This is a genomic window from Ligilactobacillus pabuli (assembly GCF_022836475.1).
Taxonomy (GTDB): Bacteria; Bacillota; Bacilli; order Lactobacillales; family Lactobacillaceae; genus Ligilactobacillus; species Ligilactobacillus pabuli.
The window spans coordinates 1-57,671 of sequence record NZ_BQXH01000011.1 but is presented as its reverse complement, the minus strand read 5'-3'; the positions used below and the strand labels follow the sequence as shown (position 1 = coordinate 57,671).

Below are 57,671 nucleotides of genomic sequence, written 5' to 3'. Positions count from 1 at the left end.
AACCCTAACAGTAACAACAGTAGAAATGTGGTGCCAAAAGCAAAATCAAATTTCTGAAGCCCATAGTAACCGAGTGTTCCAATTAACCACCAGGCAAAGTTCAAGCCAAGACTCAGGCGGCGCCGCAAGATAAAGGCACTCACAAACAAAATTGCAAAAAGTGGTGTAAAGACTGCACCAATCAAATAAAGAAAGTTCTCATAGTTGCTTAGTGAAACTAAGGTTGCTAACGCCAAACCTATCAACATCACACCAACCGCTAACCAATTAATGTTCCCCTTTTTTGCTAAGGTTTGAATGTTTTGCGCGGCTGAATAAGCATCCATAAAAGTCGTAGTAACAGTCGAGAAAACAATAATAAATAGTGCAACCAGCCCCAAGTTAGTATTAACTAATGCGGCAGTAAAATCAGTTTGTCCAGTATGAATGACAGTGATTAGGCCAATCATAAACATGAAGCAACTGGCCAGAAAATAGCCGCTAACACTGGCCAAGCTAAACTTAAGCGGGCGACGATTTTCATTTTGAGTATAATCCCCAATCAACGGCAACCACGACAAACTCATGGTCACACTCAATTCAACGGCGGCCCCAAAGCTCATTTCACCCAAATCAGTTGCTGGAACTGCGGCACCTTTGCCTGTCGCTAACACCCAGACTAAAATCAGCATGCCAACCGCCAATAAGAGCACCACGGCGTTATTAATTTTAAACAACCAGTCATGTTTTAATAGCAGCCAGACAATAATTAAGACTGTAATCACAACTGACATCCCGATAACTGAGCGGAAATGAAAGAGTTTAGCTGATAAACCGTTCATTGCGACCTGTGCGTTAACGATCATCACTGCTGTCCAACCAACCAATTGAATGGCATTTAACAACGCAAACAGTTTGACACCCCATTTGCCGAAAATCAACCCAACCACGCCAATCGCTGACTTATGATGGTGTGCTGACAAATACGCCGCTGGCAGTAAAAAGACAAAGCAGCCAATCACATGGCCAAGGATAATTGCCAGTGATCCTTTAGCCCAACCCAAAGGCGCGATCAAGGTTCCGGTCACGATTTCAGCAATTGAAATTGCGACTCCGACCCACAACAAAAACACATTCACATATCTATTCTTTGACATCTTGTTCTCCCCTAAAAACGCTAGATTTAAAAAACACTAGCGAACATGTCTAAGCTTTCTGACTTTGGTTTGTGATTTTAACTCAGAACTCTCCGCCTATCTATGCCCAGCCTTCAACGTCGAAACCGCATTAAGACTAGGGAACAATAATGCTCATCTCTTAAACGCCGCACTTTGCTCTATGCATAAAAAAGGCCTTCCTCTCGCATTTACTGCAAAAAGAAGGCCCACTATTATTCTTCACAAATAGCCGCACACTTTCCTTCGCAAGTCTTAACTCAACAGGTTCAAAGGGATTAGACCATGTCTATCTCAGCCAAACGGCACCCCTAGTGTCTTTTATTATATTCATTCTAACCGTTATAGTTCCAAGATGCAAGCGCTACTAAAAAAATCAGCCACTAATTCTCGTCCGACTTTTTCGGAAAATCTGCCGCAGTCGCTAACGGAGTTAAAGCAGTGAACTTTTCAGCCAGGTCGGCATACTTTTTCTGAGCACGTGTCACTGCAGATTCACCCAACGGCAAATGTAAGGGCAGGTTGTCTGCGTGATTGACTACTTGATCATAAATCGTGGCTGCAGCCGCTTTGGGATTTCCTGCTTCTGTACCAGCTCCCTGGGCGTATTCACGTAACGCTTGGTCTGTTTTTTGGTAATCTTTAGGAAAATCCGTATCCTTTTTTTGAGAGGAACGACCGGCCCAATCCGTCCGAAATGAACTTGGTTCGACTAACATCACCTTAATTTGATCTTCAGCCACTTCTTGTGCTAATGATTCAAAGAGACCTTCTACTGCAAACTTAGTCCCACTATAAAAGCTCAAAGCCGCTTCACCAATCAAACCAGCGTCAGAAGAGATTCCAATGATCACTCCAGCTTGTTGCCGGCGCATCACTGGCAACACCGCCTGTGTCATGTGAACTAGTCCCCAGACATTGACTTCAAACATTTGCCGGACGGTTTCTTCGTCAGCTTCTTCGAAGGTTGAAAAATAACCGAAACCAGCATTATTATCTAAGACGTCGAGCGTGCCAAATTTAGCGACCGTTTGTTCAACGACTGCCGCGACTTGTTGCTGGTCAGTCACGTCTAACGCTAACTTTAAGATCTGGCCATGATCATATTGATCCAAATAGCTAAGTTTGTCAGTATTGCGGGCAGTCGCAACTAAATTAATGTCAGGTTGTTGCGCCAACAACTCCGCTAATTCACGACCAAAACCTGTCGAGGTCCCTGTTAGTAACCATGTTTTTTTCATTGTTTGTCCTTTCTTTGTTGCCATTAATAACCCTATTATACAATAAGCCTCCTAACTAACGAGGAGAAACGCTAAGTCTAACTTTAACAATATTAATTAAAAACAGGAACAACGTTGACAGCTAGACTGCTGTAGGTTGTTCCTGTTTTTTAATTTACGCTTCATCCATTGTCACTTTGCTGCTGAGTTTAGCTTGATTCAACAAGACTGAACTAGTGACCACTGACAGTGAACTAAAGGCCATCGCTAGCCCGGCGATTTCTGGGCTGAGCGTCAACCCTAACCCATAAAAGACACCCGCAGCGACTGGAATGCCTAAGACATTATAGATAAACGCCCAGAATAAGTTTAACTTAATTCTTCCAAATGTTTTCTTACTCAAAGCCAAAGCCCGGTCAACATCACGTAAATCATTTTTGACTAACACAATTCCACCGGAGTCAATGGCAATATCTGTTCCAGACCCCATCGCGATTCCCACATCTGCCGTGCTCAATGCTGGAGCATCATTGATTCCGTCGCCAACAAAGGCCACCTTACCCTGTGCTTGCAGCTGCTTGATTTGTTCAGCCTTATCCTGTGGCAAAACGTCTGCGATCACCTGGTCGATTCCTACCTCATTAGCGATTGCTTGCGCCACTCGCTGGTTATCCCCAGTCAACATGACTGTCTTTAACCCGCGTGATTTTAGTGCCGCCATTGCTTCTTTTGAAGTTGATTTTGGTGCATCTTGAATCGCAATCAACCCAATGACTTTTTGGTTTAAGCCAACTAAAACCACTGTCTTAGCTTCATCTTGCAAACGCGTCATTTCTGCTTGCAGCTTGGCCGACATCTCATAATTATGGCGCAGTTTTTCATTACCGACAAATGCTTGCTGGCCTGCAACCGTCGCAGCCACACCTTGACCCTCGATTGCTTGAAAATCTGTCGCATGCTCAAACGCTAACTTCTGCTCCTTAGCAACTGTCATAATGGCAGTCGCCAATGGATGTTCTGAAGATTCCTCTAATGCAGCGGCGACTTTTAACACCTGTTTGTCAGCGCCCACAATATCAGTCACTTTCGGCTCTCCCACGGTAATTGTCCCAGTTTTATCAAAAACTACCGTCTGAATGTCATTCACTGTTTCAAGCACTTCACCGTTCTTGATCAAGATCCCCATTTTGGCACCTCGACCAGTTCCAACCATTAATGCGGTCGGAGTTGCGAGCCCTAATGCACATGGACAGGCGATCACCACCACAGAAACTGCAAAAATCAACGCATTAGCAACATTCACACCAACTACTGCATACCAAATCAAAAATGTCGCAATTGCAATCATCAAAACAACTGGCACAAAGATATCAGAAACCTTGTCAGTTAACTTTTGAATTGGTGCGTGACTATTTTGTGCCTTCTTGACCAGCTCAACAATTTGCGCCAGCATGGTATCATCACCAATTTTTTTAACTTTAAAAGTGAAAGTCCCGTTACCATTGATCGTTGCACCAATGACCTGGTCGCCAACTTGTTTTTTAACCGGCATACTTTCACCAGTCACCATCGATTCATCAATGTTGGAGCTGCCGCTTAAAATTTCGCCATCGACTGCCACTTTTTGCCCTGGTTTCACCCGCACTTCATCGCCCAACACCAGCTGATCAACTGGGAGCTTGACAAACTGCCCGTTCCGTTTGACCTCAGCATCTTTCGCCTGCAAGTCTACTAACTTTTCAATCGCGTTCGAGGCATTATTACGCATCCGTTCCTCTAAAACTTGGCCTAACAAGACAAAGGTGATCACAAAGGCTGCACTTTCAAAGAAAACTTGCTTACCGGTCGCCATTGCATAGATACTATATAGGTAAGCTGTCGCAGTGCCGACGGCGACCAAAGTATCCATATTAGAATGATGCTTTTTAAAGGATGCCCAAGCACTCTGAAGAAATGGTCCCGCCGATAAGGCCATCACGATCGTCGTTAACACTAGCATCGTCCACTGACCGCCTGGTAACATCCAACCAGTCAATGGCATCAGCAGCATCTCAATCAGCATTGGCACTGAGAGCACTAATGAGATCCAAAAGCGCGTCGTAATTTTCATTATTCAACAACTACTTTCCCAAAGAACATGTCCATTCCACAACTATATTGAAATTCACCTGCTTGATCAGTTGGTACTGTCACTGTTTTTGGCTGATTCAACGGTAATTCTTCTTCAAAGCCCATTTCTTTTGAATGCACAACATCCAAACACCCTTTGTCGTTGGTGCGAGTAAAAGTTAACTGGGCCGGAACACCTTGCTTTAAAGTTACTACTGCTGGATCGTAGCCACCTGCAACTGTGACATTAACTGCTTGAACTTGTTTTTCACTCATGATAATTCCTCCTAAGAATAGTTACTAAAAATTTTGACTGACTGATTAATGAATTTAGTACACTTTACTTGATGATCAATTTGCCATGGAACATATCCATGCCACAGGCCCATTCGAATTCGCCAGATTTACTAGTATCAATTTTAACTGACTTAGTTTCATCCTTGGGGAGTTCCTGGTTGATTCCAAAATCAGGGAAAACGACCCGATCCAAACAACTTGACGGGTCCTTTCTCGTAAAGTTGATTTTAGCAGGCACACCCTGCTTTAAGACCACCGTTTCTGGTGAATAGCCACCCAAAACCTCAACATCAATGCTTTGCTGGTCAGCGCTCAGGTCCGCTGTTCCTTCTTCGACTTCGTGCTTGCCGAAAAACCACCAGGCAATAAAAGCGATGATTGCTAAACCAACCAAGACCACGATAATTTTAATCATTAGATTTCTCCTTCTTTCTATGATTTCCTAGCAACAAGCATGTTCCACTCCGGGCAAACAGTTACAAGCAACCGTCTGTGGTGCTGATGCTAACTTAGTCGCCAGTACCGCTTGCATTTGTCGAATATCTGCCTGGCTTAAAGTCGTTTCCTCTAACAATTTTGTTAATTCCTGTCCCTTTTTCATTTCACACAAACGGGCAAAAGTTTCCTCAGCCATTTGATCCATCGCATGACTTTCGGTAATTAGCGGCAAATAGATGAAGCGGCGTCCATCTCTCACTGTTTTTAAAGCCTGTTTATTGACCAAGCGCCGCAACAAGGTTTTAACCGTTGACTCTGTCCAGTTCTTTTTCGCACGGATCAATGCGCTGACTTCACTACTACTAGCCTGACCCTTAGTCCAAATAATACGCATCAGTTCCCATTCTGCCGTCGTCATTTCAGGAGCCATTTCAGTGACTGCCATACTCTCATCTCTTTTCGTTTACATTTGTCATCTTTTCACCAATATCATAACATTATATTTACATTTGTCAACGAAAAAGCTAAGCTAAAAATAAAGCTTTTCCCACAAATACTTTGATCTTTGTGAAAGTGCAAACGTTTTACAATCAGTTAATTTCCTTATATAATAATGGGAATGAACTATAAATTTAACAAAGTGAGGTTTTATAGTATGGACTTAACAAGCACTTACACTTTAAGTAACGACGTCAAAATTCCAGTCGTTGGTTTTGGTACCTGGCAGACTCCCGATGGTGATGTCGCTGAATCTTCTGTTAAAGCAGCAATCGATGCTGGCTATCGTCACATTGACACAGCTGAAATGTACGGCAACGAAAAAAGTGTCGGCCGCGGAATCAAAGCTAGTGGTGTTGCCCGTGATGAAATCTTTATCACAAGTAAATTAAACAACATTTACCATACTTATGATCAAGCAACTGCCGCTTTAGACCAATCCTTGGCTGACCTTGGTATTGATTATTTAGACCTCTTCTTGATTCACTGGCCTAACCCAGCACAATATCGCGAAGATGACTGGGAAAAACACCTCCAAGAAACTTGGCGTGCTTTCGAAGATGCTTACAAAGCTGGTAAGATTCGGGCAATTGGTGTCTCCAACTTCCGCCAGCATCACTTAGAAGTTCTGGAAAAAACTCAGACTGTGGCACCAATGGTTAACCAAATCCACCTTTGCCCTGGTGATCACGATGACGAATTAGTTGAATATTCACGGGCACACGGGATGTTGCTGGAAGCTTACAGTCCATTTGGAACGGGTAAGATTTTCACTGACCCAACTTTACAAAAGCTAGCCGAAGAAACTCAGCATACAATTGCGCAAGTTTGTCTCCGCTGGTCGTTGCAGCGTGAATACCTGCCATTGCCTAAGTCTGTCCATGCGGACCGCATTGCGGAAAACACTCAGATTTTTGACTTTGAATTAACTGCTGAACAAATGTCCGAAATTGATCAACTAGTTGGGATTGGCGGCTACGGTAGTGACCCTGATAAAACAAACTTTTAATTAACAGAGCGGAGTGAGGCGGTTAAGAGACGAGCATTATCGTAACCTAACCTTTAATGCGGTTTAGGCATTGAAGGTTGGGCTGAGATAAGCGGAATCTCTTGCCTCAAGGAGCTCGACTAAAAAAATAATCTAAAGAACGAGACTGTCTGTTTGCCAAATTTGGCAAGGATAGTCTCGTTTTAGTAGTTCAATAAATTTTTAGACCAAAGCCTTCCAAAGTTAGATACAGGGCTCACTGTATGTATTACTTCCCCTGACTTATGTCTACAGAACTCGCTGTACACATTACTTCCCCTGACTTATGTCTACAGAACTCGCTGTACACGTTACTTTCCCAAACTTATGTCTACAGAGCCCGCTGTACACATTACTTCCACAGACTTATGTCTACAGAGCACACTGTACACGTTACTTCTCCGGACTTACGTCTACAGAGCACACAGATTTGTAGACCCGAGCCTCCCAGAGTTCAGTCCACAAACAGTTTTATTGAGAGCATTTCACATTTAGCTCTTTGCAAATAAAAAAGCACCAGCTGATTTTCAAGTTACATAACTTAGGAATCAACTGGTGCTTTTATGCTTTAAGAAGCTTGTTTAGCTTGCTTCATTTTAGAGCTCTTAGTTTGATAAACTGTTCGCTGCAACTGATCATCACTCGCTGCAACACCGATGGCAGTGGTTGTATCACCGACTACATTGGCAACTGTCCGAAACATCCCAACAAACCAATCAATGCCTGCAAACAAGCCAATGCTAGCAGCCGGCATTCCTAGGGCCGGCACCATGATCGTTAACGCAACTAAACCTCCACCTGGTACGACGACCGTCCCTAAGCAGGCTAAAATTGCTAAAACAACCACTTTCCCTAACATTCCAAACGTCAAACTAGTTCCCATTAACTGCATCATCGTGACACAAACTAATGACAAGTACAGTGCTAACCCATTACTATTCAGAGCCATCCCTAATGGTAAAACCAGCTGGCTGACTGGCTGACTGACCCCTAATTTGTCACGCGCTACCTTCATTTCCACCGGCAAAGCGACCGCTGAAGAAGTAGTAGTGAAAGCAACAACAATAATCTCGCTAAAGCCTTTCACCAAACTGAGCAAAGGAACTTTGGCATACCAACTAGTAAAACAAAATAGTCCGCCAACAAACAGTACCGTCAATAAGGCGTAATCCCCTAAGAAACGCACTAACGGTAAGAGCACCTGACTGCCATTGGTGGCTAACGCAGTGGCAACCAGTGAAGCAATCCCTAGCGGCGCTAACTTCATAACTAACATGACCATTTTGACCACGAGTTGGTTGACTTGTTTAACCAGTTCTAGGACTCGCTGATAATTGCCCTGCACGTTGGCACGGCTCAAAACGACCCCGAACAAACTCGCAAATACCAAAACTTGAATCACATTCCCACTTGAAAGAGAGTTAAAGATGTTTGTGGGAAAGAAATTCAACACGGTATCATGGAAGTTAGTTGCGGCTGGTCCCTTAAACTTAGTCCCCGCAAATTGCGCTAAATCAGCTACTTTTCCTGGTTGTAAAATTAACCCGCCGCCAATGCCGAGTAATGCCGCTAATACTGTTGTTACAAAAAACCAGCAACCCGTTTTTAGTCCTAGCCGTCCTAAATCTTGGGGCTTGAGGCTCCCCAACGCCTCGATCACTGCCCCAAAAATCATTAGCACGACACCCATTTGAATCAAACGCAAAAAGATTTCCCCAATAATGCTTAAATCTTGGGCTAGTTTGGGCCAAACTGCTCCTAAGACGACCCCGACTAGCATTGCGCCAGTGATTTGAGTAGTTAGACTAAATTTACGCACTGATTTTCCTCCATTCCATTCTTTTAGCTCCTAAAAAGCCAAGTTCTGCAAGCTGGCAGTTAATAAAGCGACCCCCGCCTGCAAATCAGCCTCACTTGTGTTTTCCGCAGGTGCATGGCTGACTCCCCCAATACTTGGTACAAAGATCATCGTCGTTGGTGTCACTCGACTCATGATCTCACTATCATGTCCCGCTCCTGAAGCCAGTTCTAACTGACTTAAACCCAGTTTTTGCGCTAGTTTGCGGTTAGCGGCCAGCAACTGTGAATCCAAGTGAGTTGGCAAGTCATGAGCCCAACGCTCGATTTCAGTGTGGAAACCTGCGCGTTGACCCAACTGCTCAACTTGTTGGCGCAGTAGCTGTTCATAGTGATCTAAGGTTGCTTCGTCATCATGGTGACAGTCAACCGTAAAGTTAACTTGACCAGGGATCACGTTGACCGTATTTGGCAAGACATTCAGTTGCCCTACTGTAAATGTCAACTGATCCGAAACCTCACCAGCTAACGAATGCAGCTTGCCAATGAGTTCAGCTGCAGCTAACAAAGCGTCTTGCCGTTGGTCCATCGGAGTCGTTCCCGCATGATTGGCATTTCCATGAACTTGGATCGTAAACCGCCGTTGTCCGCAAATCGCTGTCACTAAGCCAATTTGCGCGTGAGCTAATTCTAGCCGAGGACCTTGTTCAATGTGTAATTCTGTAAAACAAGCAGGTACAGCTGGTATGCCACGGTTGACCCCTGTGATTGCTTGCAGTTTTGCGACTGCCTCCTGTTTGGCCGCTGCAAACGAAACTCCATTTTCGTCAGTCAAATCAAGGTCTTGGTCCGCTTTGATATAGTGCTTAGAACCGGTAAAAGTCGTGGGAAAACGGCTGCCTTCTTCTTCACTAAAGGAAATCAACCGTACCGTGTGTTGTAAACGTGCGGCATCTTTTTGCAGGTTTAAGACTGCTTGCAAACCACCAAGCACCCCGTACAAGCCATCGTAACGTCCGCCATCCGTAACTGTGTCAATGTGCGAACCCGTCGCGACCACCTGACTGCTTGTTTGCCCTGGCAGGTCTGCATAAACAGTCCCAAAATCATCCACCATTACTTGTAAACCGTGCGCTAAGGCAAATTTAATCACTAATCCCTGAGCTGCCACCCAGTTGGCGGAATAAACTGCCCGATTTTGCCCGGGTGTCTCGCGTGACAGGTCGATAATTTGTGCAAATAATTCTTGGACTGTCTCAACTGCTTTTTCTGTCATCTCTTAACCTTTCTGGCTAACACCTTTCACTGGTGAAGAAGCTACTGCACCATGTTCGATCACACGTCCTGGTTGAGCAAGATATGCTTTGCGCCCAGCTTCGACTGCCAAACGGAAAGCTTCTGCCATCAATGGAATGTTGCCGGCAGTTGCCATCGAAGTATTCGCCATGATCGCGTCCGCACCCATTTCCATTGCTTCGGCTGCTTGACTTGGACGACCGATCCCGGCATCAACGATGACTGGGACATCAATTTCGTCGATCAAAATTTGAATCAGATCCTTCGTAGCTAATCCTTTATTAGTGCCAATTGGTGCAGCTAATGGCATCACTGTGGCAGCTCCGGCATCAACCAAACTATGGGCAACATTTAGGTCTGGCAGCACATACGGCATCACGATAAAGCCTTCTTTAGCCAATACTTCTGTCGCCTTTAATGTTTCGTAGTTATCTGGCATTAAGTATTTCTTATCGGGAACAACTTCCAGCTTAACAAAGTCACTGCCGCTTAATTCACGGGCGATACGGGCAGTCCGAATTGCTTCTTCGGCAGTGGTTGAACCGGAAGTATTTGGTAAGATCGTGACGTCTGCTGGAATATAGTTCAAAATATTTTCTTCTGCGCTGACATTCCGACGCAAGGCCATGGTAATGATTTGTGCCTGAGCATTTTTAACCGCAGCGTCGATCAAGTCATATGAATATTTGCCTGAGCCCAAAATAAAACGTGATGAAAAGGTGTGACCACCAATTGTTAATAAATCTTCTGTCATTTTAAATTCCTCCATTTATCAGTCAGTTCTGTTGCAACTAAGTTTTTATTCTGCGCCAAGGATCAAACGAGTGATCATGTTGGCTTCATGACCAGCACAGATCATGACCCGCGGTGCCATTAAGCCTTCCATCCCCTTGGAAACACCATCGCCCGCGATGTAAAGATTCTCACGCAAATGTTTGGTGGTGATCTCGTTTGAGCTATGTATTCCGGCCATTCCAGTTCCCATCACAAGCGGTTTCTCTGGAAATTCTGTACTAGCATTTTCCAACAGTAATGCTTTAGCAGCTGGATTATCAAAGGCTTCACAGATGATATCCGCATCCGCAAATAGTTCGGGCACATTTTCAGCGGTAACTTCCGTTTGAATTGCATCTACGGTCACAAATGGGTTAACTTCTTGCAGGTTTTGCTTCATTGCTTGAACCTTAGGCATTCCCACCTGGCTGAATTTAAATTGTTGCCGGTTTAAATTGCTCAGTTCTACTTCGTCAAAATCGATCAATGTTAAATGACCGACTCCAATTCTCGTTAATGCCAGTGAAATGTTAGTTTCCAAACCACCGCAGCCAGCAATTGTGACGTGTGCCGCCGCTAATTTAGCCGTTGAATCTTTAACGTTTCGTTCCTTCATTCCGGTATAAACGTCGTTAACCGGAACACCTTGCAGTTTTAATTCTGTCAATTTTTGTTCCCCCTAACGTCCGCCGCCGACAAATGAGATCAATTCTACTTTGTCGTTATCTTTTAACTGTGTCTGGGCAAATTCTGCACGGTGAATAATTTCGCCGTTCAATTCCACCACCACATTTTCTACTGCGACTGCTCGTTGTGCCAATAAATCAGCAACTGACAACCCTGCCTTGCCTTCTTCTTTCGTTCCATTCACTGTTACCATCAAAAAATCCCCCTTCTTCATTGACCGAAGAAAGAGGGATTTGAGCAAACGTTGCCCGCACTGCTTCCACACAAAAAGAGTCTCCTCTCATGTCTGAAAGAAGGCTCTAGTTTAGCATACGTTAACTTATAACTCGCTCTTCCTCCGGTAGTATAAACTACATCAGGTTCAATGAGTATGATCTCAGCCATTTCTGGCACCTCAGACGAACTTATAATGATTTATTTAAATGATACTCCCATTATCAAACTATTATGGAGGCGCTGTCAAGCTTTTTTTTTTTCGTGAAAAAACAGTCGGCTAAAGTTTTTCTTTGGCTACCATCTGTCCCTGGTCTAAGACCTGCTCAATTTCACTTGAAATTAGATGGTACATTAACTTTTCAAACACAGTTTAACTGCCTGATTTGAAACAAAACAACCTAACTCTGGTCAGCACAAAAAGGTACCGTAAAACACTCCAAATCAGCGTTTTACGATACCTTTTTTATTTTGCATTAACCAGCTTTAGTCAGCACTGATGATTGCAGCAACTGCTTGGTTCACAGCTGCTTTTTCATCTTCAATCAAAGCTACTCGTCCTTCGATCACCTTAGTATCCATCTGGATCTCACGAGTCAAACCGGCTGTTTCAAGTTGTGGTTCGAAGAATTCCTTGAACTCTGCCAAACGTTCTGGCGTCTTAAAGACACCGGCCGTAACAGTAATGAATGTTGGGAATTCCATGTCGCCGCCGACTGTTTTTTCTAACCAAGACCAGTCATTTCTGATCCAGTCCCATGCGAGTTGTTGTCCAGCATCGTTAGCCAAAACGCCACGATACCAAGCACGCAAATCTTGGGGCTTAATAATTTCACTGTTTTCATATGCAGCGACGATTTTAGCTAACAGATCTTTGTCCGGTGTCATTGGTAAGACAGCGGCAATGTCATTTTTATAACTGCCATCAGCTGTTTGTGTGTAGTCTGTTAGCAGTTGGTCAAACAGTGCAGCACTACTATAGTTTTGTACTTCATTTTCCAAAACATAAACTCGAATATCAGCTGGTAAAGAAACTAATGCTGATTGATTTGCAGTAAAGAGTTCATGCGCTGCTGCAATTGCAGTCTGGTTTTTAGCGTACAAAGCAGCGTGCAAAACATATGGGCGTGTTAACTGGTCATCAATTGATTCACCAGCTTGTGGTTGCCAGCCTAAACGTTGCACCTGCGCACTGCTGAGGCGGTCAAATAACTGCCGTAATTCAGTTTCTTCCTGTGAATCAGGAGTAACAAACTTCTTCAAGTTGCCAGCAACTTGGTACAAAGCTGCGTTCACAACGTTAGAATGACTGTCCGCAAAACGTGGCAACAATGGCACGACATCTGCGTATGAAATATGCCGACCTTCAGCTAATAAACGGAGATCTTGTAATAACTGTAACTGAGAAATCGCATCTAAATCACTGCTATTATCCAAAATATCTTGCAGTAAGGTTTGGTCGTATTTCACAATAAAGTGTGACCCATTTTCAAGGTTTAAGCGGAATGGTTTACCCGCTGCTTGACGTAGTTCTTGGTAGTCACCCACAGTTACAGTGCGTTCTGCCATAATTTGTGGCACAGCATCGTAATTAGCGTTTAATGGAATTTGCCAAGTCCGACCAACTTCTTGACCAGCACCAATGAAGAATTGTTGTTGGCTCAACGTTAATTTGCCATCTACTACACTCGCGCTAACCACTGGATAGCCAGGTTGTTCCAGCCAGGTATTCATGATCGCTGCTAAGTCGATCCCGGCTGCTTTGCCCAAAGCGTCCCACAAATCAGCTCCGGATGCATTTCCGTATTGATGCGCTTCGAAGTACGCCTTCAAACCCTGACGTAAAGCATCGTCACCAATCAAGGCCCGAACCATGACTAACATCCGTGAACCTTTAGCGTACACGATCGCACCATCAAAAATTGCGTCGATCTCAGCTGGTTTTTCCACCTGAACATGCACGGACTGAACCCCATCGGTCGCATCACGTTGTAAAGCAGAAGACGCTTCGGAAGTTTGGAAAAGTTCCCAAATATGCCAGTCTGGTTCTAAGGCATCGATCGCCACATATTCCATCATGTTAGCGAAACTTTCATTCAACCAGAGGTCATCCCACCACTGCATCGTGACTAAATCACCAAACCATTGATGAGCTAACTCATGAGCGATCACTGTCGCAACTAATTCCTTAGTTTCTAAGGAAGTGTTGTCTGGATCTAAGACCAAGTATGCTTCACGATAAGTTACCAAGCCCCAGTTTTCCATCGCACCGGCTGAGAAATCAGGCAACGCTAACTGCCATGAGTGTGCTAGCGGATATGGTGTTTGATAGAAGTCTTCGAAAAATTCAATCGAACGTTTGGCAATGTCTAATGGGAAATCTAATTCATTTTCTTGGTGCGCCTTAGTTGAAAAGACGCCAATTTGAACGCCGCTCTTAGTCTTGGTATATTTGCTTTGCATTTCGCCAAAAGCAAAAGCCACTAAGTAAGTCGACATTTTAACTGTTCGTTCAAAGTAATGCACGCCATCTTCAACTTTAGCTTCTGGCATGTTCGCGATAATTGTTTCACCAGCTTGCTCGTCAAACTTAATGGCTAGTTCGAATTCGGCTTTAGCGGCAGGTTCATCAATACATGGAAAGGCCTGGCGGGCAGCAGTCGTTTCAAACTGCGTACCGATCAACTGCTTCTTTTCCCCGTTGACTTGGTAGTATGAAGGATAGATTCCCATCATTGTATCTGTCAAGGGTGCTGTATAATCGATCGTTAAAGTCACTTCACCGGTCTGCGGCAAATCAATCGTCAGTACTTCCTCTGCATCATCGGTCGTAAAGTTCAATTCTTGTTCCGCCAATTTAACGGCAGACACCTGTAAGAACTTCTGGTTCACCGCGATTTGAGAACTTTGGGCAAGGCCAGTAATGGTGGTTTGGCCGCTGATTACTTTAGCAGCGCGATCGATATCTAAGTAAACTTGGTACAAACTAGGTTGGAACTTTTCAAATAAACGTGACAATATAAAATACCTCCTATATGAAATAACAGAGCGGAGTGAAACGGGAGAAAACGAGCACCATCGGAACTCAGGAGTTAATGCGCTTTAGGCATTAACCCTGAGTTTGGATGGGCGGAACTTTCTGTCTCACGGAGCTCGACTAATAACAGAGCGGAACAATCCGGTTAGAAGATGAGCACTAACAAGCTTTTAGACATAATGCGGTTTTGGCATTGTGCCTAAAAGTAGGTTAGGCGGAATCTTCTGGATTGTGGAGCTCGACTAAAAATAAGCTGCGTTCTCATTTTTTAATATTTTAACATAATAATCTAATTATACGACATCATTAACTAATAATGCTATCCATTACTCTTATCTGTCAGCTGATTTTCATTAAATTTTTCTGCAGTTGCTCTCTTAATGCTGATTCTAAACAAAGAATTTAAAATATTCGTCCTTTCAAAGCGTAATTACAGTTTCTAAAATTTATCCACAAAAAGTTAATATTACCAGTGATTCTCTATCAATTGTTATGCCTTTTATAGCATGTTATAATAAACCTGCAAAATGAGATAAAAGACGTTTTAGAACGACACAAAGCCCCAGCCTAATGCGAATAGACTGAGGCTTTTTTTACATTCGCTGCGACTACGAATGTGTGTAGTTAGAGCAGCAACATTATAAATTAACTTGCTCCTAACAGCATGTTAGAATGCGTTTGCAACTCGAAAATAGATTTTGTACAAAGACGCAATAACCACCCCTACCTGATATAGGGGTGGTTATTTTTTTCACTAGATGCGAGGGCTAGCGACGAGTTGAATGGCAACTCACTTCTGATCATTGCCTTTACCTTAGTTATTTTTAAAGTGTCACTGCGTGATTTTGCCCAAACTTCAAGATATAAGCTAAATATTCTTGATCAAATTGATCAAAATCACGATAGCTCTTTTCAAAGCCCAGACAACACAAAGCCTGGTCAACTAATGGACAGTTTTTCTGTGCAACTGCTACCAAGTGCTGGTAAGTTGCCAAGTCCTGTTTAGCTTGTTGTTGATCAACTAAACCAGTTAAAGTTCGATTCATTTTTAAAACGTTAACTCTTAAAGCTACATTTGTGAATTCAGGTGAAAACTCATTGAAAAACCACCGTAAAAAACTTAAAGCATTCTCACACATTGTACTTCCTCCTCTAATATGAACACTTCCATCGCTGAAACAATCAGCTATCATCAGCATTTCACAAAAGAGTCAGTTCTTTTTTCGCCTATATATCTCTAACGTTTTTAATTGTGATTTACTGAACTTGTACAATTTAAGTATAGTTCTTTTCTTGAATTTTTCAAGACTTTCTACCCGGTTTTTCAAAGTTTTTCAAATTTAGTTGCTAGAGTCATGTCACTAAAAGAAGCTCCGTACAATAATAAATTCTAACAAGAAACCGCCGGCTAACAGTATAAGTCCAATCAGAAACGACAAAACATTGCCTAAGTATTTCAAGTGGATCTTTTGCCCCAGCCAGTCACTGATTTTGATCAACAGAAAAAGCAGTTCAAAATTATCAAAACCAAGTCCTTCATCCAAAATTCGCTGCCGTTTTTTCCCAGTCAAAAAAGTAATTCGCAAAAAAACTACTGCAAAGACCAGGATGAGTAGTCCAACAATTAACATGAAGTACTTCATCGGTTCTCCCCCTTTTATGTAGAAAACTCCCTTTTAAGTCTGAGGCAAAAATGTCTCATTGTCAATCAGGCCAAGCCCAACTACTTCACTTAGTGCCAGCAATAGTTTAGAATAGTTGCAACTGCATTATTAATCACAAAAAAATGGGGGTATTTATTTTGTCAGATACAATCAATACTGCTTTACTAAAAGATGACCTTTATCAAGCTGTGAATGGTGAATGGTTAAAAACTGCTCAAATTCCTGCCGACAAGGCAACGACTGGCGGCTTCGCTGATTTGGCAGACCAGATCGAAGAAACATTAATGCGTGACTTCGGCGAACTGCTAGATGGCACAGCTACAACAGATGACCAATACTTACAAGAATTTGTCAAATATTACCGCATCGTCGCTGACTTCAAGCAACGGGATGCCGCTGGTTTTAGTCCAGTTAAACAATCACTCGACCAAATCGCACAACTCACTGATTTAGCCGACTGGCAAGCCCACCTCTATGACTTAACAATGAGCGGTAATGCTTCACCTTTCGAACTCTACGTTGGCCCAGATATGAAAGACACTCAGCATTATGCGCTAAACGCTGAGGTCCCATCATTAATTTTGCCAGACAAAACCTACTACGAAGACGGTAATGAACAGGCCGATGCTTTACTAGCCGTCTACTCACAGATGGTTTTAAAACTGTTCAAACTTGCTGGATATGAGGATGACTTCGCTAAAGCTACGCTAGAAGGCGCCTTGAAGTTCGACCGGAGTTTAGCCCCATATGAAAAAGATAGTACTGAACGTGCCGATTACGCGAAAGATTATAACCGCTACACCCTCGAAGACTTCAGTCAATTAAGTTCTAACATTGATTTAGCTGGTTTTGCCAAACAACTGATCAATGCCACTCCTGACCAAGTTATTGTCAGCGAGCCCAAATTTTACGCTGCGCTAGATGACTTAGTCAACGACCAGACTTTTACAGACATGAAAAACTGGTTGTTTGTCAAACGCTTAGTCGGTACTTCTGGACTCTTAAGTGATGAAGCCCGCATCGTCGGTGGTGAATACGGTCGTGCTCTCTCCGGTTCAAAAGAACCCAAGAGCCAACAAAAGTCAGCCTATTACTTTGCGACTGGCCAGTTCAGTCAGGTCGTCGGCTTGTATTACGCTCACAAATACTTTGGCGAAGCTGCCAAAAAAGACGTCCAACAAATGGTCGAAAAAATGGTCGCCGTTTACCAACACCGTTTAGCAAACAATGATTGGTTAAGTGCTGATACTAAGAAAAAAGCCGTCACTAAACTCAGTACGCTGGGAATTCAAGTTGGTTATCCTGATGAACTTGATCCTCTCTACAAAAAATTCGTGGTCGACCCAACAGAGAGTCTCTACGAAAATGACGAACGCTTTACTAAAATCGTTTTAGCTGACCATTACAGTCGGTGGGGTAAGGAAGTTGACCGGACTCGCTGGGAAATGCCAGCTCATATGGTCAATGCTTACTACAACCCACAGTTTAACGTGATCGTCTTCCCGGCAGCAATTTTACAAGCACCATTCTACTCATTAAACCAGAACTCTAGTGAAAACTACGGTGGAATTGGCGCAGTGATCGCCCATGAAATTTCACATGCCTTTGATAATAACGGGGCACAATTTGATGAAGTCGGTAACTTACACAACTGGTGGACTGAAGATGACATGAAGCACTTTAAAGCTTTAGCACAAGAAGAAATCGACCAGTTTGACGGCTTAGAAACACCAGCTGGTAAAGTTAACGGCAAACTGGTTGTTTCAGAAAACATCGCAGACGCTGGGGGCTTAAGCTGTGCACTTGCAGCGGCCAAAGGTGAAGATGACGTTGATCTCAAGGCCTTCTTCCTCAACTGGAGTCGGATCTGGCGGATGAAATCGTCCTTAGAACGAGAGAAACTCTTGTTAAGTATTGATGTGCACTCACCGAATGTGTTGCGAGCAAATGTGCAGCCCAAGAATTTAACAGAATTCTACGAAGTCTTTGACATTAAACCTGGCGATGGCATGTACTTGCCAGAAGATCAACGGGTCAACATCTGGTAAAAATAAAAAATACGTTGTGCTTCAGCTCTAATGGCTGGCTGCACAACGTATTTTTTGTTGAAGAAACTATGTTGGTCCTGCTTACAATAAATCGTGGTAGATACCTTGCATGCGTGCCTCGATTTGATTCAATTCTCGGGCGGTATCTTTTAATTCGCCTGCATATGTTTGTGCTTTTTCGGCATCGATGTGGTTTTTATAACGCAGTTTATGTTCCAAACTTGCCCACATGTCCATCCCAATCGTTCTGATCTGAATTTCAACTGGAACTTTTTGACTTCCTTCAGCCAAAAAGACAGGGACCGAAACTACCAAGTGTAAACTTCGATAGCCATTTTCTTTAGGCTTACCAACATAATCTTTGCGTTTCAATAACGTAATGTCATCCTGACTAATCAGCGCATCCTCTACTCGATGAATATCATCAATATAATTGGTAATCACCCGGATACCAGCAATGTCAAAGATGTTCGCTTCAATTGCCTGTATCGTCACTCCATAGCCTTTACGTTCCATTTTTTCAATCAAACTAGCTGGACTTTTTAGTCGCTCTTCCATGTGGTGAATTGGGTTATGGGCATGCAACGCTGAATATTCATCGTCCAAATTTTCTAGTTTAGTCCCAACTTCGTTCAAAGCCAAACGTCGTAATAAATAGATCTGAGTGATCATTTGAAAATCATCAATTCGTTCTTTCAAGCCAGACTGTTCCATTTGACGTTGTGTCTCGGCTAAATTCAAAAAATTACTTCTTCGTAAAATCATTTACTCTGCTCCATTCAAAGGTTAAACTAACTCGCTTTTTCTACTAAGATAGAATACCATCATTTTCTCGCCGGCAGGGCTCGCAGCAACATTATTTGAACAAATTTAAAGTCTCAAAAATGCTCGAGACGACCATCATTGCCAAAAAAATAGGCTGTAACAATCATCACTGATCCCTACAGCCATTTATTAACGCTCAACTATCTGATCACTAAGACCGAACATGGTGCATATTTAGACATATAAGCTGCTTGACTACCAAAACGACGGGCAATTCCCGGCTTGTCAAACGAACCGATCACTAATAAATCAGGCTGAACGTGTGGAATAACGTCCTTCACGATTGTCTTACCTGCATCGCCTTCCGCAATTAGTGTGGTGACTTTTTTAACGCCAGAATCATAAGCCTGTTGCTTGAAATCCAAAATATGTTCTTCAGCTTGGCTCCGCTCACCGTGAATATAATCATCATCAAGTGCTTGATAAATATTCAGATCATCGCTTTCCAACACAGAAACAATGAACAATTCCGCATCATTTTCGGCGGCATAACGCACTGCGTAATAAAACGCCAGTAATGCATCATGTGAATCGTCGACCCCTACTAAAACTCTGTGAAACTTCATTTCTCTTTCAGCCATTAAAACATCTCCTTATTTTGAATGACAGTGCTAAATTAGCGACTATTTCATCATTCCTTATCACTTTAATCATAGCACTTCACCGCCAAATTCTAAAGAAATTCAACGCGACTTGCTAGTTTCTGACTGCCACTGTTTTTTCACTTAAGTTGATAACTATATTCAACAATTTGCGGCTGTTTTTGCTGCAAAGATTTTTCAAATTTAAGTTCGGCCAAAGCCGGTGCAAATTGTTTTTCTTGAACTTGAGGGACAAAAATCGTTTGAAATTTCAGGTCTGTTTGCAGCATTCTTAAAATATGCGGAACAACCTCTGTCAATAATTCCGTCTGTGACCCTTCCATCAATAAGCTAGCTTGGACCGTGGCTGCCCGGTTTGGCAAATCAATTTGAAATAACGAAAAAGTTCCCAAAAACTGGTCACTATTAGTCTGCTTAATTCCCCAAATCGCAGTTTTACCATGCATCAACTGACTCATCGCCTGATTAACAAAGCTGGCCGTTTGCACTAGCGGTTGGCGCTGCTGCAGCTCAACTTCTCGTAAATGATGAATATCCTTAAGTTTAAAGGCATTCAGCCAGTCTAAAGTATAATGAGTTGTCATCACTGGCCGGTAATTTTTTAAGTTCATAATAAGTTGCGCTTCTTTCTTCACTAAATTAGCTGTAGCTTCGCTCAACTTTATCTTATCATTGTCAGCACTAGTTTTAACACAAATTTGTTTAGTAAAAGCGTTGCCAGTCAGTGACATGTAATTTTCATTTGTTATAATAAGGATAACCATACTAATTAGGAGAGAAACGAGGAGGCATTCCTGTGAATAACGTTTCATTAAAACAAATTATTTCCGTGGCCAATGAGATCATCACTGCCGACGAAAATGAGATCGTCCACGAAGTTGCTACAGAATATATTGGTTCAGGTTTTGAAAAAGAAGGTATCACCGAAGTTTACCGACAGCTTAGAAAGTTCATTGACGACGGCGGAACCGGATTTGATCAAGGACTTTCTGGCATTCGTTTCGACTCACGGAAAAAAATTAACTCTGAAGACCCATTAGTTATTCAACTAAATAAAGAATTAGATAGTTACTATCGAGAAGACAAGGCAATGGAAACTCTCGCAGTTTTTGATAACGTCCGGATCGTATCCATGGAATATATGGGCTGCGGTTTAACCTTCACCTTGCCTAGTTTTGACTTAGATGTCCGGTCAGTCTTTATCCAGCGGACTCTCTATCATAGTATTATGGATCGCGTTGAACTAAAAATTCCTGAAATTGAAGATCAGTGGATCCTAAAAAGTCACTTAAAATAACAAATTACCTCACAAGACCAAGGTGCCCCGTGTCTTTCACGCCGGCATCCTGGTCTTGTTTTTTTATAACAAGTAGATTAAAATATTTTTAATGTATTTATTAGATATAAATTGAGTTTTTTAGTACTAAATGAGAGTTAAGCGCTCTGGAATTTTAGTCGAGCTACTCAAAGCAGAACTCTCCGCCTATCCAAGCTCAACCTTCAATGCCTAAAACGCATTAAAGGCCAAGCTCCGATAGTGCTCAAATTCTACCGCTTTGCTCCGCTCTGTGTTTTTTAGTCGAGCTACGTGGGACAAGAGGTTCCGCTTATCCAGCTAAAGCCAGCACATCACTGAAAATCGTGATCTTCTCGCTTAGCACGATGATGCTCGCTTTCTCCCGTTTCACTCCGCTCTGTGATTATTAGGGGGGTCCTTTTTTGCATTCTCACTTAACCGTTCGTTCGGCCTTACAAGATGTCTTGCCCACTGTCTTAGGCTACATTGGAATCGGAATTGCCTTCGGTCTCGTTAGTCGGGCAGCGGGCCTATCTGTTCTGCTGACGCTCATGATTTCAACTTTTGTCTATGCCGGCTCCGCACAATTCGTACTAGTCACCATGTTGCTTAACCACAGTCCGTTGCTTTCCATCATTTTTTCAGTTTTTTTAGTTAACGCTCGGATGATCCTAATGGGAACCACCCTTAGCCCTTACTTTAAAAATGACTCGAATTGGAAAAACATTGTGCTTGGGACCTTTCTGACCGACGAAAGTTTCGCTTTAGGTATGAACAAACTCAACTATACTCAAAAAACCCTGAACTTCACTTGGTTTAACACTGTCAACCTTGCTTCTTATTTAACTTGGGTCGCAGGTACTGGGCTAGGTGCTTTATTGGGCTCGTTTATTACCAGTCCCGAGCAGTTTGGCTTTGGTTTTGCCATCACTGCCATGTTTATCGGTTTACTTTACTTACAAATTATTTCGGATCAAAGTCTGACGATTTCACTCCAATTGATCCTAGTTTTATTCACCTTAGCTTTAACTTACTTTGGCATGATTTTTATTCCTGCCAATCTATTGATTTTAGTCGTTACTCTGCTTGGTTGTCTGTTAGGAGTGATTTTGAAACATGCCCACCGTTAACTTTATTCTTTGGACTATCTTTGGAACTGGCTTAGTTACCTGGCTTTCCCGTGTCATTCCCTTTGTCATTTTAAAAAAGCTGACTTTATCTCCTGCAATTATTGAATTTCTAAGCTTTGTTCCAGTGACCATTATGGCAGCTTTATGGTTCCAGCAAATTTTCATTCCACATCTCGGCCACTTTCCTACTATCGATTACGTTAACTTATGGTCCTCACTGCCGACTGTTCTAGCGGCGATCATTTCAAAAAATTTACTGGTGATCGTGGTCGTCGGAATTGTTTCGGCGGCCATCGTCAATTTGTTATTATAATAAAATAAGTTAATGTCTTTTTAGCTTTTAAGTCGCAAAAAAACGAACCCTTTCTCACAGAGAAAAAGTTCGTTTTTTTAATGAAAATTATTATTGTAAATTTATTCGACTGAGCGTTTCAGCCATGGCATCTTGTCACGTAGGAATGGTACGACCCAGTGATCCAAGCCAATTTTACCAGCATTGTAACCAGCAACTAAAATAATGAAACCAAGAATAATGTAAGTTGGGTTAACTGAAATTGTGCCAGCAAAGATGTAAGCAAAGTTCATCAACAAACCAAAGAATGCTGCAGCTGTTGTCAATGTACCAAGTAATAAACCAAGGCCAACTAATAATTCACCCCAGGCAACCATGAAACTAAAGAAGCCCATGTTTGGCATAACAAACGCTTTCAAGAAAGGTGTGTACCATGGAAAAGCTGCTGCACCGTGAGGATCCATAACAGGACTTGAAATTGCATGAGCGACGAAACCTTTAGCACTGAAACCGCCGGTAACTTTGCCCCAGCCATCCATAAACCATTCGAAACCTAGATAAAGACGGATAATTGTGACGACCCACATGCCACTCTTACTGTCGCGTAACCATTTAACCATAAATAATTCCTCCCGAAAATTAAATAAATGTAAAATTAATGCAACTTCATTTTATCACATATCAAAAAAATTAAAAATATCAAATATTTTTTACATTTTAAACGATTTAATTTGTGAAATGACTGTTACACAACACTTTTAAAAATGGTTTATTTTTTTAAATAAGCTTTTGCTTGTCAATTCATAAAATTAAATTGTGAAGAAAAATCTGCTTATTATATTGTGCACAATCTTCGATGAAACCGGCACCTTTTGGCATAAATTAAGGAGTTCACGCTGTTTTTTAGGGCGTAAACTCCTTAATTGATGGGAATTATATTAATTTAGATGGCCGAAATCTTCTTCTAAGGCATACTCTCCTACTTCATTTTCAAAATTAAGCCGATCTTGACGGGAACGTAACAGTAATTTGCCTGAAGTGATCCGTTCATATTCATAATCGGTCACGATTCCTAATTCACGCAACCCAGTTAGATCTAACTGGGCTTTAAGCTGATCAACCACATGCATCTCCGCAAAAATTTGGGCATGTTCTTCTAAATTACGCTGGTCTAACAATCCGCGAATCGCGGGACGGGTTACTTGGCGCAGCTGTTCTACCGTCAGCTTTTCTTGCACATACTGTTCCAAAGCAAACGCTGCTTGTTTAACATGCTGCATCAAAATTTGAACATTTTGAAAATCCTTTTTTAACAGTTCATTTAATTGCCGTTGATCGATCAACTCGGTATGCGGATCAAGGACACTCAGAGGAAATTGATATTCCAAGAAAAACACCTCCATGAAATGCTGACAGCACATTTTAACTTGCTGCTCCATCTCAGTTTGTTTCAAATTTAAATAATTTGGCTATATTTTAACCCAAAACAGCCTGAATGCAAATTAATCTGACTGGAAATTAGGAATTACTTTTTTCAAGCTTGAACTGCAAGGTCAAAGCTGTTGCCATGGCAAGATTATTATGGTCGTTCTACGATTTTCGTACCTGCATCATTAAACTCCCCACCTTGCACACTACCATATCGTGCATTTACAGCAGCTTTATTATCAGCTAACGGCTTAATTGTATAAATATCAAGTCCTTTTGCTCCACTGTATGTTTTCAAGATATAGCTTCCATCTGGCTCTGGTCCAGTCGAAGGCTCAATATTATTTTCAGCGGTATGACCTTCAACACTCGAAAAAGCTTTAGACGCGATTGCAATTGCTTCGCTCCTGTCAGTGATAGGTTTAATATTATCGCTGCCATCTTTAGCTTGTTTATTATTTGTTTGCTCTTCATCCTCACTTTTTGCGAAGTCACTCTGATTTGCAATTTGGGCAAAGCTTTTCTGTACCTCTGTATTTTGTGTTGGCCTTAAGTCTGGAACTCCATCTCTGCTTTGGTCAACCAAGGCTACTGGTTGATCACCTCGGAACGCAAAAATATAGGTAATATGATTGGGTAAAGGCGGCTTGGTCCCGTCATAGTTATAAATTGCTACAACATTATATTCGTTCTCCCCGTTGCCATCTTTACTCATACCGATTGTCGTTTTGTTACCATTAACCATAACTTTAGATAAGTCATCAGGATAAACTGTACCCGTTGAAACTTTTAAAGAAGCCTCACCGTCATATTTAGTATATTCCTGATTCATTTTTGGCGCCCACTGATTAATGAATTGCGTTAACAAATCATCCTGATGGTCATTCCATAAAGCAGTCTGACTTTCCTGGTTAGAGCTTTCTTGGTTAGAAGAAGCAGACTCCTTTTTTTCTGTCTTTTTGCTGCTATCAGCTTTCTGGCTCACTTTATGACTTGAAGTACTAGAATCACTACCATTAGACTTAGTTTGACTACAACCTGTTAACACCAATACACTAACACCAAACAGCATTATTGCTTTTAAACTACGCTTTATTTCCATTTAAAATTCCCCCTTAATTAAAATCAAGAAATAGCCGTTTTGCTGACAGACAAAAGAACTAATCCGCAGAATTTAGTGCCCCCAACATATCGATCTGCCGAATTTTACGGATCATAATGACCATCACGATCACTGAAAATAGTAAGGTCAAAGCTGTTGATAAACCGAAGTTGCTGAGGTGCAGTGTCATTTCCGCCATCGCATTATTCGGCGGTAAAGTTTCCATAATGAAATGGTGCAAGTAATAACCGCCGCCAAAGCCCACTAAGACCCCGAGCACCGTTAAAATCGCCGTTTCACGGTAAATATACAGAACCGTTTCTCGTTGATAAAAGCCCAGCACGCGTAAAGTAGCCAGTTCCCGGGTCCGTTCCGAAACATTAATATTAGTCAGAGTAAATAACACAACAAATGATAGAGCCGAAGAAGCCAAAACGATAATAAAGACAATATTATTCAGCCCATCTAGCACGGTGTTAATCGCTGTTTTTGCTTGGTTAGACTGGACCGCCGTTACTGCGGCTGCCTGACTATTCAACGTCCGCGAGACTCGGTCAATATTATGAGCCGACCGATCCTTCAAATTTAAGATCTGGGCGTTATATTTGACCTGTTTGCCAAAAACCTGCCGGTAATAGCGACTGGATAACACAATATCATGTCCAGCATACATCAAGGCGATCCCACCAATTTTCAACGATTTGGTGCGGCCCGAGCTATCTGTAACATTGATCCGGTCCCCGACCTGATAGTGACCCAGTTTAGCCAGCTTGCTAGTGATCACAGCGCCGTTTGCCGGTAATTTCAGCTGCCGTTGAGTATCCTGGTCTAACAGACTAATAAAGTCACTGAAGCCTCGTTCGTGTTGTGGAACGATCAAGGAGACTTGCTGGTTGTTAACCAATCCCTTAGGCCGAGCAGTAGTTGATTCAAAATAAACACTCGCATGCTGTTTGACCCCTGCTAATGTAGCTGCTTTTTTGCGGTAAGCCTGTTGCTGGTTAGCACTAGCGTTTGGATCATAAATGCCAACTACATCATAGTGGGTAATTTTCTGATACTGATTTTCGATAATTCCATTGATCGAATCACGCATGCCAAAACCAGTGATCAACAAAGCCGTACAGCCAAAGATCCCGATGATCGTCATAAACATCCGACTCTTATACCTAAAGAGGTTACGGAAGGTCACCTTCTGGTTAAATGACAGTCGACGCCACAACCAGGGCAGTTTTTCTAACAAAACTTTTGATCCGGCCCGCGGCGGCTTTTCCACTAAGAGCGCAGCTGGTTGTTCTTGTAGAGCGTGCCAGACAACATAAACTGCCGGCACCACCGTGCACAACAATGCACACAGCAAACTTAACCCGATCCAGCGCCACGATGGCGGCGTCTGTAAGGTCGGCACTGCTAAATTAGCCGCGTAGGCCGCATAGATCTTTTTCGGCAACAGCCAGGTCCCAAAATAGCTTCCGACTGCCGTTCCTAAAACAGCGGCACTCGTTCCATAGGCTAAGAAAAGTTTTAAAGCATCAAATTTAGTGTAGCCTAAAGCGCGCAGTGCCCCGATATCGGTCCGCTTTTCTTCAGCCATCCGTGACATGGTGGTCAGAGTGACCAAAATTGCGACCGCAAAAAAGATCAAGGGGAAAGTATTTGACAGGACATCGATCCGGGCAGCGGCCTCGCCGAACTGATTATAACCCTGGTTATAATCATTCCGCGCTTGCAGCTGATAGGTCAAGCCGCTCATTTGTTGGACTTGTTTAGCCTGAGAAGCTAGTTGTTGTTTAGCCTGGGTCAATTTTTTCGTAGCCGTCTGCAGCTGAGCAGACTTTTCTTGCCACTGTGCCTGCTGGGCCACTAATCCCGCCTGTGCCTGAGCATTACCGCTAGCGACTTGGCTGCTGCTTGCTAACTGTTGTTTAGCTTGAGCCAACTGGTCTTTTTGCTGCTGCAATGCCTGGTCTTGCTGGGTTAATTTTTGTTGTGCTTGCTTGACTTCTGCCTGTTTTTCTTGTTTGAGTTGGCGCTGTCTGCGGTCTGCACGTGCTGCCAAACCAGGAGCAGCCTGATCGACGTTTTTGTTTAACTGCTTTTCAAACTGCGAGTCATAACTAGCTTGAGGTAAATTATCGTAACTGATCTTAGCGACATTAGGTGCTTGTCGACTAAAGCCAGCCTTCGTTAAGACACCAAAAGTATCGATCTGACCCTTGCCAGCGTTAGAAACACCCAGATTATCTTTTTGCAAATAATCACTCGAGGTTACAAAGCCCACAATTTTATAATGGTTATACTTGAGGCCAGCAATCCGTTTTTGACCATCGTTATTCACCAAATGCAGCGTTTGGCCCACATGGTAACGGCCTTTTTCATACTTACTTAAAGCAATTTCTGTTGCTCGTTTTGGTAACCGTCCTTGAACTACGCGATAAACTGAGAGCTTAGTGGTTGCTTGGTTTAAGCGGATCGTTTTGCTCGTATCGGCAGTTAATGCATCTTGATAGCGGGAAAATTCTGCTTGTTTAACATGCTTCATTTGCCCCAAATACTGGCGGTCCGCCTGGTTAAAACCAACGACACTGGTGACTTGCGCGTCCGCCATGTGATGCTGGTCAAAATACTGCCTACCCGTCGCCCGCATGTCACTCCCAGTAATTTTCAAACCAATCAGCACAAATGCCCCTAATGCCAGTAAAATTGCTAACGAAATAAAGCGGGGAAACGAAGTCTTAAATTCCCGCAGAATATTTTTTCTTAAAGTTCGTCGCACACTTTTCACCTACCACTCAATTTCAGCAACGGGTGTCGGTTGTTCATTCAAATAATCTTCCTTGACCTGACCATCGGCAATTTCAATGACATGGTCAGCCATCGCCTTGATCGCCGCATTATGGGTCACGATGATCACTGTTTTACCATCTTTATGACTAAAGTCCTGCAAAATCTGCAAAATTGTCTTACCCGTCTGATAATCCAGTGCCCCAGTTGGTTCATCGCACAATAACAGTTCGGGATTCTTAGCGACTGCTCGTGCGATCGATGCGCGTTGCTGTTCCCCACCAGACAACTGGGCGGGAAAATTATCTTGACGTTTGCCCAAGCCAACACGTTCCAAAGTCTCTGCCGGGTCTAAAGCAGCGGGCGAAATTTCTGAAGCCAGCTCCACATTTTCTAAAGTCGTTAAGTTCGGGATCAAATTATAAAATTGGAACACAAATCCAATCGAATTTCTACGGTAGGTGGTCAATTCACGTTCCGAATACTCGGCAATATTCTTGCCGTTGATCACAACTTTTCCTGACGTTGCAGCGTCCATGCCACCTAAAGTATTTAACAAAGTTGACTTACCCGCACCAGACGAACCAACGATCACCATTAATTGCCCTTTTTCTAATTCAAACGAAATATCCTCATTGGCACGGACTTCGCGCTCACCGCTGCCAAAGATTTTTGAATAATGTTCCAGCTCAATATATGCCACTTAACTTCCTCTTTCCTGATTTTTAGTTTGCCGCCAATGCACCAGCCAAAATACTCTGGTCCATCGGCCTTAATTTGTCTGTTGTTTCTTAATAAAATCACGCACTGCTCCAATGCCGGTAAAAACTCGGTCGGCTTGGCTTTGATCCACGTGATACCGTGGATCAGCAATGGCCCACGTTTCTAACCCAGCCCGCTTAGCAGCCATGATCCCCACGGTACTATCCTCGATCGCCACACATTGGCGCGAAGTTAACTTTAGTTGATGAACTGCTGCTAAATAGACATCTGGGGCCGGCTTTTTTTGCTGAACATCAGCAGCACTTAATACCACGTCAAATGTAACCGGCAGCTGGCACTGGGTCAGCATCTGTTCGACCTCCGTCAAAGCACCGACCGATGCCAGCGCGATCCGGCAGCCTGCCTGTTTAAGGTCTAATAATAATTCAGGTACTTGCGGCAGTATACACGCCGCATAATCAATCGGGTGTTGAGCCCAAAACCGTTCAAAATCCGCCGACAGCTGTTGTCTAACGGCTGCATCTGGAATCATCATTTGCCATTCGACAGCTGGATCAACGCCCAGATAGGCGTTAATATCTGGATAGTAGTTCGGTAAGTGATGTTCCCGCAAAAATTGCATCCTCAGCTCAAAATAAAAAGCTTCGCTATCAACTAATACTCCGTCCATATCAAAAATATACGCCGTTTTTAACATGACCGCTTGTCCCTTCTTTCTTTCGGTAGTTGTCATCCTTATTCTACCAAAAAAACCTTGTTAACTTCCATTGAGTCCAGAATTAACAAGGATTTTTTATCTTTTCAAATTTTAGTCTGCTTTATGAGCCAGCTGTTTCCGATTCAGCCCATACAAACCGCCTAAAGCTAAAAGTAAGACTAAGCCTGAAATAACCCACGGCAGACTTCGTGCACCCCATACAAACAGTGCGGTGGGCCACAGTCCGCCCTCGATCAACGCCGTGATTTGTGGTGCATGGCCTAAATCAAACTGCGCTGCTTGGGCCATTTTAGTCACTAACGGTGCGACCCACGAAGTTAAGTATAAGATCGTCGTTAGATAAATAGTTCCGCCAACGACGGCCCGCACAATGTTGCCCCGAAAAACGGGGACCATTAAACTAACTGCAAATGAGATCGTCGCAAAATCGCCAAAAGGCAAAGTTTGATTGCCCGGCAAAACTAGTGCTAACAAGAGTGTGATCGGAATCATCAGTAAGGAGACCGCTAAGACTGCTTGATCACCCACGGCTAAAGCCGCGTCCATGCCAATATAAAGTTCACGACTTGGAAAACGTTTCTTCACAAATTGGTTGGCAGCTTGAGAAACCGGCGCTAAACCTTCCATCAACAGTGACACCATCTTAGGTAATAAGACCATCACCGCTGCCGTCTCGATCCCAAGGTTCAAGATCTCGCCCACCTGATAGCCAGCTAAAATCCCAACACCCAAACCGATCAACAGCCCCATCACTGATGTCTCACCAAAGAGACCAAACCGTTTTTGAATCGTTTTAGGATCAGCTTGCAGGCGGTTAAACCCGGGAATTCGGTCAAACAGCCAGTTCAGCGGCCACGCAAAAATATAGCCGGGTAAGGCGATCCCATGTGGGAAAGTTACGTTCGGAAAATGGTAATATTTTTTGATAGTCGGTGCACTTAAATCAGCTAAAAAATACAACAGTGTTTGATAAGCAAGCATTGAAAATAACGCCAACGGAAAGCTGTGTCCGACACCATAAACCATCCCACCAATAAACGCTACGTGCCAAAAGTTCCAAATATCAATATTCAAGGTCTTTGTCAATCCAAAGAATAGCAAAAATAAGTCGACCCCGATCCCCAGTGGGATAGCCGAGATTCCTAATAAGGTACTGTACGAAATCGCCGATGCGGCGGGCCAGCCAATGTCCAAAGTCGTCAGCGATAAGCCCAGTCGTTTGACCATCGCTTGTGCTGCTTGGCCTAAAGTATCCCCCAATAACCCCGTGATCAAATTCAAACCCACAAAACCAATTCCAACAGTCAGTCCTGCTTTGATTGCTTTTTTCAGCCCAGTCCCTAAAATTAACGCAAAAATTGCGATAATGATCGGCAAGATGACCGGCGCCCCCCAGTTAATAACTTCTTGTACCCCAGCTAACATTGTCATTTCCTTTCGTTTTTTAAATTGTCCCCAAATCTCCATCAAATATCATTTGATTTTAATAATATTAGAGTTATTTCTTTTTTTTGGTTTTTTTCTTTGTATAATATAATTAAGTTCTCTGAATTACTGCACGTTGTCTGTTACAAAATCAACTATTTGTTTATTTTTGAGGTGACCTTATGCATAAATATCTGTTCTTACTTCGTTTGATCAACAAAAAATCACTGACCTTACTCCTTTTAACGCACATCATTATTAGCGGTTTTAATGTTTTTATTTCTTACTTACTCCAAGTTGGGATCTCTGCCGCAAGCAGTGGTCACTTTGAAAAAATCATGCACACCTTAGTCTGGATGATACTTGGTGTCGGCATTTACATTGTTTTTTACTTATATTCAGCATTGCTCTTAGAAAAAATCTGCCAAAAGCTTAGTGCCACATTAAGCAACCGGCTACTCAAGCAGTTTTTAAGCCAGTCAGACGATCAGACTAGTACGGGTAAGGTTTTGAACTTAATTAATGAAGACGTTGCCATTTTTTCAGCTTCACTTACCACTGGTCTGTTACCTTTACTTGATTTTAGTCTGAGTGTCATTTACGGTTTAGTTTACCTTGTCTTTTTCTCCTTACCATACGGTCTCATTTTTATCCTGATCAGCTTAATTTTTTATTATCTTAGTCAGCGTTTCTTCCGTTTGACTACCCATGAAAATCAGCAATACTTGGCACAAAATGATACCCATAAAGCTTTTTTAGAAGAGGTCTACCGTGGCTTTCCCGTTTTAATTAGTTTACAAGTTTTGCCTTGGCTAATGCACAAACATCAGCAACTTTTTGACCAGAAAAAACCATTTTACTACAAATACATTAATTACGTTGCCGAAAATCAAGCTCTTTTAGTCGGCGGGGTCTACATTGCAGAGATCATCACGATTTTATTGGGCTTTGTCCTGGTTCATTTTGGCATGTTTACCACTAGTGTCATGTTAGGTTTGTGGAATGCTGGCATTGGTTCAATTTTCTTCCAGTTTTTGTATCTTCCTTATACCTTAGATGCATTATCCAAACAAGATACCGCCTACGCCCGCGTTGTGACCTATCTCGCAGAGAATGACACCCCCACTCAAGTTCCAACAGACACTAAAAGTGACCAAATCACACTGACCAATGTTTCATTTGCCTACCCTAACTCTGACCAGCAGGTTTTTAGCAATTATTCCCTAACGCTACTGGCCAAGCAGCTGTACTTTATGATCGGTAAAAACGGTGTTGGCAAAACCACCTTACTGCGGTTGATTGCTGGCAACTTAGTCCCAACTAGCGGAGAAATTAACTTTAGCCGTGACCGATCTTCTGTGGCTAGTCTGGGCTCAGAACAAATCAGCTTTGTTTCTCAAAAAAGTTTGTTATTCTCAACTACTTTACTAGAAAATTTAACGTTGGGAAACCCTAACATTAGTCAGCCAGACATCCAAGTGATCCTAGAAAAATTAGACCTCTGGGACCGGGTCCTAGAATTACCGCAACAATTAGACAGTCTCGTCAGTCCGAGCGACTTTTCTATCGGCCAACTCCGGCGCCTAGCAATCGCCCGTGCTCTATTAGAAGATAAACCATTTATTTTCTTAGACGAGCCATTTTCAGATTTGGACCAAGAAAATCAAGCATCTTTACTCCAGCTTTTGCGAACCGTGGCAACTAAACGTGGGGTAATTATTATTGCCCACACCTTTGACCTGATCGAGCCAAACGATCATATCATTCAACTGAATGGAGGGTCCCAACAATGAAAATCACTCAACTATTTAAACAGGTTAGCCGTCAAACGGTTCTGGTCTGGTTATTAGCGCTACTCTGCTCGGTTTTTGAATTCTTTTTAGCCTTTGAGTTGGCGACCATTCAGCAAAAGCAGTCCAGCTTGTTAACATTTGCAGGGATGTTACTCTTACTTTGCTGTCTGATTATTATTCTACGCTATTTAACGGCCTATCACAGTCAAAAAATTGCTTTTAAGCTAGAAAAAAAGATTGCCGACCTGTTACTCAAAAAAGAAGCCACGCCTGGACAAGCACCTGACAAAGGCAAATGGCTCACGTTACTGAACGTTGATAATCACATCTTAGCTCAACAATTACCCATTACCATCACAGCTCTGATCACTGGCTTTTGCTCCTTAGTAGCTGCGTTAGTTTTCGGTGTCTTTAGTTCTCCGTTGTTGACGCTCATTATTATTTTGTTATCAACGATTTCCGTGATCGGTCCTAAAATTTTCACCAAGCTGTTGTTGCAAACTCAAAAACAGCAACAGACCAAGCAGGAAAATGTTCAACGTTCACTAGCGGAGATCCTCAATGCCCGGGATTTTCTGCGGATCAACGGATATGAAGAATTTGGTACTAAATTATTCCAACAAACCTATGCTCATTTTTTAAATGAGCAATATCAGAATCGTAAAGTTCAGGCTTGGCTCACTACAAGCAGTGTCTTCTTTGGCCTGTTGTTTGATGTGTTGACCTTAATTGCGGAAATTTATCTGATGAGCATTCACCAGCTCACCCTGGGACAGTTCATCAGTTTCACCTTACTCACGGATAGTTTTACCTGGATCTTCTACCAAGCTCCTGCGTATTACAGCGAATTAAGTCGCCAACAAGTCGCACGAACTAGAGTCAATAGTTACTTAGAACAACCGACTATCACTACTAGTGTTTTGCACAAACAACCAGCCATCACCTTGAAAGAGGTTGGTTTTACCTATCCTCACAACCAGCACGCGACTTTAGCTCAACTAAATTTGAAGCTTGATTTAACTCAGCATGAAAAAATCGTCTTAACTGGTCAAAGTGGCGGTGGAAAAACCACCTTACTTCAACTTTTAACTGGTGAATTGCAGCCAACTGCAGGTCGACTGACCTTTCCCGCTCAAGCCAATGAACATGCGCAACTGATCACCTTAGTCCCACAAGATAATCCAATTTTTGCCGGCAGTATTCAAGAAAACCTCTTGCTTGGACGGCAAATTCCAACCAACGAGCTGCTAGCAATCAGCCAAAAAATTGGTTTGGACCGGGTTTTAAAAAAGTTTCCGAATGGTCTTAACCACCAGCTTAAAGTCAACGGAGCTAACCTGTCGGCGGGACAAAAGCAGCTAATTGGGATTGCTCGCGGTCTCGTACAACTAGGAGATTTGTTGGTCTTAGACGAGCCGGTCGCCAACCTCGATGAAAAAACGACCCAGCAGGTCTTTACCTGCCTGGCCTCATTACCAACGACCGTTTTGCTAGTCAGTCATCAGCTAGAAACCGAGCACTCAAACTTTCAGAAGTTAGTCCTAGCAGACGGAAAAATCAAGCATGCGGATTCCTGAAAATAAGTAACCAGCTGAGCAAAGTTAACTTGACTATGGACCTGATGACTCCGTTTTGGGACATACTTTAACCAACCTTGTCCACTTTCGTTCCAGACGCGGACACCGCAAAAGGGGCCTCACTCAGATTTGACAAAATTAGCCAAAAAACAGCACCAGTCTGGCCAGATATCCCGGCGAGACTGGTGCTGTCTAATTTTCTAAACTACTTGCGTGGTGCACTAAATTCTGCGACTAACTTGCCAGCAATCTCGGCTACCAGATCCTGATCTTTCAAATCAGTCGTAGCAGTAACTACTTCGGCAAATTTGTCTTGTAACATCTGTTGTAATTTAACACTCTCATCATCTGTTGGTACATCAAACTGGTAAATCTTACCGACTGTTTCCAACAGTTTGGCATAACCTAAGCCACGTTCCTTGGCTTCACGAATTGGGCGAATGAAGCGTTCGTCAAAGCCCAGTTTCCGGATTGGTGTCCGCCCAACCCGAGCAATCGTGTCAGAGATATAAGGATTTTCAAAACGGTTAATGATCTTGTTTTGATATGCTTCATGGTCAGCCCGCTTGAAGCCCCATTTGTCGATCAATAAGTCACCAGTTTCCTTTAAAACACCCTTCAATTGGTTCAAGACGCGTTCATCTTTAATGGCATCGCCAATTGTTTCGTAACCCAACGTTTGACCTGTGTAGGCAACCGTAGCATGACCGGTGTTAACTGAGAACAACTTCCGTTCGATAAATGGTTCGAGGTCAGGCGCATAATCGACCCCAGTTAACTTCAATTCTGGGCGAGCCATTTGTGATTCGTCAACGACCCATTCCTTAAATGGTTCAACTGAAACCATCAATGGATCGTCATGTTTTTGCAAAGGTACGATCCGGTCAACCGCCGCATTGGGGAACCCAACGTATTCATCCACAAAAGCACGGTCTTCGTCTGCCAAATGCTTGTAAACTTCTTCTTTCAAATGAGCAGATCCGCCAATCATGTTTTCGCAGGCGATCACGTCGACTTTGGTCAAATTATCGTTATGCTTACGAGCAACTAAGCCGTCAGCAATCAACGGAGCGATAAATTGCAAGATCTTTGGTCCGATCGCAGTTGTCACCAAGTCTGTTGTAGCGATAGCTGCGACAACCTTTTCAGGTTCTTCACCATTGTTGATTCCATCAACGTTTTCCACATGGATCTTCTCTTGGCCAGGTGCAGCTAATTCAATATCATATTCATGGCGTTCGTTTAAAGCGGAAATCAAAGTTTGATTAACATCCACAAAATCAATCGAAAAATCGTTAGCGGCTAATGTTTCTCCAATAAAACCGCGACCAATGTTACCTGCTCCAAAATGCACTGCTTTCATTAGTTTTCAACCTCTTTCAATAAATCAATAATCTCTTTTGGTGACTGGGCATCGGCAAGTTTGGCAACGTTGTCGATGTTACTACAATATAACGCGATCTGTGACAAAATGTCGAGGTGTTCGTTATTCAAACCGGCGATTCCGAACACAACTGTCACCGTATTATCGGTTGCAGCGTCTTCGCTAAAATCAACGCCCATCGGAATTTGTACCACTGAGATCCCCGTTTTCTTAATGTGTTTTTTACCTTCATCGGTCCCATGTGGAATCGCGATGAAATTACCCATATATGTCGAAACATCCTGATCTCTGGCAATCATTGCGTCCACATATTCTGGTTCGACACAACCTGCATCCACTAACAATTTTCCTGCCAATCTGATGGCTGCCGTTTTATTAGGAACACTTTGATTTAACAGAATCATATTTTCTTGTAAGTCCATTTATTCTGCCCGCCTCTCTTTTTTCTAAACCCTAGTTGAGGTTTCTCTCTTATTTAACGTTTTTAACAACTTCGCTTAACTTCTTGTCTTGCAAATCAGCCACTGCCAAGGCCTGAACATTAGTATAACGCGATTTCAGGTTCTTGATCGTTTCTGGTGTTGAAATTACCAAACGGTCAGTTTCATCAGCGACATCATCGATCGAGACGCGTTTAACTGTTGTTTTCTTACCCGCTTTAGCTAACTGTTCTTTTAACAAACTTGTAGCCATGGTTGCTGAACCAGTATGCTGATCATGATGAATAAAGTCAATTTCAGCGACCAAATCAAAGTTGATTTCAGCCACATCACTGGCAGGTGTCGCATTCACTGCTTGGGTAGTTGGTTGAACACCATCGTCAATTTTTTCCTGTGAAGCAACTTTTAAGTTCGCCACAATTTCATCGTAACGTGGACTGTTCATAAAGTTATCCACTGAAACATCGATTGCATGTGGTGCTTTTTGTTGTGCTCGTTCAGATAATTCTTTTTGAGTAACAACCAGTAATCCTGGTTCGTCCTTCAAGTTCCGGACAGCCATGTTAGTCACAGGGACGTTTTCCAAACCGGCTTTCTTAAACTTATCTCGGAGTAATGAAGCACCCATCGCAGATGAACCCATCCCGGCATCACACGCGAAAATAACTTTTTGCACATCTTTATAGTCTAAAGTACTTGTTGATGCAGTATTTGTTTGACCCTTTGATTCAGCTTTCATTTCTTGAACTGCAGCTTGTTGGCCAGCAAAGTCGTCAGCATCTGGATCTGATTTATCTCGTTTTAAGATAAAAGCAGAAATCAAGAAAGATACGATTGCAGCAACTAAGACCCCAGCAATCACACCGACGTAACTGCCCTTTGGTGTCATTAACAACACAGCGATAATTGAACCTGGTGAAGCAGCGGCTTTCAAACCAGCGTCTAACAGCTGGAAAGTAAATGTTCCAGACACACCACCGGCCATGACGGCTAAGAACAATGATGGTTTCATCATAATGTATGGGAAATAAATTTCATGGATCCCACCGAAGAATTGGATAATTGCAGCACCTGGAGCGGATGATTTCGCACTGCCTTTACCGAAGAAACAAAAGGCAAGTAAGACACCAATCCCAGGACCTGGATTAGATTCCAGCAAGAAGAGTACTGATTTACCCACTTTAGAAGCAGTTTGGATTCCAAGTGGGACCAAGATTCCATTTCCGATCGCATTGTTCAAGAACAAAATCTTGGCTGGTTCAATAAATAGGTTAGCTAATGGCAAAGCATGAATTGAAATGATCCAATCAACACCTGACGCCATGAAGTTTGTCCCGGCATCCACGAATGGGCCAACGACAACTTGGGCTAACATTGCAAGCAACATCCCCAAAATCCCAGCGGAGAAGTTATTGTAAATCATTTCAAACCCAGACTTAATTTTAGCTTGGAACATGTCGTCGATCTTCTTCATGCACCAGCCGCCCAAAGGTCCCATGATCATGGCACCCAAGAACATTGGTACGCTTGACCCGACAACGGCCCCGATCGTGGCAATTCCACCGACGATTCCGCCTCGTTCGTCATCGACCATCTTACCACCGGTATAACCAATTAATAATGGCAATAAATATGACAACATTGGTGCACTTAATTTAATAAAGGTTGGGCTTGGGAACCAGCCTCCCGGATTTAAGAAGAGCGCTGTAACCAGGCCCCAGGCAATAATAGCGGCAATGTTGGGCATGATCATTCCTGATAGGAATGTCCCAAATTTTTGAACCTTAGCTTTCAAACTTGTTTTGGGTTTGTCAGCCGTCGCAGTATTTTGTGACATTTTGTTTTCCTCCTTTGATCTTGTAACACTTAGTCTGTGTAACTTAAAATATCTGTCTTCCACTAAGAATAATTTCTTTCGTGAACTTCCATGATTAATGGTAAGGCTTACTGAAGACGGTTACAATCAAATCTAGTGTCAAAGTTGGCACAAACCCGAGTGCCAAGATTATGGAAACAAACATTGGACCAAACATTTTCCGACTTGCACCTTGCCATAATTTTCACTATTATTAAGCTAGATTCTAACCGCCTCACTCCACCCTGTTTTCTACATATTTAGATAAGGAGTAAACACAATGGTACTTTTTTCGGCACGACAAAAACAAATCTTACTCGCTTTTCTCACTGAGCCAAATGGTCTTTCTCTAAAAGAGATGGAAAAACAACTCCACGTTAGTCGGCGGACCCTTTACCGGGAATTTTCCGCACTCCGCTTGTTCTTAGAACAAAACGACTTAATTTTGACTAGTCAAGATGGCCGCTACTTATTAGAAGGCTCTGCCCAAAACAAGCAAGTCCTTCAAGTTGCCTTAAGCAACCAGCATTCTGCCTACGACTTATCTTCTTCTCAACGTCAAAATGCCGTGGCTGCCCTCTTGTTACTGGCAACTGGAATGACCAAAATTGCCAGTTTGGCAACCGATTTAAATGTTAGTGAAGGCACGATTCAACACGACTTATTGACGCTAACAGACTCCCTAGCAGAATATCAACTCCAGGTCATTAAGAAAAAGGGCGTTGGTGTCCAAATTAGCGGAAGTGAATTAAAACGACGCCAAGTTTTATGTGGCATTTTACTCACAGAACTCAACGCTTATTCGTTTTTGCGCTATTTAAACGACCATGATAACTCAGTCAGCAATTTCTTCATGACCCTGTTGCCCTATCAATTGTTATCTGCTTGTTACACCCAATTAAACCGAACTGTTCTACCACAAATCAACTTTTATTCTGACCGGCAAATCATCAGCACGGTCTTAATGTTTACGATTTCGCTTGAACGTTTGACACATGATCAGCCAATTTCCTACCCTGTTTCACAGACAGAAAATTTGGAATACTTAGGAGTGACCTATAAATTTTTTGCCAGTTTTGACTGGGATAGCATTAACATCAACGTTGATCTCCCTAAAGATGAAATCTTCTTCTTAGCGGAACATTTGCAAAACGCCAACGTCAATGTGAACTCTTATGATTTTAATGTCGACGATTTTTCAGTGATGATTCAAGTCCGCGAGTTAGTTGAACTGGTTTCAACTGCCTATGGCTGGGATTTTCGCCGTAACCCTGAGTTTTTCAAACGTTTATCTAAACACATTGAAAACTTAATTAAAAATGACCAGCAACAACTCCCAAACGTCCAAATTGAGACTCTCTCAGGAGTAAGTGACCGCTATTCACGTTTATTTTCTACCGTTTGTGAGAAATGGGCAGAAGTTTTTCCAGACAAACAGCTGACCCAACCTGAACTGCAATTGTTATTGCTGTATTTTGCCAACGAATATACCAACCGTAGCTATGAACGTGAATTACGAGCACTGGTCATTTGTGAAAATGGCTTTTCCACCTCACAAATTTTGAAAAGCCGCTTGATGCGTGAGATCCCTGAAATCCAACAAATCGATACCAGCAAAGTCAGTGACTTACATCAAATCGAACCACGCGACTACGATATTATTTTATCGACCATTGATTTACCAGGATTTCCCAGAGATTACCAAGTTGTCAGTCCACTGTTACTGGATAATGATGTTAGCAAAGTCAAAAATTGGCTGCAAACTTATCAAAAAAAATATTCGTCAACGACCCAAGAACAAACGGGGGACTTGGGTACAGCACCTGTTTCGGTCACACCGCAAGCTCTAATCGAAAAGGAACGAGAAGTTCACTTGTATAACCAGCTAGTCCAAGAGTTTCATGTGAACCAGCTGGACAATACTGGGGAGTCACTGCAAAAAATTACAGAAAAGATTGTTGCACAAACTCCGCCAACTGTGATTACAGACCAAACTGACGTGGTTAATAACCTGTTACGCCGAGTGAAGCTCGCGCCAATTGGGATCCCAGATACCAATCTAGCGATCCTACACACTGCAACTTATGGAGTCAAGCAACCATTTTGTATGATTTATGAACTGCAAGAACCGTTCATGATGCAAGCGATGGACCAGGAGCAGATTTACGTCAATCGAGTCTTATTGCTGCTAGCTCCCTATGATTTAGACCAACTTACAGAACGCACACTGGGCATGATCAGCAGTTTGATCATCATGAACGATGAGAACACTGCACTCTTTGAACATGGCACTACCCAGGAATTACGCTCATTTTTAACTGAGAAATTTCTGGCTGTCCTACGCAACTAACTTCAAGTCACAGTGTCACTCAGAAATTCAGACACTAAAAGGAGCAAAATTATCTTGAGACTTAAAACGATGTTGATCACCACGCAAAATCAACAAGCTTTAACGTTAACAAACGAACCTTTTTGTCGACCTGGCACCTTCGAGGTCACTCGCCTTCATTCTGAATGGTGTTACAAATTGTGCTTCTATCCTACTTCACAAATTTCTGTAGAAACGTTTCCCGAGGAAAACTACCAGTTAGAACAAGTTAATAATCAGGGCTTCGCAGTCGGAACCTTCGCTAACGATTTGCCAGTTGGTTTAGGAATTTTCAAAGACCACCCTTTTCAGTATTTGTATTTAGACGACTTAAAGGTCAGTCGTACCTACCGTCAGCAAGGCGTCGCTCAACAAATTCTACAATTTGCTAGTAAACTCGCGCTTCGTCAAGGATATGCAGGGATTTTTACGATTTGTCAAAGTAACAATCTGAATGCCTGCTTATTCTACTTAGCCTGTGGATTTAAAATTGGTGGTTTAAATACCCAGGTTTACGCCCATACCAGTCAAGCTGGCAAAGAAAATATTTACTTTTATCTTGATTTTTAGCCAGTCTACACCCAAATACAAATGGGGAATTTTTATTTCCACTAACTTTCCCTAAAAAAATAAAGTAAAGCAGCTTGAAGTCCCCTAGCTTCAAGCTGCTTTACTTTATGCAAAATTTTCTTTACTGTTCTGGAAAAACAGGCATTAACTTACTTGCTAAGACATCTACTAAACCTAAATCACTATATTTAAATTCAGGAATAACTGTCAAGCCTAAGGTTACGATCCGTAATAATGGGTTCAAAGTATCTAAACCAATTCCTTGGAGAACCTTTTTCATTGCTTCGCCTTCTTGGGCAGTTTCAACGGCATTTTTGGAAGTCATCAAGCCAAAGACTGGTAATTCAAGAGTCTTTAATAAGTGGGTTTCATCGGAACAACTAATTCCGCCACCACATTCAACCAGTGCTTCATAGACACGTTTGGCAGCTGCTGGGAAGCGGTAAACAATCATCATATTGTGGTGATCATGGGCAACTGTACTGCCGACCGCACCTTCAACCCCCCCGAAATGACGGATCAAACCAACCGTTTTGTTTGCTTTACCATAACGATTAACTGTAATGACATAAGCTAGGTCAGGGTCTGCACTAATATCTACAATTCCATCTTTAACTGGTAATTCTTCGACTTGTAAACGAGTCATTGAGTCATTGTAGTCAGTATAAGTTGGGACGTTGATCTTAACCGTACCGTCTTGTTGGCCATTTGGCGCATTCAATTGGAAGTCTTCCAATTCAAGTGGCAAAATATTAACCGTATTTCTAGTTTCGATTTCAAACAGCTTTGGTTCAATTGGAGCAACCATTTTGCCGTTTTCAGCTACTAATTTACCACCAAAGTAAACTTGTTCTGGTTTAAATTCGGCTAAGTCACGCACCAAAAGAAAATCAGCAACGTAACCAGGAGCGATAGCGCCCAAGTTAGTCACACCAAGTTCTTCAGCAGCATGCAGTGAACTGGCACGAACTGCTTCAATTGCAGGCATCCCATTTGCAATAACTTGTTGCACAACATGATTCAAATGTCCACTTGTTAGCAGGTCAGCAGCTTCACGATCATCAGTACATAAAGCTAAGCGATCACGCCATGGCAAATCCTTGACTCCCTGCCAAATTTCCGCAATATTTTTAGCCATCGAAGATTCTCTGGCATCTAAGTATAAACCACTACGCAACTTACTTTTTGCTTCTGCAGCTGTTCGAGTTTCATGGTCGGTTGTTGGCCCTCCAACTACATAGGCACTCAAGTTCCGGCCAAATTCATTCGGAACATGTCCTTGAACATATAAGCCATTACGTTCAGCAGCTTCGATCATGGAAATCGTCCGGTCGCTGCCTAGTTCAACACCCTTATAGTCCATCATTTCTGCCAGACCGATCACATTTGGTAATTTTGCCAAACGGTCGATTACACTTGCGTCAAATTCTGCCCCTGCTTCTTCTAAGCCTGGAACTGCTGGAACAGAAGAAGGAATATTGATCCACTGTCTCATTGGCAGGTCCAAACCAGCATCATGCATATAGCGAACGGCTTCTTCACCAGCGACGTTAGCAACTTCATGCGGGTCAGTTACAACTGTTGTTGTCCCAGTTGGGATGACTGCTTCAGCAAAATTTCTTGGAGTCAGCATTGAACTTTCGATATGGACATGTGCATCGATCAGGCCCGGAACAATGTAAGCACCCTTGGCATCAACAACTTCTGTGACGTTATCTAAACCTGCTTCAAGGTCTTTGTCCTCGACGTGAACAACAAAACCGTGATGGATGAAAATTGTGGCTGGGTATTTTTCGCCAGTAAACAAGTTCAAATATTGAGCGTTTTTAACCGCCAAGTCGGTCTTGATCGTCCCTAAAGCTGCTTTCAAAAGTTCTCTGCGGTCTGGTGTTGCAATTCTTTTCATAGTTAATTCTTCCTCCAAATTTTAAGTTAGTTCTAGCAAGTGCTTTTCTGGTTAGTTGAAGACGAAATAAATCATCAACGGAATGCACATTGCATACATGATCGGGTGAACAGCTTTTTCAACTTTGCCTCGTTGAGCAAAAGTCTTCACTGCAACATCAGCCAAAATTCCGGCACTGATTCCAGCAGCAATTCCCCCAGCAAAAGCTGTGAAAATGACCATCACAAATGGTCCAAATGATTCTTTAAAGTCACTAAAGTCAATATTAGTAATTGATGAAATCATGCTATAACCTACAAAAATCAACACTGGGCTAGTTGCAGCGTCTGGGATCATCAAGAAAATTGGTGAAATAATGATAGAGATGAAAAATAGAAAAGCAGTTGAAACGGATGTCAACCCAGTCCGGCCACCGGCTTGAACCCCGGCAGATGATTCCACGAACGTCCCAAAGGAAGTACAACCTAACAAACCACCAACAACAGTCCCAATTGAGTCAACCACAAATGGTTTCTGAATATTAGGTAAGTTACCATTTTCATCTAACAAGCCGGCTTTTTCACTCACACCTAAAACTGTGCCTAAAGTTGAGAAAAAGTCGCCAAAAAACGCAATAAATATCAAGACTAGCGTGGTTCCATTAAACATCCCATGCATATCGAAGGAGAATGTCAACGGAGTAATCTCGCTAATGTGAGGTACACCGAATAGGTGATGAGGAACTTGAGTTACCCCAAATGGGATCCCAGCAATTGTGATTGCGATGATTCCAATCAATAATGCGCCAGGAACCTTATATAAAGTTAAAATTGCAATTAATATCAAGCCTAAAACAGCGAGAAAAACGTGCGGATCAGTAAAGTTTCCCAAGCTGATCCCATCTTTATAATTACCAATGCCAGAGTTTTTAAAACCTAAGTATGCAATGAAAAAGCCAATTGCGACCCCGATTGAAGTTTTAATATTAAATGGAATAGCTTTAACGATTACATCGCGAATTCCGAAAGCTGTCAGAATCACGAAAATGAAACCACTGATCAAAACTACGACCATCGCATTTCCAAATGACATTTTGCCTGATTGGATCAAAGCCCCCAACATGAAGTTGGTTCCCATCCCAGTTGAAAGTGCGAATGGCAAATTGGCAAAACACCCCATGATCAAGGTCATCAAGCCGGAAACAAAAGCAGTTAATACCACTAAAGCTCCACGTGAAATTACCACACCATTAATATCTGTGAAGGTTGCTGCAGATCCAAAGCCCATGACTGAGCTGGGCTGGACTACTAAGACGTAGGCCATCGCCATAAAAGTTGTTAATCCGGCTACTAATTCTGTGCGAACGTTCGTCTTTCGTTCCTTAAGTTTAAAAAATTTCTCTAACACCTGTTGAACCCTCCTAAATTTGCTAACTTCGATAACTCATTATACATTAATTGTTCATGTTTACAAAGTATATTTTAAATTTTATTTAAATTAAGCGCATTCAACAGTTAAAACACGAACTATGCTTGAAAGCAGCCACGTATCCAGAAAACTTCTCGTGCAACAAAAAAAGGCCCCACACTGGTTAGGCAAGTTAAAGTCACTTGCTCTTAGCTCCAGCGTGGAGTCTTTGGTGTTAATTTATTTTATTTGCTTAATTTAGCAGCTGCCGCTTCGTCCAATAGAACAACGACATTTGGATGTTGTTGCAAGATACTTGCAGGAACATCTTCTGTCACTGGCCCTTCGATCATTTTAGCCACGGCATCAGCTTTTTCGGCACCGAAAGCTTCAATAATGATCTGTTTAGACTTCATAATTGAACCGATACCCATTGAATAAGCTTGCTTAGGCACATCTTCAACATGTTCAAAGAAGCGTGAGTTAGCTTCGATCGTTGAATCCGTTAAATCAGCAACATGTGTTTCTAATTCAAAGGATGTTCCGGGTTCGTTAAAGCCGATATGAGCATTTCGGCCAATTCCTAAGAGCTGTAAATCGATTGGGTTATCAGCGATGATCTGGTTGTAACGAACTGTTTCTGCTTCTGGATCTTCAGCCAAGCCGTTGGGCAGGTATGATTGTTTGAATGGCTTCTTTGAGAAAAGATGTTCATTCATGAAATACTGGTAACTTTGGTCGTTATCTGGGCTGATTCCCACATATTCGTCCAAGTTAATTGAAGTACAATCAGAGAAGTCCAAATCACTCTTGATAATTTCCTCGTAAGTCGTGATTGGAGTTGAACCTGTTGCTAGGCCAAACACCTTAGCGCCCTTTTCAACTGCTTCTTTAAAGACCTGGTACCCTTCTACGCCGGCTTCTTGTTGATTTTTTGTAACGATAACTTTCATCGCTGATGACCTCCATCTCTATTTTATTGGTATAGCCCAATTGTAATTGATATAGACCAATAATGCAAGCAAAAAGACTTAAATCTGAAAAAAATTTTTAAACGATTGGAATAATTCAATATGGCAAAAAATACTAAGCAATATGCCGCAAATTTAGAACACTATACAGCAACATTATTGTCTAGCATGCTAGAAGCAATTCCCGTGGAAGCAGAATCGTCTTTTGTCATGGTTAGTGTTCTTGGAGGACTGTTGTTACTATTAGCTGTCGCCTAAGAATTACGCAAAAGCAACATTTTTTATGTGTTGCTTTTGCTTTTCATTTGTGCAAGACTAAATCATGTTAAGAAAGGATTGAATGTTAATGCTTTTACTTCTTGTTCTTCTTCTTGTTTTTGCCTTTCTATTTCTTATTCCAAAAAGAAAAGAAAAGAAATTAATTAAGAAAATTACGGTACAAAATAAAACCCCAATTTTTACGGAAAACACCTGCCTTTTTTTCAAAGAGTTAAAAAGATTCGCTATCTTTGTCTACTGTTAGGGTTAGGTGTGGTCTTAATTACGTTATACACATTACTTGTCAAAAGAAATTTATCTCTAGCTTTAATATTCGATGCACTTCTTTTTTTATTTTTGTTCATAATGCTTGTTACACATATTATTGAGCTAAAAGCGCTTAAAAAATATGACATAAAAAAAGATCCAACTTTAAATAGCTCGGCACCTCTGGAAAAAATGAAAATAATTGGCTTGTATGGTTCCAGTATATTTTCTATTTTACTAAGCCTACTTTCCATTTTACTTTCACAAAAATAATTTTATTTACCTTTTTCGAGGGTCCATTAGTGCATAATGAATTCTCGCTTAATTCACACGACTATACCCATCAATTAAAAGGAGGTGCTACACCAACCTTGTTCTCGTGGTTAATCATAATATTAGTTGCTATTTTTTTCATGGCAACCGATTTAAGTGTCCATCTAAACGGCAACACCATTGAAGAAGGCTATTTCAAAAGTAGAATTCCGCTGATAATCTCGCTCTTATTTAGTTGGTTCATCTCCAAAGAATTAGTCCCCCTTCTTTTCCCAAATTCTTTTTCAGAAACCGTGATTCCTAATTCATTCGGCTTAATTCTAATTACTATTGCATTAACAATCTTACTCTATCTCTTCAACCAAGCAAAACATGACATTGAAACTAACAAAAAAACTGTCCAGCAAGCTCAAAGCAAATACTTTAAACACAATCAAGCCTTAACTTTTGCTATGGTTCATTATGTGATTGGAATAAGTAGTATTGTATTAATTAATAGCTTCATGTATTTGCCAATTTTCCTCGACTTTCTAATCCCAATTTCCAAAAACGATCCTAGCAGCCTTGAAAAAATACAATTACAAGATTTTATTGCTATTAACATTACTTTTGTAATACCATTTTTAATTATGATTCTGACCCCGTTTTTCCTGAAAAAATTGCTTTCTCATTTTGATAAGTGAGAAAGCTAAGTCTTAATCAGGAGACCCACTTTCATTCTCAATAGCATAAACTACCTTATCCGTTCAAACAGGAGCTGAAACAAATGTTAACGACTCAAACAGTCTTACCCAAGCTTGCAGTTCTCTTACAGGACCCTACTGTCCATTACTGGGAGAAAAAAGCACTGCTGACTGCACAAACCTCCTTGAAAAATCAGGTAAATAGCAAAATTGTCCTCGAGCGGCTAGAAGTTGAATTACGTCCTTTGGCCTTGCGCAATAATCTCACTGCTAACATGGCTGATTTTTATCTGCAGTTAACTGGCAATCCAGCTGGTCAAATGGAATTCAACTACGACATTCATTATCAAAAAGACCCACCTTTTCAAGAACGAGCAATTTTTTCAGGCGGATGTTTTTGGTGTTTAGTTGAACCTTTTGACCGCAGAACTGGGGTTAAAGCCGTCATTTCTGGCTATATTGGCGGCACAGCTCCCCACCCTAGCTATGAACAAGTTAGTCATGACCACACCGGCTACGTCGAGGCAGTTGAGATTATTTATGATTCTCGCTTGATCAAATACCAAGACATCTTACAGACGTACTGGCAATTAATTGATCCAACTGATGCAAGTGGCCAATTTGATGACCGTGGTGACCACTATCGCCCAGTAATTTTTTATACTGATCAACACCAGCTCCAATTAGCTGAGGCTGACAAGCACCGGATGGAACAGTCTAACCACTACAAGGCGCCCATCGTGGTTGGAATTGAAGCTGCCACTAAATTTTGGCCGGCAGAAAATTACCACCAAAACTTCTATCAAAAGTTTAAAGCCAGATATCGTCGTCTAGAGCGAACCCGGAAACAGGTTTTATTATTCCAGCATTTACGGGGACGTCTGCGCGCTCTTTTTAAAGGTCCACATAAATAACGGCACCCAAAAAGAGCTTCAGAAAATCAACTACGATTTTCTGAAGCCCTTTTTTCTTAAACTAATTATTCAACTGTGACACTCTTGGCCAAGTTTCTTGGCTTGTCAACGTCATAACCACGTTCCTTGCTGGTGTAGTATGCCAACAATTGTGCTGGAATAATTGCAGCGAGTGGTGTTAACAATGGGTGTACTTCTGGCAAGACGATCTGATCTTCAGCCGTTGCCAATTCTTCAGCGACAATGTTGATCACGCTAGCACCACGAGAAATAACTTCTTGTTCGTTGCTGCGAGTCAAAGCAGCTGTCTTTGGATCAGTGATGATTGCGATCACTGGTGTGTTTTCTTCAATCAAAGAAATTGTCCCGTGCTTTAATTCACCGGAAGCAAAGCCTTCTGTTTGAACATAAGAAACTTCTTTTAACTTCAATGAAGCTTCAATGGCTGTTTGATAATCGATCCCACGGCCAATGTAAAAGGCATTCCGAGTTGTACCCAAGTACTTTTGAGCCAAGCCTTCAACCACATCTTTTTGATCAACTAATGACTGGATCGCATTAGCGGCTTTAGTTAATTCAAAGCCAGTTTCAAAGTCAGCAGCTGCAGCTGTTTGTTTCAACATCCCCAAGCCTTTAGCCAAAATCGTTTCAGCAGCGATTTGAGCTGTGTAGGCTTTAGTAGAAGCAACGGCAATTTCAGGGCCAGCATTCAGCAGCATCGTGTAAGTTGCTTCACGTGACAAGGTGGAGTTAGGAACGTTAGTGATCGTCAAACTTTCATAACCTAATTGATTGACTTTCGACAAAACTTCACGACTGTCGGCCGTTTCCCCACTTTGAGTCAAGAAGATAAACAACGGCTTGTCCGAAAGCAGCGGCATGTTATAGCCGAATTCAGAAGCAATATGAACTTCAGTCGGCACACCTGCTAGTTTTTCAAAAATACTCTTACCAACTAAACCAGCGTTGTAGCTAGTTCCTGCGGCCACAATGTATAAGCGGTCTGCTTGGTTGAGTGCATTCATCATGTCGTCAGCCAGCTTAACTGAACCATCTTCAGCCAAGTATGTTTGTTCCAAACCACGGATCACACCAGGTTGCTCGTCGATTTCTTTTAACATAAAGAATTCATAAGCACCCTTTTCAGACGCACTAGCGTCATCATCCACGTGGAACTGGTGGCGAGTTACGCTCTGACCATTCACGTCTTCAATTTCCACGGAGCTTGGTGTTACAGTCACAACATCACCGTCTGTTAGTTCGATGAAATCATGAGTTTCTGATAACATGACCATCGCATCACTGCAGACCACGTTAAAGCCGTCACCGACCCCAATCAAGAGTGGGCTCTTCTTTTTAGCGACAAACAAAGTATCTTTTTGTGTTTTGTCCATCAACAAGAAAGCATATGATGAAGTTTCATCGATCAAACTCAAAACATGAGTGAAGGCTTCTTTTGTTGCCATACCTTCAGCCACAAAATGGGCAATCAATTGCACGATCACTTCAGTATCTGTTTCACTGACAAATTCAGTTCCAGCTAAGTATTCTTCCTTTAGTTCACGGAAGTTACCGATCATGCCGTTATGAACTAAGTAAAAACGACCATCGGCAGAAACTTGCGGATGAGCATTGGCACGACTTGGTACCCCATGAGTTGCCCAGCGAGTGTGGCCGATCCCAGTTGTTCCTTGAACCTCTGGGCCGACAGCGGCACGCAAGTCTTCGATCCGTCCCTGTTCTTTAACAAGGTAACCGTCACTATTTTTGTCACTAACATAGATACCCGCAGAATCATAGCCACGATACTCTAATTTTTTCAAACCATTTAACAAGATCTCTGTTGCATTTTCACGACCCGTAACTCCAACAATTCCACACATAGTTTAGAACTCCTCCATTTGATTCAATTATCTAGTATACCTTTAACCGGAAATGTTATTGGTATAGATTTATTTTTGATAGCATTTATTTTCACAATGCTTAAATTACACCCTTATGTAACCTTTGTCAACAATTTATTTAAAATTGGTACACAGCTATTCCAAAGATTAAAAGAAGCCTTTTTTAAATCCTTATGGTACTTAAAATCAACCGTTTTCAATCGTTTATTACTTAATTTAAACTATTTTTTTGCTAGACTTTTGCCTACTATTTTAAGCACAAAAAACTAGGACCAACGTCCGCCGCACGAAGCAGCAGCCGTTGATCCCAGCTGATTTAAAGATTATTATTTGGAGCTGATTTTAAAATTGGTCACGCAACAACTGCTTGATTTCAGTCAAGCTTGGTTGGCGTGGGTTAGCTGAAGTACACTGATCGTTATAAACTAAGTCGACTAATTTATCGAGGGAACCTTCAAAGGCTTCTTTAGTCACACCGTTCGCAGACAAGGTTGGTGTTACGTCCACTGCTTCCATCAACTTGTCGATCTTAGCACACAAGGCTTCCACTAATTCGTGGTCTGTTTTGCCTTGCAAACCGATATAACGCGCGATGTCCGCATAGTCTTTTTCGGCCCGATAAACTTCGTAACGAGGGAATGGTGTCCGTTTAACCTTACCAGAAACTCCGTTAAACTTGATCACATGCTTCATAGCGATCGAAATTGCCAAACCGTGTGGTAAGCCGAATTCGCCCCCAGTTTTATGAGCTAAGGAATGGTTGATCCCCAAGAAAGCATTGGCAAATGACATCCCAGCCAAAGCTGCGGCATAGTGCATTTCAACCCGGGCATGTTCGCCTCGTTCGGTCTTGTTGCCAGCACCGTAGTTATAGGATTCTTCCAAGTTATCAAAGACTAATTTGATGGCTTGCAGTGCCCATGGACGGGTAAATTCAGATGACATCACTGAGACATAAGATTCTAGGGCATGGGATAAACTATCTAGTCCTGACCAAGCAACGGTCCGCTTTGGCACAGTCATAGCAAAGCATGGGTCGATAATGGCATAGTCTGGTGTCAACGCATAGTCTGTTAATGGATATTTCACGTGTGTTGCGTCATCAGTGATCACGGCGTATGGTGTCACTTCAGACCCAGTCCCAGAAGTCGTTGGGATCGCAACTAATTGTGTATGGTTTTGGTCCCCAAACTTCACGATCCGTTTTCTAATATCCAAGAATTTCTGTTGTAATTTCACGAAGAGTGCACTCACATTAGCGTAATCATCTAAGAAACCATCAGCTTGATCTAGCGAATATTCGTAAATATAACGGGCGATCTTCGCAGCATCTAAGGCAGACCCACCACCGATCGTGATGACTGTATCTGGTTTGAACTGCTGCATTTGTTTGGCAATTTCAATTGTCTGGCTCAAGGTTGGGTCAGGTTGAACTGTGCCATAGATTGCAGTCTTAACTGGTTGTTCGCGAATATCTAATTGGTCATAGACCTTGTCAACAAAGCCAAATTGCACCATACCTGGATCGGCCACGATAAAGGCCCGACTAATTTTTGGCAATTCTTGCAAGTAAGTGATCGAATCTTTTTCAAAGTAGATACTTTGCGGCAAACGGATCCATTCTGGCCGATTCCGGCGTTTAGCGACTGTCTTGAAGTTCAATAGATCTGACGTGGATAAGTTATGTGACAATGAATTATTCCCCCATGAACCAGTACCGAGTGTCAAACTAGCACGCATTGCGTCTGTATAGATATCACCGATTCCGCCAATTGAATCTGGTTGGTTAACTAGGATCCGGACAGCTTCCAAACGATCAGCGTATTCTTGGATAAATGGATCATCTTGGGTCCCGATTTGAATTGCAGTATTATGACCAGCACCTTGGTAGTCTAACAATTCATGCACGACCTGAATTCCTTCTTCACGGTCTTTGACCTGGTAAACTGACAATAATGGCGACAATTTTTCAGAAGAAAGTTTCTCACCGATATTCTCCCGGTCTAATTCAAACAAGATGACATCTTTATCAGCTGGCAACTTGATACCTGCTTGTTCAGCGATCCAAGCAGCGGACATGCCGGCGACCGGACCATTCACGCCATGTTTGTCATTGAAGACAAAGTCAGCTAATTTCTTGTAGTCTTTCTTAGGCAAGAGATAGGCACCGTGCGCCTGCATTTCTGTCAACCATTCGTCATAAACAGCACTTTCGACGACGGCTGAGTTTTCAGTTGCACAAATCATCCCGTTATCAAACCGCTTCGACAACAGCAGATCTTCAACTGCCCGGTCAATTTTAGCAGTGTGGTCAACAAAGATCGCACCGTTTCCGGCACCAACACCCATTGAAGGATTCCCAGATCTCAAGGCGGAGTTCACCATACCTGGGCCACCAGTTGCTAAAATCGAAGCAATTTTAGGATTACCAATCAGGTTAGTCGTGTTAGCCAGTGATGGAGTTTCGATCCATTGAATAATGTTTTTTGGTGCTCCTGCAGCAACAGCTGCTTCATACACGATTTGAGCGGCATGAACTGAACACTTCTGTGCAGCTGGATGGAAAGCGAAGACGATCGCGTTTCTAGTCTTCAATGCCAATAATGACTTGAACATGGTCGTTGAAGTTGGGTTCGTGGTGGGCACGATCCCTGCCAAAACGCCCAGTGGAGCAGCAATCGTTACACTACCAGAAACGTCGTCTTTATCAATGACACCCACTGTCTTATCATCTTTAATTCCATTGTAAACATTTTCGGTTGCGAAACGGTTTTTCGTATCTTTATCTTCAACGACACCCCGGCCAGTTTCATCAACGGCTTCATGAGCTAACATTAAAGCTGCTTCAGAACCAGCTAAGGCCATCGCATTAACGATCTTATCGACTTGTTCCTGACTAAAATGGCTATATTCTGCTTCAGCAACGACTGCTTTGTCAACTAAAGCTGACGTATATTCAACTGATTTTTCATTTTCATCTTGGGGAGCTGTTACTTTCTTTTCTTTAACTGCTGTCTTCATCAAATATCCCTCCACTTAACGTGTTTGCCTTTAATTTCTTGTATACGTGAAATATTTCACTTATGATACTAGACTATCGGCACTAAAAAATCAAGTCTTTCGCACCAAAAAAATAAAAAATATTTTTCAAACTTGCTGTCTTTTACATAATTATTTTTGCAGTTTAACGCCTATTTATTGCAGTTTTACCGCTATAAATTTTAAATTGTTCACACCCTATCCCCTAAATTTTGAAATCATCTTTCATTGATATAGTTTCTGATCAAGTTCAGTAAAGCGCTTACTTTGTTAATTTATTCACGTTCTTTTTGTGAAATTATAAACATGGTTGAGTAAAATATTTTATCCAACCAAATTTTCACGCGCCGCCTCACTGCTTTAAGGAAAAATAAGTTTCTTGGCAAATCTTGCCAAAAAAACGCTATTAAAATAATTTTTGCTGGTATTTAAAAATTTCCCACCAACTAAAAAAGCATGTCACACAAAAGTATCTCACTCTTGTATCACATGCTTTTTTTAACTGCAGCCTAAATTTTTCTTAGTCTTCAGTACTAAATTAACTTAACCCACTTTAGCGATTTTACCTTGTTCAATATAAACTGCCAAAATCGACAAGTCAGCTGGGTTGACCCCACTGATCCGACCAGCCTGTGCTAATGTTTCAGGTTGGATCTTGGCCAATTTTTGTTGGGCTTCAGTTGCCAAGCCATCGATAGCTGCATAATCGATCCGGTCTGGGATCTTCTTAGCTTCCATCCGCTTGAGCTTCTCAATTTTTTGCATTGATTTCTTGATATAACCAGCATATTTCAATTGAATTTCAATTTGTTCGATGCTTTGGCTGTCCAGTGGTTCTGCAGGTGCTGGAATAAATTGCAGCAAGTCCTGATATGTTACATATGGACGCTTCAAGAAGTCGGCGGCCAAAATACCGTCTCTTAATTCATGTTCGTGATGTTCAGCCAAGTAAGCATTGACCTGGTCATTTGGCTTGATCCGTACTTCAGCTAAACGTTGCATTTCAGCACTGATCATTTGCTTTTTAGCTTCAAACTGTGCGTATCTTTCGTCTGAGATCAGTCCCATTTCATGGCCCATTTCTGTTAAACGCAAGTCCGCATTATCATGTCGTAAAATTAAGCGATATTCAGCACGAGAGGTCAATAACCGGTATGGTTCATTGGTACCTTTAGTCACCAAATCATCGATCATAACACCAATGTAGGCGTCACTACGCTTCAAGATCATTTCTTCTTTACCCAAAGCATGGCGACCAGCATTGATCCCAGCAACGATCCCCTGACCAGCAGCTTCTTCATAACCGGAAGTCCCGTTAGTTTGACCAGCCGTGTACAGACCTGAGATCAGCTTGGTTTCAAGCGTTGGTCGTAACTGATATGGTGAAACAACGTCATATTCAATGGCATAGCCGGGACGCATCATTTCGGCATTTTCCAAACCGGCGATCGTGTGCACGAATTTTTGCTGAATTTCTTCAGGCATTGAAGTTGACAGACCCTGAACGTAATATTCATCAGTTTCCCGGCCTTCTGGTTCCAAGAAGAGCTGGTGGCGCGGTTTGTCTGCGAAACGGACGATTTTATCTTCAATTGAAGGACAGTAACGAGGACCGACCCCTTCGATCACACCCGTAAACATTGGGGCACGATTTAAATTACTCGTGATGATCTGATGGGTAGTACCGTTAGTATAAGTCAACCAGCATGGCATTTGGTCTTCAACTGGTAAATAGTCTTCATCTTTAGATTCGTATGAAAAATGGTGGGGCATTGCGTCCCCCGGTTGTTTATCAGTTTTAGAATAATCGATCGTATTTCCGTCGACACGTGGCGGTGTCCCGGTCTTAAACCGTTTGAGTTCAAAACCAAGCTTCTCCAAATTACCAGAAAGCTTCATTGAAGGTTGGGTATTATTAGGGCCAGATGAATACATCAATTCCCCAATAATAATTTTACCGCGAGCGGCAGTCCCAGTGGTCAAGACTACGGCTTTGGCATGATACTGAGCACCAGTGTTAGTAATGACACCTTTAACCGTACCATCTTCGACGATCAAATCATCGACGATTCCCTGACGCAAAGTCAGATTTTTTTCACGTTCAAGCGTGTGCTTCATTTCAATTGAATACTCGCGTTTGTCAGCCTGAGCCCGTAAGGCACGGACAGCTGGACCTTTACCAGTGTTCAGCATTCTCATTTGCACATAAGTCTTATCAATATTCCGACCCATTTCGCCGCCTAAAGCATCCAGTTCACGGACAACGATCCCTTTAGCTGGGCCCCCGATCGAAGGGTTACATGGCATAAATGCCACCATTTCAAGGTTAATGGTCATCAAAAGGGTTTTATTTCCCATTCGCGCAGCCGCTAAAGCTGCTTCACATCCTGCATGTCCTGCGCCGACTACGATGACGTCGTAGTCTTTACCAGCATACTGTTTTACTTCCTGCATCTTTCATTTCTCCCATAATTTAAATTCAATGTTTCAGGTAATTTGTAATTTGTGACAAGTAATTTGTAACTAATTACAAATTACTTGTCACAAAAGTTATTGGCTGGGCTCCGGTCGTGCTCGAGTCCTAAACGGCTTGCTCCACCCACTATTTTCCTAGGCAGAACTGGCTGAATAACTGGTCTAATAGTTCGTCTTGATATGAGTCACCGGTGATTTCACCCAAAACATCCCAGGCATTCGTCATGTCAATCTGGCACAGGTCAACTGGCATCCCAGCTTCGATTCCATCCAACACTGCTTGTAATGAATCCTTAGCCTGATGCAGCAAAGCGATGTGCCGTGAGTTGGTCAACATCACCGTGGTCTGTGAATTTTCGATCCCATTAAAGAACATCTTTGCAATACGTTCCTCTAATTCATCTAAACCGTCATTTTTTAAGACAGACGTACTCAATAATTCTTCTGCTGCAACAATTTGTTTGACTTCTGCCATTTCAATTTTTTGCGGCAAGTCCGTCTTGTTTAAAATGACTAACCGTTTTTTATCCTTAGTCAGTTCCAACAATTGGCGATCTTCAACAGTTAGCGGTTCACTAGCATTCAGCAAGATCATTACTAAGTCAGCCTGACCGATCGCACGTCGTGAACGTTCTACCCCGATTTTTTCAACCTTGTCTTGTGTTTCATGAATCCCAGCAGTATCGATCAGTTTTAGTGGAACGTCGCGGATATTCACGTATTCCTCGATCACATCTCGGGTCGTTCCGGCCACGTCTGTCACGATTGCTTTATCTTCGTGTAACAAATAGTTCAGCAAACTTGACTTTCCAACGTTCGGTCGCCCAACGATAGCAGTCGCTAAGCCATCTCGCATGATTTTACCTTGGCCGGCTGTCTTTAAGAGTTCCTCGATGCGTGCCTTAACTTCTTGTGCCTTCTCTTTTAACAATCTAGTTGTCAAAGTTTCAACGTCATCGTATTCGGGATAGTCAATATTAACTTCTACCTGAGCTAAAACATCCAAAATATCTTGGCGCAAGTTTTTAATTAACTGGGATAAATTTCCATCCAACTGTCCCAAGGCAATTTGCATGGAACGATCAGTTTTAGCGCGAATCAAGTCCATCACAGATTCTGCCTGAGTTAAATCGATCCGTCCGTGTAGAAAAGCACGTTTGGTAAATTCACCCGGCTCTGCCAAACGAGCACCATTCTGCAACAATAATTGCAAAATTTTATTCGTTGGTACGATCCCGCCGTGACAGTTAATTTCAATAATATCTTCTCTAGTAAAAGTTTTTGGGGCCCGCATCACTGAAACCATCACTTCATCGATTTCTTCATTGGTTTCCGGATCAACGATATGTCCGTAATTAATAGTATGCGATTGGACATCTTGTAAGTTTTTACCTTTAAAAATCTTAGTTGCAACTTCCAACGATTCCTCCCCGCTCATCCGCACAATGGAGATCGCACCTTCACCAGGTGGTGTCGAAATTGCTGCAATCGTATCATATTCAGTGGTTTGCATTAATGTCATTTTTAAAAATCCCTCCTTGAGAGCACAAAAAAAGCGCCACTCCACGCCAAATAAAGGCATGGACAAAGCACTTTGACTACTTTATCTTTGTTTCAGATAAGAATGATTATTTACAATATACGAGCAAAAAATGTAAAAGTCAAGTATAATAGAAAGGTAAGTGTCGCAAGCGGTTTCTTTTTAAGAACTTAATTTTTTCATATTTAATCGCCAATATTTTCGACACTCTCAACTAAAAAAATCTACTTAAGAAGGCTTTGATCAACATGTTTTTAATTGACATTACCCCTAAAAACCATGAACCTTACGACCCGATCTTAAACCAATCGATCGATAACTATCTATTAAACGACTTAAAACTTCCTGGGCATGGATTACTCTGTTATATTAACCGTCCATCGGTCATCATCGGCTCCGCCCAAAATTCTTTTAGCGAAGTTGACCTCAATTACCTACAGCAACACCACATTAAACTAGTCCGTCGCACTTCCGGCGGTGGTGCAGTTTACCATGACGAAGGCAACGTCATTTTTGAAAATATTCTGGGAGACTCTCTCGACCACTGTGGTGACTATGATTATTTCGCCCAGCCGATTTTGGATGCCTTAGCCGAAATGGGATTAAAAGATGGGCAAGTCAGTGCCAAAAGTGCCTTAGTCGCCAATAACCAAAAATTTTCAGGCATGTGTATGATCAAGGCCAAGGAAGGTTTCGCCGCCGGTGGCACGCTGATGTTCAACATGAACATCGCGAATGCTCGTCAAGTCCTGACGCCCAAAAAGCGGGCTCAAGTTGCTCGTGGCGTTTTATCCGCCGACCGTCCAATTACCAACCTAAAGTCCCTGCTGTCGCCCGAATATGCCGAGCTGTCGACGGAAGAATTTAAAAATGAGCTTTTATGTCATTTGTTTCACGTGAAACATTTAGCTGACATTCCAACCTATCATTTAACTGACCAAGACTGGCAAAAAATCTACGCCAAGGTTGGCCAAAAATATGGCCGTAATGTTTGGAACTACGGTAAAAACCCAGGTTACCAATACTATTCGAGCTATCAAATGCCCAATGGTCAGCTGCACGTGAACTTTTCAACCGAAAATGAGCAAATTTCTCACATCAAATTTTACGGTAACACGATCACACCTGAAGCTGCAGAAGTTTTGGAACAAGTCTTGTTAGGTGCAACTTTGACCGCAGACTCACTCAACACCTTATTAAGTTCCACTATTTTCGCCAATAACCCTGATTTTCTTCAAGTGATCAGCGACATGTTGCTGGAAGCAGAAAATACCCACCACATTTGTGACTAACTTGAAAGAATAACTGTTCATAAAAAAACTATCTCAAACGTTAGCAAATCAGCTTTCATTTGAGATAGTCTTTATTTTTGGGACTTTGTCAAATAGTGTTGATGGTCCTTGGAACTCTATCTTAAAGGTGGAGTTCTTTTTTTATACTTTGATAGCTAGTTTAAAGTGCTGGTGTGTGTGGCTGGGGCCAG

The 57,671-nt window shown here is 42.2% G+C and carries 47 protein-coding genes and 2 riboswitches (1 of these 49 running past the window's edge); of the genes, 13 read left to right on the top strand and 34 right to left on the bottom strand.

What is annotated here, in order from left to right; translation table 11 throughout:
• The 6 genes from cytX to LPAF129_RS06645 form a co-directional block, all read right to left on the bottom strand.
• Positions 1-1,136 carry the 5' portion of a putative hydroxymethylpyrimidine transporter CytX gene (gene cytX / locus LPAF129_RS06670; RefSeq protein WP_244055398.1) on the bottom strand. 61 nt of this gene lie to the left of the window's left edge, so 1,136 of the gene's 1,197 nt are visible here — the first part of the coding sequence; its start codon is at positions 1,134-1,136; the stop codon falls past the left edge of the window.
• A gap of 242 nt (positions 1,137-1,378) precedes the next feature.
• Positions 1,379-1,477, bottom strand: a riboswitch (TPP riboswitch).
• Positions 1,478-1,537: 60 nt separating this feature from the next.
• Complete coding sequence (locus LPAF129_RS06665; RefSeq protein ID WP_244055397.1) at positions 1,538-2,419, bottom strand: SDR family NAD(P)-dependent oxidoreductase; 882 nt, start codon at positions 2,417-2,419, stop codon at positions 1,538-1,540.
• A gap of 130 nt (positions 2,420-2,549) precedes the next feature.
• Entirely contained in the window at positions 2,550-4,484 is a 1,935-nt protein-coding gene (locus tag LPAF129_RS06660; RefSeq protein WP_244055396.1) for a copper-translocating P-type ATPase, read from the bottom strand.
• The gene (locus LPAF129_RS06655; RefSeq protein ID WP_244055395.1) at positions 4,484-4,759 is read right to left on the bottom strand and encodes a cupredoxin domain-containing protein; all 276 of its coding nucleotides are present in this window, start codon (positions 4,757-4,759) and stop codon (positions 4,484-4,486) included. The genes LPAF129_RS06660 and LPAF129_RS06655 overlap by 1 nt, the downstream gene beginning before the upstream one ends.
• A gap of 64 nt (positions 4,760-4,823) precedes the next feature.
• Entirely contained in the window at positions 4,824-5,195 is a 372-nt protein-coding gene (locus LPAF129_RS06650) for a cupredoxin domain-containing protein (RefSeq protein ID WP_244055394.1), read from the bottom strand.
• A 27-nt stretch (positions 5,196-5,222) separates the two neighbouring features.
• Entirely contained in the window at positions 5,223-5,663 is a 441-nt protein-coding gene (locus tag LPAF129_RS06645; RefSeq protein ID WP_244055393.1) for a CopY/TcrY family copper transport repressor, read from the bottom strand.
• A gap of 210 nt (positions 5,664-5,873) precedes the next feature.
• Here LPAF129_RS06645 and LPAF129_RS06640 point away from each other — a divergent pair, with 210 nt between their 5' ends.
• A complete protein-coding gene (locus tag LPAF129_RS06640) occupies positions 5,874-6,725 on the top strand; it encodes an aldo/keto reductase (RefSeq protein WP_244055389.1) in 852 nt (283 codons plus the stop codon).
• Positions 6,726-7,311: 586 nt separating this feature from the next.
• Here LPAF129_RS06640 and LPAF129_RS06635 read toward each other — a convergent pair.
• The 8 genes from LPAF129_RS06635 to LPAF129_RS06600 form a co-directional block, all read right to left on the bottom strand.
• Positions 7,312-8,562, bottom strand: a complete 1,251-nt coding sequence (locus LPAF129_RS06635) for a dicarboxylate/amino acid:cation symporter (RefSeq protein ID WP_244055388.1) — start codon at positions 8,560-8,562, stop codon at positions 7,312-7,314.
• Positions 8,563-8,592: 30 nt separating this feature from the next.
• On the bottom strand, positions 8,593-9,816 hold the full coding sequence (locus tag LPAF129_RS06630; RefSeq protein WP_244055387.1) for a M20 family metallo-hydrolase: 1,224 nt from the start codon (positions 9,814-9,816) through the stop codon (positions 8,593-8,595).
• Positions 9,817-9,819: 3 nt separating this feature from the next.
• A complete protein-coding gene (locus LPAF129_RS06625; RefSeq protein WP_244055386.1) occupies positions 9,820-10,590 on the bottom strand; it encodes a thiazole synthase in 771 nt (256 codons plus the stop codon).
• A gap of 45 nt (positions 10,591-10,635) precedes the next feature.
• Positions 10,636-11,277, bottom strand: coding sequence for a sulfur carrier protein ThiS adenylyltransferase ThiF (thiF, locus tag LPAF129_RS06620; RefSeq protein WP_244055384.1), 642 nt, complete (start codon positions 11,275-11,277; stop codon positions 10,636-10,638).
• Between the two features lie 12 nt (positions 11,278-11,289).
• Complete coding sequence (gene thiS, locus LPAF129_RS06615) at positions 11,290-11,490, bottom strand: sulfur carrier protein ThiS (protein ID WP_244055383.1); 201 nt, start codon at positions 11,488-11,490, stop codon at positions 11,290-11,292.
• A gap of 121 nt (positions 11,491-11,611) precedes the next feature.
• A riboswitch (TPP riboswitch) is annotated at positions 11,612-11,704 on the bottom strand.
• 292 nt (positions 11,705-11,996) lie between these two features.
• The gene (locus LPAF129_RS06610) at positions 11,997-14,528 is read right to left on the bottom strand and encodes a M1 family metallopeptidase (RefSeq protein ID WP_244055380.1); all 2,532 of its coding nucleotides are present in this window, start codon (positions 14,526-14,528) and stop codon (positions 11,997-11,999) included.
• 843 nt (positions 14,529-15,371) lie between these two features.
• Positions 15,372-15,686, bottom strand: coding sequence for a hypothetical protein (locus tag LPAF129_RS06605; protein WP_244055379.1), 315 nt, complete (start codon positions 15,684-15,686; stop codon positions 15,372-15,374).
• A gap of 222 nt (positions 15,687-15,908) precedes the next feature.
• The gene (locus tag LPAF129_RS06600) at positions 15,909-16,190 is read right to left on the bottom strand and encodes a hypothetical protein (protein WP_244055378.1); all 282 of its coding nucleotides are present in this window, start codon (positions 16,188-16,190) and stop codon (positions 15,909-15,911) included.
• A 143-nt stretch (positions 16,191-16,333) separates the two neighbouring features.
• On the opposite strand from LPAF129_RS06600, the gene LPAF129_RS06595 reads away from it, so the two are divergent.
• Entirely contained in the window at positions 16,334-18,259 is a 1,926-nt protein-coding gene (locus LPAF129_RS06595) for a M13 family metallopeptidase (protein ID WP_244055377.1), read from the top strand.
• 81 nt (positions 18,260-18,340) lie between these two features.
• Here LPAF129_RS06595 and LPAF129_RS06590 read toward each other — a convergent pair whose 3' ends face one another.
• The 3 genes from LPAF129_RS06590 to LPAF129_RS06580 form a co-directional block, all read right to left on the bottom strand.
• Entirely contained in the window at positions 18,341-19,024 is a 684-nt protein-coding gene (locus tag LPAF129_RS06590; protein ID WP_244055376.1) for a GTP pyrophosphokinase, read from the bottom strand.
• A gap of 200 nt (positions 19,025-19,224) precedes the next feature.
• Complete coding sequence (locus LPAF129_RS06585; protein WP_244055375.1) at positions 19,225-19,665, bottom strand: universal stress protein; 441 nt, start codon at positions 19,663-19,665, stop codon at positions 19,225-19,227.
• 140 nt (positions 19,666-19,805) lie between these two features.
• A complete protein-coding gene (locus LPAF129_RS06580; protein ID WP_244055374.1) occupies positions 19,806-20,297 on the bottom strand; it encodes a hypothetical protein in 492 nt (163 codons plus the stop codon).
• A gap of 185 nt (positions 20,298-20,482) precedes the next feature.
• On the opposite strand from LPAF129_RS06580, the gene LPAF129_RS06575 reads away from it, so the two are divergent.
• The 3 genes from LPAF129_RS06575 (at position 20,483) to LPAF129_RS06565 (ending at position 22,426) form a co-directional block, all read left to right on the top strand.
• Positions 20,483-20,983, top strand: coding sequence for a hypothetical protein (locus tag LPAF129_RS06575; RefSeq protein WP_244055373.1), 501 nt, complete (start codon positions 20,483-20,485; stop codon positions 20,981-20,983).
• 422 nt (positions 20,984-21,405) lie between these two features.
• A complete protein-coding gene (locus LPAF129_RS06570) occupies positions 21,406-22,113 on the top strand; it encodes an AzlC family ABC transporter permease (RefSeq protein WP_244055372.1) in 708 nt (235 codons plus the stop codon).
• Positions 22,100-22,426, top strand: a complete 327-nt coding sequence (locus tag LPAF129_RS06565) for an AzlD domain-containing protein (protein WP_244055371.1) — start codon at positions 22,100-22,102, stop codon at positions 22,424-22,426. The genes LPAF129_RS06570 and LPAF129_RS06565 overlap by 14 nt, the downstream gene beginning before the upstream one ends.
• Positions 22,427-22,527: 101 nt before the next feature.
• Here the strand turns inward: LPAF129_RS06565 and LPAF129_RS06560 are convergent, their stop codons facing one another.
• The 7 genes from LPAF129_RS06560 to LPAF129_RS06530 form a co-directional block, all read right to left on the bottom strand.
• Positions 22,528-23,025: a DoxX family membrane protein gene (locus tag LPAF129_RS06560; protein WP_244055369.1), complete on the bottom strand. Its 498-nt coding sequence runs from the start codon at positions 23,023-23,025 to the stop codon at positions 22,528-22,530.
• Positions 23,026-23,343: 318 nt separating this feature from the next.
• Complete coding sequence (locus LPAF129_RS06555) at positions 23,344-23,793, bottom strand: hypothetical protein (RefSeq protein WP_244055368.1); 450 nt, start codon at positions 23,791-23,793, stop codon at positions 23,344-23,346.
• A 191-nt stretch (positions 23,794-23,984) separates the two neighbouring features.
• Positions 23,985-24,935 (bottom strand): DUF4767 domain-containing protein, encoded by a 951-nt coding sequence (locus LPAF129_RS06550; protein ID WP_244055366.1) that lies wholly within the window; start codon positions 24,933-24,935, stop codon positions 23,985-23,987.
• Positions 24,936-24,993: 58 nt separating this feature from the next.
• Positions 24,994-27,720, bottom strand: a complete 2,727-nt coding sequence (locus LPAF129_RS06545) for an FtsX-like permease family protein (RefSeq protein ID WP_244055365.1) — start codon at positions 27,718-27,720, stop codon at positions 24,994-24,996.
• Entirely contained in the window at positions 27,721-28,422 is a 702-nt protein-coding gene (locus LPAF129_RS06540) for an ABC transporter ATP-binding protein (RefSeq protein ID WP_244055364.1), read from the bottom strand.
• 69 nt (positions 28,423-28,491) lie between these two features.
• A complete protein-coding gene (locus LPAF129_RS06535; protein WP_244055363.1) occupies positions 28,492-29,175 on the bottom strand; it encodes an HAD family hydrolase in 684 nt (227 codons plus the stop codon).
• Positions 29,176-29,250: 75 nt separating this feature from the next.
• The gene (locus LPAF129_RS06530; RefSeq protein ID WP_244055433.1) at positions 29,251-30,585 is read right to left on the bottom strand and encodes a PTS galactitol transporter subunit IIC; all 1,335 of its coding nucleotides are present in this window, start codon (positions 30,583-30,585) and stop codon (positions 29,251-29,253) included.
• A gap of 182 nt (positions 30,586-30,767) precedes the next feature.
• Between LPAF129_RS06530 and LPAF129_RS06525 the strand changes: the two genes are divergently transcribed.
• Both LPAF129_RS06525 and LPAF129_RS06520 read left to right on the top strand, forming a co-directional pair.
• On the top strand, positions 30,768-32,378 hold the full coding sequence (locus tag LPAF129_RS06525) for an ATP-binding cassette domain-containing protein (protein WP_244055361.1): 1,611 nt from the start codon (positions 30,768-30,770) through the stop codon (positions 32,376-32,378).
• Positions 32,375-33,955, top strand: coding sequence for an ATP-binding cassette domain-containing protein (locus tag LPAF129_RS06520; RefSeq protein WP_244055359.1), 1,581 nt, complete (start codon positions 32,375-32,377; stop codon positions 33,953-33,955). Before LPAF129_RS06525 ends, LPAF129_RS06520 begins: the two co-directional genes overlap by 4 nt.
• A gap of 205 nt (positions 33,956-34,160) precedes the next feature.
• On the opposite strand, the gene LPAF129_RS06515 is transcribed toward LPAF129_RS06520, so the two are convergent.
• From LPAF129_RS06515 to LPAF129_RS06505, 3 genes are read right to left on the bottom strand one after another with little or no spacing between them, the layout of a single operon-like run.
• The gene (locus LPAF129_RS06515; protein WP_244055357.1) at positions 34,161-35,318 is read right to left on the bottom strand and encodes a mannitol-1-phosphate 5-dehydrogenase; all 1,158 of its coding nucleotides are present in this window, start codon (positions 35,316-35,318) and stop codon (positions 34,161-34,163) included.
• Positions 35,318-35,761, bottom strand: a complete 444-nt coding sequence (locus LPAF129_RS06510) for a PTS mannitol transporter subunit IIA (protein WP_244055356.1) — start codon at positions 35,759-35,761, stop codon at positions 35,318-35,320. Before LPAF129_RS06510 ends, LPAF129_RS06515 begins: the two co-directional genes overlap by 1 nt.
• Positions 35,762-35,810: 49 nt before the next feature.
• Entirely contained in the window at positions 35,811-37,616 is a 1,806-nt protein-coding gene (locus tag LPAF129_RS06505) for a PTS mannitol transporter subunit IIBC (RefSeq protein WP_244055355.1), read from the bottom strand.
• Positions 37,617-37,914: 298 nt separating this feature from the next.
• On the opposite strand from LPAF129_RS06505, the gene LPAF129_RS06500 reads away from it, so the two are divergent.
• Entirely contained in the window at positions 37,915-39,984 is a 2,070-nt protein-coding gene (locus LPAF129_RS06500) for a BglG family transcription antiterminator (RefSeq protein ID WP_244055353.1), read from the top strand.
• A 54-nt stretch (positions 39,985-40,038) separates the two neighbouring features.
• Positions 40,039-40,572, top strand: coding sequence for a GNAT family N-acetyltransferase (locus LPAF129_RS06495; protein ID WP_244055352.1), 534 nt, complete (start codon positions 40,039-40,041; stop codon positions 40,570-40,572).
• 121 nt (positions 40,573-40,693) lie between these two features.
• Here the strand turns inward: LPAF129_RS06495 and LPAF129_RS06490 are convergent, their stop codons facing one another.
• From LPAF129_RS06490 to LPAF129_RS06480, 3 genes are all read right to left on the bottom strand, one after another.
• Complete coding sequence (locus LPAF129_RS06490; RefSeq protein WP_244055351.1) at positions 40,694-42,478, bottom strand: adenine deaminase; 1,785 nt, start codon at positions 42,476-42,478, stop codon at positions 40,694-40,696.
• A 51-nt stretch (positions 42,479-42,529) separates the two neighbouring features.
• The gene (locus tag LPAF129_RS06485) at positions 42,530-43,864 is read right to left on the bottom strand and encodes an NCS2 family permease (protein ID WP_244055350.1); all 1,335 of its coding nucleotides are present in this window, start codon (positions 43,862-43,864) and stop codon (positions 42,530-42,532) included.
• 245 nt (positions 43,865-44,109) lie between these two features.
• Positions 44,110-44,817: a glucosamine-6-phosphate deaminase gene (locus tag LPAF129_RS06480; RefSeq protein WP_244055349.1), complete on the bottom strand. Its 708-nt coding sequence runs from the start codon at positions 44,815-44,817 to the stop codon at positions 44,110-44,112.
• 120 nt (positions 44,818-44,937) lie between these two features.
• Between LPAF129_RS06480 and LPAF129_RS06475 the strand changes: the two genes are divergently transcribed.
• The 3 genes from LPAF129_RS06475 to msrA all read left to right on the top strand — a co-directional run bounded on the left by LPAF129_RS06475 (position 44,938) and on the right by msrA (position 47,230).
• The gene (locus tag LPAF129_RS06475; RefSeq protein WP_244055348.1) at positions 44,938-45,093 is read left to right on the top strand and encodes a hypothetical protein; all 156 of its coding nucleotides are present in this window, start codon (positions 44,938-44,940) and stop codon (positions 45,091-45,093) included.
• A gap of 680 nt (positions 45,094-45,773) precedes the next feature.
• Positions 45,774-46,316 (top strand): hypothetical protein, encoded by a 543-nt coding sequence (locus LPAF129_RS06470; RefSeq protein WP_244055347.1) that lies wholly within the window; start codon positions 45,774-45,776, stop codon positions 46,314-46,316.
• An 83-nt stretch (positions 46,317-46,399) separates the two neighbouring features.
• Complete coding sequence (gene msrA, locus LPAF129_RS06465) at positions 46,400-47,230, top strand: peptide-methionine (S)-S-oxide reductase MsrA (RefSeq protein WP_244055346.1); 831 nt, start codon at positions 46,400-46,402, stop codon at positions 47,228-47,230.
• A gap of 65 nt (positions 47,231-47,295) precedes the next feature.
• On the opposite strand, the gene glmS is transcribed toward msrA, so the two are convergent.
• The 4 genes from glmS to mnmE form a co-directional block, all read right to left on the bottom strand.
• Complete coding sequence (glmS, locus tag LPAF129_RS06460) at positions 47,296-49,113, bottom strand: glutamine--fructose-6-phosphate transaminase (isomerizing) (protein WP_244055345.1); 1,818 nt, start codon at positions 49,111-49,113, stop codon at positions 47,296-47,298.
• A 363-nt stretch (positions 49,114-49,476) separates the two neighbouring features.
• A complete protein-coding gene (gene adhE, locus LPAF129_RS06455) occupies positions 49,477-52,155 on the bottom strand; it encodes a bifunctional acetaldehyde-CoA/alcohol dehydrogenase (protein ID WP_244055344.1) in 2,679 nt (892 codons plus the stop codon).
• Between the two features lie 561 nt (positions 52,156-52,716).
• The gene (gene mnmG / locus LPAF129_RS06450) at positions 52,717-54,627 is read right to left on the bottom strand and encodes a tRNA uridine-5-carboxymethylaminomethyl(34) synthesis enzyme MnmG (protein ID WP_244055343.1); all 1,911 of its coding nucleotides are present in this window, start codon (positions 54,625-54,627) and stop codon (positions 52,717-52,719) included.
• A gap of 148 nt (positions 54,628-54,775) precedes the next feature.
• On the bottom strand, positions 54,776-56,170 hold the full coding sequence (gene mnmE, locus LPAF129_RS06445; RefSeq protein ID WP_244055342.1) for a tRNA uridine-5-carboxymethylaminomethyl(34) synthesis GTPase MnmE: 1,395 nt from the start codon (positions 56,168-56,170) through the stop codon (positions 54,776-54,778).
• A gap of 266 nt (positions 56,171-56,436) precedes the next feature.
• On the opposite strand from mnmE, the gene LPAF129_RS06440 reads away from it, so the two are divergent.
• Positions 56,437-57,480, top strand: coding sequence for a lipoate--protein ligase (locus LPAF129_RS06440; RefSeq protein WP_244055341.1), 1,044 nt, complete (start codon positions 56,437-56,439; stop codon positions 57,478-57,480).
• Positions 57,481-57,671: the final 191 nt, after the last annotated feature.

Bases quoted from the DNA above. Each gene is read 5' to 3' on its own strand.
- LPAF129_RS06550 (WP_244055366.1), bottom strand. From the start codon at position 24,935: ATGGAAATAAAGCGTAGTTTAAAAGCAATAATGCTGTTTGGTGTTAGT.
- LPAF129_RS06440 (WP_244055341.1), top strand. From the start codon at position 56,437: ATGTTTTTAATTGACATTACCCCTAAAAACCATGAACCTTACGACCCG.
- msrA (WP_244055346.1), top strand. From the start codon at position 46,400: ATGTTAACGACTCAAACAGTCTTACCCAAGCTTGCAGTTCTCTTACAG.
- LPAF129_RS06665 (WP_244055397.1), bottom strand. From the start codon at position 2,419: ATGGCAACAAAGAAAGGACAAACAATGAAAAAAACATGGTTACTAACA.
- LPAF129_RS06505 (WP_244055355.1), bottom strand. From the start codon at position 37,616: ATGTCACAAAATACTGCGACGGCTGACAAACCCAAAACAAGTTTGAAA.
- LPAF129_RS06510 (WP_244055356.1), bottom strand. From the start codon at position 35,761: ATGGACTTACAAGAAAATATGATTCTGTTAAATCAAAGTGTTCCTAAT.
- LPAF129_RS06655 (WP_244055395.1), bottom strand. From the start codon at position 4,759: ATGAGTGAAAAACAAGTTCAAGCAGTTAATGTCACAGTTGCAGGTGGC.
- LPAF129_RS06625 (WP_244055386.1), bottom strand. From the start codon at position 10,590: ATGACAGAAGATTTATTAACAATTGGTGGTCACACCTTTTCATCACGT.
- LPAF129_RS06530 (WP_244055433.1), bottom strand. From the start codon at position 30,585: ATGTTAGCTGGGGTACAAGAAGTTATTAACTGGGGGGCGCCGGTCATC.
- LPAF129_RS06565 (WP_244055371.1), top strand. From the start codon at position 22,100: ATGCCCACCGTTAACTTTATTCTTTGGACTATCTTTGGAACTGGCTTA.
- LPAF129_RS06560 (WP_244055369.1), bottom strand. From the start codon at position 23,025: ATGGTTAAATGGTTACGCGACAGTAAGAGTGGCATGTGGGTCGTCACA.
- adhE (WP_244055344.1), bottom strand. From the start codon at position 52,155: ATGAAGACAGCAGTTAAAGAAAAGAAAGTAACAGCTCCCCAAGATGAA.
- mnmE (WP_244055342.1), bottom strand. From the start codon at position 56,170: ATGACATTAATGCAAACCACTGAATATGATACGATTGCAGCAATTTCG.
- LPAF129_RS06500 (WP_244055353.1), top strand. From the start codon at position 37,915: ATGGTACTTTTTTCGGCACGACAAAAACAAATCTTACTCGCTTTTCTC.
- LPAF129_RS06525 (WP_244055361.1), top strand. From the start codon at position 30,768: ATGCATAAATATCTGTTCTTACTTCGTTTGATCAACAAAAAATCACTG.
- LPAF129_RS06585 (WP_244055375.1), bottom strand. From the start codon at position 19,665: ATGGCTGAAAGAGAAATGAAGTTTCACAGAGTTTTAGTAGGGGTCGAC.
- LPAF129_RS06475 (WP_244055348.1), top strand. From the start codon at position 44,938: ATGGCAAAAAATACTAAGCAATATGCCGCAAATTTAGAACACTATACA.
- LPAF129_RS06650 (WP_244055394.1), bottom strand. From the start codon at position 5,195: ATGATTAAAATTATCGTGGTCTTGGTTGGTTTAGCAATCATCGCTTTT.
- LPAF129_RS06535 (WP_244055363.1), bottom strand. From the start codon at position 29,175: ATGACAACTACCGAAAGAAAGAAGGGACAAGCGGTCATGTTAAAAACG.
- LPAF129_RS06490 (WP_244055351.1), bottom strand. From the start codon at position 42,478: ATGAAAAGAATTGCAACACCAGACCGCAGAGAACTTTTGAAAGCAGCT.
- LPAF129_RS06660 (WP_244055396.1), bottom strand. From the start codon at position 4,484: ATGAAAATTACGACGCGCTTTTGGATCTCATTAGTGCTCTCAGTGCCA.
- thiS (WP_244055383.1), bottom strand. From the start codon at position 11,490: ATGGTAACAGTGAATGGAACGAAAGAAGAAGGCAAGGCAGGGTTGTCA.
- LPAF129_RS06470 (WP_244055347.1), top strand. From the start codon at position 45,774: ATGGCAACCGATTTAAGTGTCCATCTAAACGGCAACACCATTGAAGAA.
- LPAF129_RS06595 (WP_244055377.1), top strand. From the start codon at position 16,334: ATGGGGGTATTTATTTTGTCAGATACAATCAATACTGCTTTACTAAAA.
- LPAF129_RS06590 (WP_244055376.1), bottom strand. From the start codon at position 19,024: ATGATTTTACGAAGAAGTAATTTTTTGAATTTAGCCGAGACACAACGT.
- glmS (WP_244055345.1), bottom strand. From the start codon at position 49,113: ATGTGTGGAATTGTTGGAGTTACGGGTCGTGAAAATGCAACAGAGATC.
- LPAF129_RS06645 (WP_244055393.1), bottom strand. From the start codon at position 5,663: ATGGCAGTCACTGAAATGGCTCCTGAAATGACGACGGCAGAATGGGAA.
- LPAF129_RS06605 (WP_244055379.1), bottom strand. From the start codon at position 15,686: ATGTGTGAGAATGCTTTAAGTTTTTTACGGTGGTTTTTCAATGAGTTT.
- LPAF129_RS06580 (WP_244055374.1), bottom strand. From the start codon at position 20,297: ATGAACTTAAAAAATTACCGGCCAGTGATGACAACTCATTATACTTTA.
- mnmG (WP_244055343.1), bottom strand. From the start codon at position 54,627: ATGCAGGAAGTAAAACAGTATGCTGGTAAAGACTACGACGTCATCGTA.
- LPAF129_RS06630 (WP_244055387.1), bottom strand. From the start codon at position 9,816: ATGACAGAAAAAGCAGTTGAGACAGTCCAAGAATTATTTGCACAAATT.
- LPAF129_RS06520 (WP_244055359.1), top strand. From the start codon at position 32,375: ATGAAAATCACTCAACTATTTAAACAGGTTAGCCGTCAAACGGTTCTG.
- LPAF129_RS06640 (WP_244055389.1), top strand. From the start codon at position 5,874: ATGGACTTAACAAGCACTTACACTTTAAGTAACGACGTCAAAATTCCA.
- LPAF129_RS06515 (WP_244055357.1), bottom strand. From the start codon at position 35,318: ATGAAAGCAGTGCATTTTGGAGCAGGTAACATTGGTCGCGGTTTTATT.
- LPAF129_RS06480 (WP_244055349.1), bottom strand. From the start codon at position 44,817: ATGAAAGTTATCGTTACAAAAAATCAACAAGAAGCCGGCGTAGAAGGG.
- LPAF129_RS06600 (WP_244055378.1), bottom strand. From the start codon at position 16,190: ATGAAGTACTTCATGTTAATTGTTGGACTACTCATCCTGGTCTTTGCA.